At 54.3% G+C, this 57,671-nt stretch carries 44 protein-coding genes and 1 tRNA gene; 20 read left to right on the top strand and 25 right to left on the bottom strand.

What is annotated here, in order from left to right; all coding sequences use genetic code 11:
* Positions 1-235: 235 nt before the first annotated feature.
* Positions 236-1,732, top strand: coding sequence for an FHA domain-containing protein (locus C5Y96_RS01575; RefSeq protein ID WP_105349797.1), 1,497 nt, complete (start codon positions 236-238; stop codon positions 1,730-1,732).
* A gap of 3 nt (positions 1,733-1,735) precedes the next feature.
* Here C5Y96_RS01575 and tadA read toward each other — a convergent pair whose 3' ends face one another.
* Positions 1,736-2,185: a tRNA adenosine(34) deaminase TadA gene (gene tadA / locus C5Y96_RS01570; RefSeq protein WP_233198720.1), complete on the bottom strand. Its 450-nt coding sequence runs from the start codon at positions 2,183-2,185 to the stop codon at positions 1,736-1,738.
* A 144-nt stretch (positions 2,186-2,329) separates the two neighbouring features.
* On the bottom strand, positions 2,330-3,343 hold the full coding sequence (locus tag C5Y96_RS01565) for a DUF1559 domain-containing protein (protein WP_105349795.1): 1,014 nt from the start codon (positions 3,341-3,343) through the stop codon (positions 2,330-2,332).
* 273 nt (positions 3,344-3,616) lie between these two features.
* Between C5Y96_RS01565 and C5Y96_RS01560 the strand changes: the two genes are divergently transcribed.
* The 3 genes from C5Y96_RS01560 to C5Y96_RS01550 all read left to right on the top strand — a co-directional run bounded on the left by C5Y96_RS01560 (position 3,617) and on the right by C5Y96_RS01550 (position 5,657).
* Positions 3,617-3,898, top strand: coding sequence for a hypothetical protein (locus C5Y96_RS01560; protein WP_105349794.1), 282 nt, complete (start codon positions 3,617-3,619; stop codon positions 3,896-3,898).
* A complete protein-coding gene (locus C5Y96_RS01555; protein ID WP_105349793.1) occupies positions 3,898-5,040 on the top strand; it encodes a cysteine desulfurase family protein in 1,143 nt (380 codons plus the stop codon). The genes C5Y96_RS01560 and C5Y96_RS01555 overlap by 1 nt, the downstream gene beginning before the upstream one ends.
* A gap of 425 nt (positions 5,041-5,465) precedes the next feature.
* Positions 5,466-5,657: a hypothetical protein gene (locus tag C5Y96_RS01550; protein ID WP_105349792.1), complete on the top strand. Its 192-nt coding sequence runs from the start codon at positions 5,466-5,468 to the stop codon at positions 5,655-5,657.
* Positions 5,658-5,764: 107 nt separating this feature from the next.
* Here the strand turns inward: C5Y96_RS01550 and C5Y96_RS01545 are convergent, their stop codons facing one another.
* The 6 genes from C5Y96_RS01545 to pilM form a co-directional block, all read right to left on the bottom strand.
* Entirely contained in the window at positions 5,765-6,997 is a 1,233-nt protein-coding gene (locus tag C5Y96_RS01545) for an AI-2E family transporter (protein WP_105349791.1), read from the bottom strand.
* 28 nt (positions 6,998-7,025) lie between these two features.
* Positions 7,026-7,499, bottom strand: coding sequence for a DUF423 domain-containing protein (locus C5Y96_RS01540; RefSeq protein WP_105349790.1), 474 nt, complete (start codon positions 7,497-7,499; stop codon positions 7,026-7,028).
* 189 nt (positions 7,500-7,688) lie between these two features.
* Positions 7,689-11,777, bottom strand: a complete 4,089-nt coding sequence (locus C5Y96_RS01535) for a general secretion pathway protein GspD (RefSeq protein WP_158261038.1) — start codon at positions 11,775-11,777, stop codon at positions 7,689-7,691.
* Between the two features lie 445 nt (positions 11,778-12,222).
* Complete coding sequence (locus C5Y96_RS01530; RefSeq protein WP_105349788.1) at positions 12,223-14,439, bottom strand: hypothetical protein; 2,217 nt, start codon at positions 14,437-14,439, stop codon at positions 12,223-12,225.
* Between the two features lie 71 nt (positions 14,440-14,510).
* Complete coding sequence (locus C5Y96_RS01525; protein WP_105349787.1) at positions 14,511-16,184, bottom strand: hypothetical protein; 1,674 nt, start codon at positions 16,182-16,184, stop codon at positions 14,511-14,513.
* 3 nt (positions 16,185-16,187) lie between these two features.
* Positions 16,188-18,494: a pilus assembly protein PilM gene (gene pilM, locus C5Y96_RS01520; RefSeq protein ID WP_105349786.1), complete on the bottom strand. Its 2,307-nt coding sequence runs from the start codon at positions 18,492-18,494 to the stop codon at positions 16,188-16,190.
* Between the two features lie 480 nt (positions 18,495-18,974).
* Between pilM and C5Y96_RS01515 the strand changes: the two genes are divergently transcribed.
* The gene (locus tag C5Y96_RS01515; RefSeq protein ID WP_105349785.1) at positions 18,975-21,782 is read left to right on the top strand and encodes a hypothetical protein; all 2,808 of its coding nucleotides are present in this window, start codon (positions 18,975-18,977) and stop codon (positions 21,780-21,782) included.
* A 55-nt stretch (positions 21,783-21,837) separates the two neighbouring features.
* Here C5Y96_RS01515 and C5Y96_RS01510 read toward each other — a convergent pair whose 3' ends face one another.
* Positions 21,838-22,134, bottom strand: a complete 297-nt coding sequence (locus tag C5Y96_RS01510; protein WP_105349784.1) for a hypothetical protein — start codon at positions 22,132-22,134, stop codon at positions 21,838-21,840.
* A 284-nt stretch (positions 22,135-22,418) separates the two neighbouring features.
* On the opposite strand from C5Y96_RS01510, the gene C5Y96_RS01505 reads away from it, so the two are divergent.
* The 5 genes from C5Y96_RS01505 (at position 22,419) to C5Y96_RS01485 (ending at position 28,729) form a co-directional block, all read left to right on the top strand.
* A complete protein-coding gene (locus C5Y96_RS01505; RefSeq protein WP_105349783.1) occupies positions 22,419-24,716 on the top strand; it encodes a TolC family protein in 2,298 nt (765 codons plus the stop codon).
* A complete protein-coding gene (locus tag C5Y96_RS01500; RefSeq protein ID WP_105349782.1) occupies positions 24,643-25,638 on the top strand; it encodes a helix-turn-helix transcriptional regulator in 996 nt (331 codons plus the stop codon). Before C5Y96_RS01505 ends, C5Y96_RS01500 begins: the two co-directional genes overlap by 74 nt.
* A gap of 136 nt (positions 25,639-25,774) precedes the next feature.
* Positions 25,775-26,935 carry a serine hydrolase domain-containing protein gene (locus C5Y96_RS01495; RefSeq protein WP_105349781.1) on the top strand — a complete coding sequence of 387 codons (1,161 nt, stop codon included), beginning with the start codon at positions 25,775-25,777 and terminating at the stop codon, positions 26,933-26,935.
* A gap of 88 nt (positions 26,936-27,023) precedes the next feature.
* Positions 27,024-27,665, top strand: a complete 642-nt coding sequence (gene tmk, locus C5Y96_RS01490) for a dTMP kinase (RefSeq protein ID WP_105349780.1) — start codon at positions 27,024-27,026, stop codon at positions 27,663-27,665.
* Positions 27,662-28,729, top strand: a complete 1,068-nt coding sequence (locus C5Y96_RS01485) for an ATP-binding protein (protein WP_105349779.1) — start codon at positions 27,662-27,664, stop codon at positions 28,727-28,729. Before tmk ends, C5Y96_RS01485 begins: the two co-directional genes overlap by 4 nt.
* A gap of 101 nt (positions 28,730-28,830) precedes the next feature.
* On the opposite strand, the gene rpsI is transcribed toward C5Y96_RS01485, so the two are convergent.
* Positions 28,831-29,328 carry a 30S ribosomal protein S9 gene (rpsI, locus tag C5Y96_RS01480; RefSeq protein ID WP_105349778.1) on the bottom strand — a complete coding sequence of 166 codons (498 nt, stop codon included), beginning with the start codon at positions 29,326-29,328 and terminating at the stop codon, positions 28,831-28,833.
* Between the two features lie 79 nt (positions 29,329-29,407).
* Positions 29,408-29,869: a 50S ribosomal protein L13 gene (gene rplM, locus C5Y96_RS01475; protein ID WP_105349861.1), complete on the bottom strand. Its 462-nt coding sequence runs from the start codon at positions 29,867-29,869 to the stop codon at positions 29,408-29,410.
* Positions 29,870-30,355: 486 nt separating this feature from the next.
* On the opposite strand from rplM, the gene C5Y96_RS01470 reads away from it, so the two are divergent.
* The 3 genes from C5Y96_RS01470 (at position 30,356) to C5Y96_RS01460 (ending at position 33,555) form a co-directional block, all read left to right on the top strand.
* Positions 30,356-31,585: an NAD(P) transhydrogenase subunit alpha gene (locus C5Y96_RS01470; protein WP_105349777.1), complete on the top strand. Its 1,230-nt coding sequence runs from the start codon at positions 30,356-30,358 to the stop codon at positions 31,583-31,585.
* A gap of 217 nt (positions 31,586-31,802) precedes the next feature.
* A complete protein-coding gene (locus tag C5Y96_RS28075) occupies positions 31,803-32,072 on the top strand; it encodes an NAD(P) transhydrogenase subunit alpha (RefSeq protein WP_409994408.1) in 270 nt (89 codons plus the stop codon).
* 76 nt (positions 32,073-32,148) lie between these two features.
* Positions 32,149-33,555 carry an NAD(P)(+) transhydrogenase (Re/Si-specific) subunit beta gene (locus C5Y96_RS01460; protein ID WP_105349775.1) on the top strand — a complete coding sequence of 469 codons (1,407 nt, stop codon included), beginning with the start codon at positions 32,149-32,151 and terminating at the stop codon, positions 33,553-33,555.
* A gap of 8 nt (positions 33,556-33,563) precedes the next feature.
* Here the strand turns inward: C5Y96_RS01460 and C5Y96_RS01455 are convergent, their stop codons facing one another.
* Positions 33,564-34,064 (bottom strand): hypothetical protein, encoded by a 501-nt coding sequence (locus C5Y96_RS01455; RefSeq protein ID WP_105349774.1) that lies wholly within the window; start codon positions 34,062-34,064, stop codon positions 33,564-33,566.
* A 349-nt stretch (positions 34,065-34,413) separates the two neighbouring features.
* Between C5Y96_RS01455 and C5Y96_RS01450 the strand changes: the two genes are divergently transcribed.
* Together C5Y96_RS01450 and C5Y96_RS01445 are read left to right on the top strand one after the other, a co-directional pair.
* Positions 34,414-35,985, top strand: a complete 1,572-nt coding sequence (locus C5Y96_RS01450) for a PP2C family protein-serine/threonine phosphatase (RefSeq protein ID WP_105349773.1) — start codon at positions 34,414-34,416, stop codon at positions 35,983-35,985.
* Positions 35,986-36,078: 93 nt separating this feature from the next.
* Positions 36,079-36,164, top strand: a tRNA-Leu gene (locus C5Y96_RS01445).
* 52 nt (positions 36,165-36,216) lie between these two features.
* On the opposite strand, the gene C5Y96_RS01440 is transcribed toward C5Y96_RS01445, so the two are convergent.
* The gene (locus tag C5Y96_RS01440) at positions 36,217-36,438 is read right to left on the bottom strand and encodes a hypothetical protein (protein ID WP_146115477.1); all 222 of its coding nucleotides are present in this window, start codon (positions 36,436-36,438) and stop codon (positions 36,217-36,219) included.
* Between the two features lie 150 nt (positions 36,439-36,588).
* Positions 36,589-37,869 (bottom strand): beta-ketoacyl-[acyl-carrier-protein] synthase family protein, encoded by a 1,281-nt coding sequence (locus C5Y96_RS01435; protein ID WP_105349771.1) that lies wholly within the window; start codon positions 37,867-37,869, stop codon positions 36,589-36,591.
* 334 nt (positions 37,870-38,203) lie between these two features.
* Between C5Y96_RS01435 and C5Y96_RS01430 the strand changes: the two genes are divergently transcribed.
* Together C5Y96_RS01430 and C5Y96_RS01425 are read left to right on the top strand one after the other, a co-directional pair.
* Positions 38,204-38,686 carry a division/cell wall cluster transcriptional repressor MraZ gene (locus tag C5Y96_RS01430; protein ID WP_105349770.1) on the top strand — a complete coding sequence of 161 codons (483 nt, stop codon included), beginning with the start codon at positions 38,204-38,206 and terminating at the stop codon, positions 38,684-38,686.
* Positions 38,687-39,068: 382 nt separating this feature from the next.
* Positions 39,069-40,127 carry a DUF1559 domain-containing protein gene (locus C5Y96_RS01425; RefSeq protein WP_105349769.1) on the top strand — a complete coding sequence of 353 codons (1,059 nt, stop codon included), beginning with the start codon at positions 39,069-39,071 and terminating at the stop codon, positions 40,125-40,127.
* A 221-nt stretch (positions 40,128-40,348) separates the two neighbouring features.
* Here C5Y96_RS01425 and C5Y96_RS01420 read toward each other — a convergent pair whose 3' ends face one another.
* The 3 genes from C5Y96_RS01420 to kdsB all read right to left on the bottom strand — a co-directional run bounded on the left by C5Y96_RS01420 (position 40,349) and on the right by kdsB (position 43,451).
* A complete protein-coding gene (locus C5Y96_RS01420; RefSeq protein ID WP_105349768.1) occupies positions 40,349-40,771 on the bottom strand; it encodes a DUF1844 domain-containing protein in 423 nt (140 codons plus the stop codon).
* Between the two features lie 84 nt (positions 40,772-40,855).
* Positions 40,856-42,517, bottom strand: coding sequence for a CTP synthase (locus C5Y96_RS01415; protein WP_105349767.1), 1,662 nt, complete (start codon positions 42,515-42,517; stop codon positions 40,856-40,858).
* A 184-nt stretch (positions 42,518-42,701) separates the two neighbouring features.
* The gene (gene kdsB / locus C5Y96_RS01410) at positions 42,702-43,451 is read right to left on the bottom strand and encodes a 3-deoxy-manno-octulosonate cytidylyltransferase (protein ID WP_105349860.1); all 750 of its coding nucleotides are present in this window, start codon (positions 43,449-43,451) and stop codon (positions 42,702-42,704) included.
* Positions 43,452-43,679: 228 nt separating this feature from the next.
* Here kdsB and glmS point away from each other — a divergent pair, with 228 nt between their 5' ends.
* A complete protein-coding gene (gene glmS, locus C5Y96_RS01405; protein ID WP_105349766.1) occupies positions 43,680-45,545 on the top strand; it encodes a glutamine--fructose-6-phosphate transaminase (isomerizing) in 1,866 nt (621 codons plus the stop codon).
* A gap of 131 nt (positions 45,546-45,676) precedes the next feature.
* Here glmS and C5Y96_RS01400 read toward each other — a convergent pair whose 3' ends face one another.
* The 4 genes from C5Y96_RS01400 to C5Y96_RS01385 all read right to left on the bottom strand — a co-directional run bounded on the left by C5Y96_RS01400 (position 45,677) and on the right by C5Y96_RS01385 (position 48,573).
* Positions 45,677-45,892: a hypothetical protein gene (locus tag C5Y96_RS01400; RefSeq protein ID WP_105349765.1), complete on the bottom strand. Its 216-nt coding sequence runs from the start codon at positions 45,890-45,892 to the stop codon at positions 45,677-45,679.
* Positions 45,893-46,104: 212 nt separating this feature from the next.
* Positions 46,105-47,094: a DUF1559 domain-containing protein gene (locus tag C5Y96_RS01395; RefSeq protein WP_105349764.1), complete on the bottom strand. Its 990-nt coding sequence runs from the start codon at positions 47,092-47,094 to the stop codon at positions 46,105-46,107.
* Between the two features lie 122 nt (positions 47,095-47,216).
* Positions 47,217-47,564, bottom strand: coding sequence for a hypothetical protein (locus C5Y96_RS26975; RefSeq protein ID WP_146115476.1), 348 nt, complete (start codon positions 47,562-47,564; stop codon positions 47,217-47,219).
* Positions 47,554-48,573: a DUF1559 domain-containing protein gene (locus tag C5Y96_RS01385; RefSeq protein WP_158261044.1), complete on the bottom strand. Its 1,020-nt coding sequence runs from the start codon at positions 48,571-48,573 to the stop codon at positions 47,554-47,556. Before C5Y96_RS01385 ends, C5Y96_RS26975 begins: the two co-directional genes overlap by 11 nt.
* Before the next feature lie 260 nt (positions 48,574-48,833).
* On the opposite strand from C5Y96_RS01385, the gene C5Y96_RS01380 reads away from it, so the two are divergent.
* Positions 48,834-50,009, top strand: a complete 1,176-nt coding sequence (locus C5Y96_RS01380; RefSeq protein ID WP_158261037.1) for a helix-turn-helix domain-containing protein — start codon at positions 48,834-48,836, stop codon at positions 50,007-50,009.
* Positions 50,010-50,020: 11 nt separating this feature from the next.
* On the opposite strand, the gene C5Y96_RS01375 is transcribed toward C5Y96_RS01380, so the two are convergent.
* The 3 genes from C5Y96_RS01375 to C5Y96_RS01365 all read right to left on the bottom strand — a co-directional run bounded on the left by C5Y96_RS01375 (position 50,021) and on the right by C5Y96_RS01365 (position 55,313).
* Entirely contained in the window at positions 50,021-52,666 is a 2,646-nt protein-coding gene (locus C5Y96_RS01375) for a M48 family metalloprotease (protein WP_105349760.1), read from the bottom strand.
* A 123-nt stretch (positions 52,667-52,789) separates the two neighbouring features.
* Positions 52,790-53,770, bottom strand: coding sequence for a sugar phosphate isomerase/epimerase family protein (locus C5Y96_RS01370; protein ID WP_105349759.1), 981 nt, complete (start codon positions 53,768-53,770; stop codon positions 52,790-52,792).
* A gap of 199 nt (positions 53,771-53,969) precedes the next feature.
* The gene (locus C5Y96_RS01365) at positions 53,970-55,313 is read right to left on the bottom strand and encodes a sulfatase (protein ID WP_199188607.1); all 1,344 of its coding nucleotides are present in this window, start codon (positions 55,311-55,313) and stop codon (positions 53,970-53,972) included.
* Between the two features lie 335 nt (positions 55,314-55,648).
* Here C5Y96_RS01365 and C5Y96_RS01360 point away from each other — a divergent pair, with 335 nt between their 5' ends.
* On the top strand, positions 55,649-56,665 hold the full coding sequence (locus C5Y96_RS01360; protein WP_105349757.1) for a WD40 repeat domain-containing protein: 1,017 nt from the start codon (positions 55,649-55,651) through the stop codon (positions 56,663-56,665).
* Between the two features lie 56 nt (positions 56,666-56,721).
* Here the strand turns inward: C5Y96_RS01360 and C5Y96_RS01355 are convergent, their stop codons facing one another.
* Positions 56,722-57,099, bottom strand: a complete 378-nt coding sequence (locus tag C5Y96_RS01355; RefSeq protein ID WP_105349756.1) for a thioredoxin family protein — start codon at positions 57,097-57,099, stop codon at positions 56,722-56,724.
* Positions 57,100-57,671 lie beyond the last annotated feature (572 nt).

The raw sequence follows: 57,671 nt of genomic DNA, 5'->3' as shown, positions 1-57,671 counted from the left end.
TTCCAGGATGGGTGTCCGCAGCATGTTTTGACTACATTTTCTGCGGGTTTTGCCGTCCAAATAGGTGATCGGTGCTGGTCACATCGGTATACTCAGTGGCAGTTGCTGATGCGTTAAAGGGGAAGCAAAACGGCATCTGAGATTGGGGCAAAATCTTGACGGTCGAGTTCTTCGCGTCATAACTGGATTGTAGTCGCCAGTCTGAGATCGCAACCACAGGATTGATAGACAAGCCATGCGTGCCTATTTGACGGTCCAGGAAGGCCCTGCCCAGGGGGAAATCATCACGGCCGAGCAAGGCTCGATGTTTCGAGTTGGTCGTCAGGCCAATGCCGATTTATCTATTTCAGATGATCGAGCAATGTCCGGACTTCATTTTGCACTTCTATGCGATAAATCTCGCTGCCGAATTCGTGATCTGAACAGCACCAATGGAACGTTCGTCAACGGCATTCGGATCAACCTGGTTGAACTGCACGACCGCGATACGATTCGAGCAGGCAACTCCGAATTTCAAGTACGTTTTGAGGGGGAAATCACAACGACCGTTGTCGATCCACTGATGTACCCCGAGATTCAGCGTCTTCGCGAAAAAGACGCTCTGAAGGCTCCCAGTAAACAGCCATTCGCTCCAATCGCACAGGCCGTGGACCCAGCAACTTTGGATTCAACGGAAGAGTATGGACAGGAAATCGAACAACTCGCCAAGCAAATTTCAGCGGAAGTCGAGAACGAGTCTACAGAGAAGACCGAAACTGATGACGCCCCCCGGCATGATTCTGTCCGCATTGTTCGTCTGAATGTCACTTTTGAGGATGCCACCGGCAAACGCCATGTTTGGCTTATCCCTGGACAAACAGTCATCATCGGACGAAACCAGATGGCCGACGTTACAGTCGTTGGTGACGCATCGATTTCAGGCGTGCATTTTGGACTCGACTGCGAAGACAAACGTTGCCGACTACGTGATCTTCAGAGTCAGAACGGGACCAAGCTCAATGACGTTAGCGTGCCGTATGCAACCATCTATACCGGCGACAAGTTCGTCGCAGGGAAGACGGAATTTCACGTGACGATTGATGGTGGCGAAGAGGCCCCGGATGCTCCGCTGCGAACTTGGGTTTTCGAGGACCTGGTTCGACGGAAGTTTGCGACCTTCTTTGCCAAAGACATCGGCGAAAACTACCACTTGGTCGATGCCGTGGGCGTCGAGCCCATGCCGATCGAGTTTCTCCGCCGACTTGCTCGCCATCGCGATGTCGGCGCGATCGTCGATACATCTAAAGTGAATACCGAACCCTGGGAAGCCCACTCGGAACAGACATTCGGCTGCGATAATTCACACGCCAAGGTCTTTCATATTGAGGACATCGAAACGGTCGTCGATGAATTGCGCGAAGCATGGGGCAAAGATGCATTCGCTTTCATCTTTCCTCATGAAGGACAAGAGGAAGTAATTTCCGCCTATCCTGAAGCGGTCGCCAAGTATTGCCAGGAACACCAATCGGACTCGCCCGACTTCGGCAGTGCAGGCGATTGGGTCAATTGGCTTTGTGATCACCCCGAACGAATTTCCGATCTCATGCCTCGTGCGGAAGCGATATTCGTGCAACACCCAGACCCAAAACGCTGGCGTCTGCTATGTGAAACCGACTTCATCTCACGGTTGAATCGGCTCGGATATCTGCCATCGAAACCTTCGGTGATGGATCTATCGGGGAATTCAGAATAGCGACTACTTCTTCCCCTCGGCCCGACGTTGCCGGAAGAACTCGGTGAGAATTTGCCCGCAGCGATCTTGCAGCACCCCAGGAACGACTTCGCACCGATGATTCAGACGGGTATCGTTCAGCATTTCAAAAAGGGATGAAACTGCTCCAGCTTTCGGATCGAGTGCACCGAACACCACTACCGGAATCCGAGCTTGTAAGATCGCTCCAGCACACATTGGACACGGCTCGAGGGTTACATACAAAATACAATCTTCTAGACGCCAGCCCCCTACGGCTTCAGCGGCCTGGGTGATGGCGATCATTTCGGCATGTGCGGTGGGGTCCCTCAGCATTTCCCTCTGGTTGTGCGCTGCGGCAATGATGCTTCCTTCGCGCACGATCACAGCACCGACCGGCACTTCATCACTACGAGCAGCCATCTCGGCCTGTTGCAGGGCCATCTGCATATACATCTGGTGCAGTTGGGGCAGTTCGAATTGCCCAAGAATTTCTGAATCCGTCACGCGGCTACCTTCGCTAGTAATAAAAAGAGACATCCTTTCTTTTGTGAAAGGATGTCTCTGAATGTACTGAACGTTGCCAGATGAGTCACGACCTTACGGCAGATCTTCTTCACTGAGCTTACGCTGTTGCCAATTGGTCGCGGCCGTGGCATCCAACGAAGTCTTCGTCGTGAAGTAAGGTGCAGCGGAACCCTTGACTCGAGCATCGCGACCATCGCACGTCAACAGTTGGCCGTAAACGCTCATGTCCATGTTTGTGGAAGCAGAGCGCACAGAACCATCAACGAAACCGACCATGACTACATCGCCATGATTGCTCGATGGAAGATAGACTCCGCCAGAGTAGGTGGTGTCATCCAAACCACCTAGTGAAAGTGGCTGGCCACCTGCGACGTAGAATGCGTCGTTCCAAAGTAAAGCCGAATACCCTTCCGAGACTGATTCGTTCCATTTCGCAGCGGACGAAAGTGCTGCGGTACCGAAGTTCGCGACACGAATACGCTCGCCAATCAGAATCGTGTTCGTGACACCATCCTTGAAATCGGAACTCTTGATGTTCAGTTCGGACTGGTCAGTTCCCGAAGAAAAATCGAGTGGGCTGTGGTCGCTCCAGGCACCGTTCGCCTTGAGGTCCATAGGTGCAACGCTACCAGGATTGAGATATCCACCATTAGGATAATAGTTGGTAGGGTTCTTCTCACCTGGTTCAACCGGATCACTTTCGCAAGTCAGCGAATCAATCACCACACCGTCGAGAGAGCTAGGGTAATATCCCGAATCGATGTAGGTCTCGGCGAGTTCACTACGATCCAACTCGTTCAAAATTGGGATCACAAAACCCGCCACTTCATCGGCGTTGTAGGCTGCTTTATCAATACCACTTCGATTCGCCCACGAACGATGGGGGGGCATTTCGTTGCGGGGATGCTTGTTCATCTTAGCCTGAACAGCGAGTCCAATCTGCTTTACGTTGTTCATGCAGTCGGTTCGGCGGGCCGCTTCACGGGCCATATTCACGGCGGGAAGTAGCAAACCTGCCAGAATACCAATAATGGCGATCACGACTAGCAATTCAACCAGCGTGAAGCCGTGTCGGCGGTTGATCATGTCCGGAAATCCTTAATGGGTGATAAGTCACTGACGAGCGTGTTTTTTGAAGTGCTAGGCCACGTTAAGTATCACCCATTCCTATCCAAATGTCGAGTACTTTGTCCGTCGTGGCAATATGTCGCAAACCGTTCTGAGATAACGATTTTGCTGAATTCAACAAGCTTTTTGAATTCGCAACCTAGGGGAAGTTTATTACAAACGTAACGTTTTCTCGTCCGACACTCTGTTATGCGGTGGTGGCTGAGTGAAACTTCTACCTTGGAATGACTTGTGAATCCCGAAAAGAACATCTGGCTCGACCTCCTCGAACGTTGGCCCAAAGACATGCCCCAAAAGGGGGTAATCATGACCGAGCTCAACGAATCGATCCCTTTCGTCGGCTTCGTTTATGATGATCACATGGTCGTAGTCCAACGCCAAACCCCCGACGCGATCGGGGCCCGGCAAGCGATCATTCCTTTCAGTTCCATCAGCTACCTCAAGATTACGGCCATCGTTCTACCCAAATCGTACGCCGATTTCGGGTTTAAGGGGGCTCTACCCAAGGTCTGATGAAGTCCATCTTCCTCGATTACAACGCAACGACACCGATCGCCCCCAGTGTGCAAGAGGCGATGATTCCCTTCATGGCAGAGTACTTTGCCTGCCCCGATGGGATGTACGCGCGAAGCCGCGCCATCGATGAAGCATTGGAGGATGCCCGTGGACAAGTTGCCCATCTTCTGGGGGCAACGCCGGATGAAATCGTCTTTTGTGCCTCCGGAACCGAGAGCTGCAACCTGGCTATCAAGGGTATCGCTTACCGCTACCTTTCCGAGCGGAAACCGTGTCACATCATCGTTTCCGCTATCGAGCACGCCGCAGTCGCCCAAACAGCAAATCACTGCCGCACGATGGGTTGCGATGTTTCGATCGTTCCGGTCGATCGACATGGAATTGTATCTCCCGACGCCCTTGTCCAGGCAATTCGGCCTGAAACCAAGCTTGTTTCGGTCATGTTGGCGAACGACGAGACTGGCGTTATTCAGCCTCTTAACCTGTTAGCTCAGATCTGTCAGGAACATGGCGTACTACTGCATTCCGACGCCTGTCAGGCGGCCGGTAAGATTCATCTTAGCCCCAAACAGTTAGGGGCCGATCTGCTCAGCATCACCGCTCACAAGTTTTATGGCCCTAAGGGCGCTGCAGCCCTATACGTCAAAGCAGGAACGGCACTTCAACCAATCATCCATGGCAGTGGTGCCGAGCACTCGTTGCGAGCCGGGGCCGAGAATATTCTGGCTTGGGTGGGCATGGGAAAGGCTGCCAATCTCGTTGGACGTAGCATTGATGATGCGGCAGAAAAGCTAACTCAATTAACGCGTAGGTTTGGACGTCGACTGATGGAGTCGATTCCCGAACCCATTGTCATTCACGGTTCGCAGGTCGAGCGAATCCCGAACACTTTATGCGTTAACTTCCCCCAAGTCTCCGGGCAAGAGCTACTCCGTAGAGTCCCCGAAATCTGCGCGGCAACCTTCTGCAGCGATACGGTAGGGTGCGGGAACAGCTCGCCGGTATTGGCCGCGATGGGAGTCTCGGACACAGATAAACTTGGCACCATCCGTCTAAGCTTCGGATGGTATACCTCTGAGGAAGAGGTTGATCAGTCCGCCGACTTACTGATTCACGCCTGGGAATCGCTACGCCATTAATCTGCGTTCTGCTACCTCTGGCGGAAAAATCTTCGCTGAGTTGACCTAAGTCGCCACGTTCTCCGCGTCCTAATCTGAGTTTCGTGCTGTTTTGAATTGTAAATTTGAAACATTTCGCTTCTCTCGGTCATATGTCCTGGAGGCGCTAACTCTCGTATTACGAGACAAGCCGTAGGGAGTTTTCGCTCGCTTCAAATCCATAAGACCCTAGTTTAATGCTTAACAACCACCTTTGAGGAAAACCAACCACCTTTACGCATGGTTTTGTCTTGATGCGTTCCGGTCCCGTTCCTGTTTATGGTTGTTTGCATCGCGTAATTTAGTGTCACCCCAAGATTTCTGTTGTGATAACGAATCCACTTTCGGGCAATATGCACGGAAGTAGAGGCCCCTTCGCCTGCCAGTAACGAAATGAGGCTTCCGAAATGATTGTCAAATCTCAGAACATTCTGATCGATACCGAGACGATTTCCTTCGCACTGATGTATCGGTGCCTGGAATGCGACAACGTCGTTCATGGCAAAAAAGATCGCACAAGTGAACTCGTGTGCGAACACTGCCACAGTCCTCTCGAAGATGATGACGAAATCGCCTACCGCCTGGAGGGGGACAACTAGTCCTCCTCAAACGCTCTCGCAAGAGCAATTGGCGTGACCCCAATGTCGGTGTCACCTGGCATCGTCGTCCTCGTTGAGACGCGATGCCACAGAATCGGATTCCGCGATCAGGCTTCAGCACCCTTCCCGTCCGAGGCACTTTCACCGTAAGTGCCTCCGAAGTTGAAATTCTTGAAGCTGAACCGATCAATTCTCCCAGCTAACAAGTCTGCTAGAGGGCGGGTCATCTCGAACTTCGCGAACAATATCTTCATGATTGCAGTCATGGGCACGGCCAGAAACATGCCGATCATGCCCCAGATGAGCGACCAGAACATCAATGCCAATAAAATCGCGATCGGGTGAACGTCGAACGAATCCCCCATCATCCGCGGCTCGATCACGTTGCCGCTGATAATCTGCACGGCCGAAGAAAGAACGATCACCAGCGTCATTCCCCACCAGGTCATTTCTGGATCGAGCACGATTAGCGGCAGTGGTAACAAACACGCGAGAATCGGGCCAATATTAGGGATGAAGTTAAAAAGAAAGGCAAGCAGAGCAAACACGGCTGCCAAAGGTATACCGAACAGCCACAAGACAAATCCAAACGCAAGCCCTGTAAAGAACGAGATCAGTGACTTTGTGAGGATGTATTCTCGGATCTTTGCGTCGATCTCTTGCCAGGTATTCTCCGGGAGTGTGGCCTGCGAACTTCCAAGCAGTAAGAAGAAGAGAAAGATAACGACCATCGTGCTTGTTTGAATGACATATGACATGGAATCCGTCAGCTTGCTCAGGCTGTTCTTGACCATGTCGTTGATCATTTCCGAGACCATGTCATGCGAAGGGCCTGACTGCGTGGAAATTGTATTATGTCGGGCAACTTGTTCATCCAGCGTTCCCGCCATCGGTACGGCAGCCTCTTCAACGTCAGGTGTTTTCTCTGCCGCGGCGACATCAGAACCTGAATCTGACGTTAGCAAACTTTGAAAAGCCAATTCTGGTTGTCTTACCCATTCAGGTACGGCGTCCCTCCATGCCTTCGCACCTTGCACGTACTTGCCACCTTCTTGTTTCAATTGGGCAATCGAAATCCAAATGATGCTCCAGAGGACGAACACCAGGGCAATTCCAATGATCGACGCGATCAGAACGGCCACCAGGCGAGTCGTCGAAAGCCGGTTTTGAATGTTCGACAATACCGGTGTTAGGCCGCTAACGATGAAAATCGCCAGCACAAACGGGATCAAGACGGCTTGCAGCCAAAAGAGCACCCATAGGGCAAGAATCCCTACCGCAATGGCCTGGCATATCGTCTGCCGGCGCATTTCAACTTCGATCGCAGCAAAACGAGACATAGAGACCTTCGCTTCAAATGGGCAGCTATTATTCCAAGTCTTCCCGATCTACCAACGGCTCGAACAATAGAACGGTTATCAAAAACAGAATCCATCCCAATATCATGAACGACCCACCAATCGGGACAAGCATCGTGAGCTGTTTCATCCCCAAAGCGGAAATCAGGTAGAGCGTTCCGCTAAATAGCTTCACACCGATGACCATCGACAAAGCGGCAATGATCCCCATGATCTGGCCGCGAGCAGAAATGGCCATGACCACCCCCAGACCGATTAACGCCAGACCGTGAACCATGTGATACCGCACGCCGGTCTCATATTGGGCCAGTCGCTTAGCCACTTCGGGATTAGGAGCTGGATCTGAAAGCTCATCCCCCGCCAACTCGACGTCGGCACCGGAAACATCGGCAACGATCATCCCACGTACGGCATGCTCCATTGCACCGGCAATGACTGCTGTCGCGCCGAAAAGGACACCGAGAAATAGTACAAACTTCGCCACGAGTAACTTCCTCTAAGATTCGATTGCCTAGCGCAAAGAGACCAGTCGCAGATAGTTGCACGAACGTATCCCTTTGACGAAGTTACTATTGTACGCGAAATTATCGGCACAGCGCAAAAAGTACCGCCGTGAAAGTCCGAAGACGTTTCACGGCGGCAGGAGGTCATAGTCGATTTGCCGTATTCGGCGTTATTGGGTGAAGCCGAGTTTCGCTTCTTCTTCCTCTTGGATGATGATTCGAGGAGTCACCATCATCATGAGGCTTTGCGTTTCTCGACCGATACCGACGTCGCGGAACAGACGGTTGATGTATGGCAGCTTGCTGAAGACCGGAACACCGCGTTCACGACGTTCTTCGCTCAGACGCTTGATACCACCAAGCAGCACCGTACCACCGTCTGGCACACTCACCGTTGTACTCACCGTAACAAAGGAGAACTGTGGCAACTGAATCGTGGTACCCGAGGTGATCGTCTCTTCGGCATCGTTGGTCGTACCACCATCGGCAGCGTCAGGATCTTCCACGGTCGAGTCGGTTCGGCTGCTGCTCGTACCCTCGAAGGTGAACTCTTCGACGTTACCAATTCGGCTGAAGAACGGCACCAAGGTCAGACGGACGAACCGTCGATCTGGCGAAACCACAGCCTGAACGCTAAGCGAAGTACCTTCATTCAGCACCACGATGACCGGTTGCTGGGCAGCTGCGAAGTCACCCACCACCGGAATCACGCTCGTGACGAACGGGGTTTGAGTGGTATCCGAGACGAATGCCGTTTGGCCGTTGAACAAGGTCACCTTCGGAGCCTGCATCACGTTCGATCGCAAGTCACCTTGAGCGGCCTGCATGATGAAGAAGGCTTCGATATCAGAGAGCATGGCGAAACCGAACTGGGCACCAGCCGCAGCAGGAGTCACAAGACCACCCACGGTTGGCACCGTGTTTTGGAACATACTCTGCGTGAACTGAAGGTCCAAGTCAGCGGTAGGAGTCGGTGTCGTGGCCGTTGGATCCAAACCAATGGTAACACTGGGGCTACCTGAGTTATCACGATTTGGGCCGAGCCCCGTCGTATTGTCCTGAATCTGGAAGTCGAAGTCGACACCGACGCGTTCAAAGAAGTTGTCGTTCAAGGTGATAAAGCGAACTTCGATCGTAACCTGAAGGTCTTGCAGACGTCGCAGCTGAGCCAAGAGGTCGGCCAGTCGGTCGTGCACTTCCTGAGTCTGGCTAACTACCAGGCTGAGGTTCGTGCTGAATGGTGCGATCGAGCCTGGACCACCCAGCTCTTCCCACGATTCTGGTTCGACGGTTGTCGTGATGAGTTCGATCAGCTGATCAAAGTCAGGCTGAACACCACCACCAAATCCGCCAGGACCACCAATGCCGCCACCAGGACCGAAGCCCATATTACCTTGCGGCTGACCGGAGACCGGAGGACCACCACTACCCAGGCCAGGGATGAACCCGTTAGGCACCTGTGCCAGAGCACTAGAGCTGTTGATGTCCTGATTGTTAGCAAACAGCGACATCGGGTTCGATCCACCCATGGTACCAACTGGCGAACCAGTAATACCCTGGCTTTCGTAAGCGGCCTTAATGGCACCTGGAAGGCCCATGTTGTAGCTTGGTACGAAGTTCGGAATCGGCAGCACCAGGTCGGCCACGTTGTAAACCTTCTGGTAAACGTTGCGGCTGCGGAACGACTCGCTGGTGATGACCAAGGCTTCGTCGCGAATCACATAGCTGAGACGCAGTGGCTGCAGAATGTGATTCAAAGCACTGTCTAAGCGAACCGCTTGTTGCATGTTGATGCTGATTTCGGTGTCGTAAGTCACCCCTTCGGCTTGCAGGCCGCGTGGATCCAACATGACGTTGATGCCAACCATGTTGCCCAGGGTTTCCATGACGCTTTGCAGCGACTGCTTGTTGAACTTGACGTCGACCTTGGACTTGAGAGCCTTGCGAATCTCGACTTCGTCTTCCGAGATCTGCGAATTCTCTGCCAGCCAGCGTCGGCGACGTTCGGTCATATCCTCCCATTCCTTCGCACTGGCGAACTGGATTGGGTTGTTGTCGTCGAATGGAATGGAGGAGGTATCAACGTTGTGCAGTGCCTGCCAAACGCTCGATTCCTTCTCATCCTTCAGAGCCATGTTCTGATAGGTACGGCGAGCGAACTTGGCCTTCCAGATCAACGTTTGGACAACCGGGTTTTCCGGATCCATTTCACGTGCCTGACGGGCAATCACTTCCGCTTCCTGCCAACGCTGTTGATCCATCAGTTCGTTGAACTGATTGGTCATGTCAGCTAGTTTGCTGTCGATTTCCATCTTCAAGTCGCGATCTTGTTTGATCTCGGTCTTGATCGCAGCGTTGCGTTCATCGAGTTCGATCTGCGACTTGTTCATGTCGATGTAGGTCTCAAGCGATTCGATGCTACGATCGACACGCGAGAGAAGCTGTTTCTTGGCGATTGCGTCGATGGAAGATTCGTCAACCGTGACACGTACCTTCTTCAGTTTGTCCAAAGCACTCTTAGGATCGACTTCTCGCATGGCGTCTGCCTGCGATTGTTCGCGAGTAACTTCGGCGATCATCTGACGCAACAGAACTTGTTGGCGTGCGTCGACTTCCGCCAGCGGCGAAGGATTGCTCGTTTGAGCGACTCCGCTGGTAACCGGATTGGTCTGGTATTGCAGGAAGTCTTGCAAACGTTGGCGTGCAGCTGGATCGAGTTGGCCCTCGTACTTCCAAGCTTCTTCAAACAGCTTGCGAGCTTTCATCTTGTCGCCAGCGGCGAGAGCCTGTTCGCCCTCTTGCAGGTAACGCATCCCTGCCTGGCCAGTAGCGTCTTGCTGTGCCGAAGCGGGCATGTTTCGCGTGTCATCGTTCTGAGGATTGTAAATCCCTTGAGCGACTGGAAAACCAGCACCCATCGGGCCTTCAAATCCGCTGGCTTGACGTACTGGGCTTGAAGCCTTTGCTCGCGAGATCTCCAACATCAACATGTCAGGGCGAAGGTCGCCTTGTTGATAGTTTCGATTGCCAAGCGTGCTGGCCTGCTTGGTGAACGCTTCCGCGGTACCGATGTCACCACGATCCAGAGCTGCCTTGGCCTGAACCAGGATGGCTTGTTCTTTCGCGTGGGCGTTACCGGCAACATTTTCAGGAACGTTTGGAGCAATCTGATTTCCGCCAGCTTCGCCACTCTTGCGACGAGTGATTTCGGTCAGTAGACGATCAGGAGTAACTCGAGCTCGCTGGAAATCGAGATTCATCGATTGCACCTGGCGAGCCATTTGTTCGGCCAGATCGTATTGGCCGTAAAGCATGAGCCCCTCAGCTTGCTGAAGCAGCACTTCACCAAACTTATAGGCAGACTGAGGACCGACAGGCGAAGCAGAAATCTGATTGACGGTGCGGATCAGATAGTCAACATTCTCAGGCGAGTCTTGGTGCGAAGGGTAAACGAGTCCCAGTCCTTGAACCTGACGGACCAGCTTTTCTGCGAGAGCCACATTTCCGCGAGCCAACTCCAGGCGAGCTTGAAGCAGCATGCGGCGGGCCGTCTCGGCGTTGCCCTGGGTGCCAGTTGCGGCAGCGTATGGGTTAGCCGTCATCGAAGGCTCTGGCGATTCGTTAATCGTTGGAAGTCGAGTTGGAGCGGTTTCCGCACCAGGACCACCAGCGGCGATTTCACCACCGAGCATCGAAGGACGAACGCCTGCGTTTTCCAGGTCACGGCGGAAGGCCATCACCGAGTAGCCACCCGATTGGAAGTTCGGTCCGGCCTTAGCAGCTTGTTGGTAGTAGTTCAGAGCCGACATCGTCTGACCACTGGCCAAGGCTTCCTTGCCACGAGCCAGAGCTTCAGCAGCCATCTTCTGCTCCATGCCAGGTTCCTGGCCGAGCAGCTTTTGACCGACGTAGTCTGGGTTGGCTTGGGCAGCCGTCAGTTCGGCCAGATCATGAGCAGCCTTTTCAGGAGTATCCCGAAACTTGCTGAACGCCGGATCTGCAGGAACATTGAACGACTTGGCTTGCTCGATTAGCGACTGAGCACGTTGGTAGTCTCCAGCTCGCATCGCATCGCGTGCAGCTTTCAGAACTCCGTCCTGCTTTTGCTGATCGTACAGCGAACCTTGTTGTTGTCCGGTCGCCGACATTGACGTGACGAGCTCAATCTCGGTCAACGGATTTGCGACGACCCCTTTTCCAGTGCTGAAGCACAGCACGGCAATGAGACCGGCTGTTAGCACACGCGTGGCCAAATTCAAAGCGACACTCCTTGTCTGAACTTGTGGCAGCCTGCGATCCGTGTGTTTTGGGATCGTCCGAGAATGATTCATGGTGTTCCTATCCTTCCCCCTACGGCGACACGTTTCTGACGAGGAACAGTTGCACGCAAGTCCTAAAAGGGACCGCTTGCCCTGTCCACGCGCCGCGCGCACTGGTGAATCTGCATCCTTGCATTTCTAGGTGAGGCGGTTAAATACCGGTTGTCCAAAATGCGGTCAATACCGCTTTGGTGACTTACTCACTTTTTTTGGAAATTGGACCGGTTGCGCTGCTAGCAAGAGGGAGTCCCTTCGCTGGCTGCGCAAAAATCGCCGGGCAGTACAGTACTGAGATCTAAGAAACGACTCAATAGATGTTTTTATCTACGCAAAGAAAAAGGCGTTCCGAAGAACGCCTTAGGTAGTTTTCAACTGAAAAGGGGGATTATTCGCCGCGGCCACGGCCTCGTGGACGGCGACCTTCGCCACTGCTGTACTCGTCGTAGCCGGATCCCCCTTCCATTGAATAGGGATCATCCGGATTCCGGCCACCTCGCGGGAGCTTGACTTCTGGCTTCGCGAAGTTGAACTTGGCGAATTCCTTTATTTCCTCAAGCTCTGACTTGATGTGGATGTTTCCAGCATCATCAAGCACAAGGATTTCGCCAGGTACTTTCAGCTTCTTGTTGTTCTCATCCGTATAACGGCCAACGGTATCTTCACCACCTCGAATGTCGAGCAGCGTATAACCAGTTTTGAGAACGTACTCTTGATCCTTTTTATCCGCGTCCATGGGATACGGTTTACGGAACTGGTAGGTCGCAGGATCCAGGATCCACAGGTCCCCCTTGTACTCAACCATGCTACCGCGAGCAACTTCCTTCAATTCCTTGGTGACCAAAGCCTTGACGTCGGTTTTTGGATCCCATCTCATGGCCAAGACCGTAGCGTTTGGCTCGGCCGTACGCAGAATCTGACGCTGATTGTTGCGGTTATAGACCGTTCGTCCCGCATCAACCGAGCCTGCCAGTACGTCTGCACTCGATGGCACGTGAACCGTAGCGCTAGGTTCACTAAACTCGGTCGTACGCCAGAACTGGAACTGCGGCCCGGTCTGTGTCGTTTGACCACGGACATTTGCCATGCCGCCCTGTTGGGTTTGCAGGTATTTGGTAATCTTGTCGCGTTCTGGCTTCAGACGTGTCAGCACGCCCCCTTCCAGAGCACGCGCTGGGGGTGCTTCCTGGAAGTTTTGAGGATTGTTTGGATCCTCTAGCCACAACTGAACGCGATATTGATAGTTCTTGTTAGGCACAACAGAGGTGTCATAGAAGCGGAACATCTTGTTCTCTGCGTCGAACATCGAGGTTGCACCGCCAAATCCGCCGTAATCGCCACCACTTTCTCCACGAGCCATGCTCATGCCACCGCTACGGCCAGCACCTGGCTTTCGCATCATGCCTGGAGGAGGCGTTGTGATATTGTTCCCGCCGATACCACCCATACCAGACACCATCCCAGGACGACCGTATGGTCCCATGAAACCACCGCTGCCTTCGCTTCCCATTCCCATAGCACCGCCTGGGCCCATGAAGTTTGGCACGTCACTTGGCAGATCGCTACCGCCTTGCGGAAGCAAAATGTTATCCATGTCTTCGGTCATTATGTCCGTGCCGTATCCTTGTTCCCGTGGTTCATACTTGGGAACTGTCGAATGTCGGCCCCAATCGCCAGGATTGAACAATAGAATGGGCGGCATCGGAAAACTAAGCGTTGGATCGAGATATTCTGGAGGAGCAACTTCATCCGGCAAGAACGCCCAACGATGGCGGGCGATTAAGCGTTCTTGCGTGACGTTGATCGATTTTTCCCATTCACCCCAGCTACCATCAGGCTTCTGTTCACGTCGCTCGATGGCAAAGTGAACATAACGTGGATAGTCGCGACCTTCCATGTAGTTGGCGCGATCTTTGAAAGCGGATTCGAACAGGTCCAGTTGCTTCTTAAGCGGAGCGAGCCCGGTAATTGCCACGAAGTACTTGCCTTCGATCTTGCTACCGGTACCACCGCGTGGCTGACCAAACGCCATCGACTGTTCAGGGGTCAGCGTTGGTGGGGCGTTGGCATCGACCATGCCCATTTCGCTGCCGTAGCCGCCCCCAGCGTAACTTTCGTATCCGGATCCGAGAGGCATCCCACCAGGTCCGCCTTCACTCATCATCCCAAGACCACCCTGACCAGCTTGCTGGGGGCTGAGGAATGCGAACGGAGCGAATCCCGCTTTTACTTCCAGACTGGCAAGCGGCAACAATGTCGGATCTGGTCGCTTTTCGATGCTTTCCTTGTGACGAACTCGGAAGCTTGAAGGAGTTTCATACGGTGCCAACGGAATTGGTTTGCTGGCTCGGGAAGCTGCCGTTTGATATTCCGGCGCAACCCAACGCTCATCTTCAACCTCATCCCAGGTTTGCTTCTCGATATTGGTACGTGCCTGATCGGATGCACGGACCAAATCATCCGGTGACGTGCTGATCGAAGGCTGTTGCGTCCCGCGATAGACAAACAAAAGCACGAGGAGAATAGCCAATCCGAAGACGAGCTTTTCAACGTGGAGGATCAATTTTGACTTGAGCCCACCGTTTTGTAAGTCCAGCTTCTTCATGATTGAGTCATCCTTTTTTTACTGCAAACCATCCGAATGTGAGAAGAGATGAGGTTTTGGGCGTTATCTGCTTACCGAGTGGTAGCGGTAACACCAGCTGTTTCCGTTGCCGTGTCATCCGCAGTCGAATCATCTTCGGACGGTCGCGACCCTTCGGGCCACAACAGATCGCGATTGACCGGGTTGTAAATGTAAATGATGCCGTAGATCTCAACCGGGGCGTCGAAGATCTTTTCAGCCTGGTCTAGGTTGTCCCCGCTTTGGCCGGTGCCACTCATGCCACCGATACCGCCGCCGAACTCCCCTCCCATTTCCATTCCGCCGAGACCACCCATGCCGCTCATACCACTTCCGCCATAGCCGCCCATCCCGCTACCACCATCCATGCCACCACCGGCACCGGAGGTTTGCGGGTTGATACGGACCTGACGGACTTCGATCATGAGGTCGGCATTGCCACATTCAACCAGCAGCTTATCGATTTCACGCTGGTCCATGAGAAATCGCATGCGAACAGGCAATCGCTTGGCGACCGACAAGTAATAGTTTTCGGAAGTGGGCTCGGTGGTCGCAGCCTTAAGGTCCTCGACCATCAATTTCTTATAGTCTTTATCGACATAACGGTAATCGCCTGGGTCCATTTCTCCGCCTTCCAGCGGCATACCATCAGGCCCCATGCCCATGCCATCCATGCCCATGCCGTCCATCCCTTCCATGCCCATGCCGGAACCGCCATAGGGGTCTTCCATCATTCCGCTTTCCATGCCGTACTCGTCTGAGCCGCCAGCAGCCAGAGGAGAACGAGGAATGACAACCGTGGATCGAATAGGCATCACCTCACGACCGAATTCGATCGTGTCGATTGCTTTGATAGTGGCTTGGTGAGGGCTGCTGATATCGCCATTGGTCTTGGCGATCACATTCATGATGTTTCGCAGCACCCACAAGTTTTCTTGGGCGTAGAGAACTTCCTTGGTGGTAGGCACGTTTCGACCACTGCCAGCGCCTCCGCCGGGGCCGCCAGAGCCGTCCATTCCACCAATGCCCTGAGATGCACTTCCAGCAGACCAGTCGAAACTTTTGGACTGGATGTTGGCCTGGTTGGTGGGATTCCACATCACCAGCGGTGGCTTTTCGAGGGCATTGGGAGTGCGAGTGTTCATACCCGCCATACCGCCACCTTCATAACCACTACCGCCGCCGAAAGCCTCGATGCCGAATTGACCGCCGCCATCCATGCCATTGCCCGCTGGGGCCCAACGAGCGTGGATGATTTCAGCGAGTTTCGGCAGTTCTTCCTTAATATAGTCGCGGTAAAGCTCACGCTTGTTCGTCGACATCGGCTTGTCTTCTTCCGTCAGCGCTTCGATCGGGCGGCCCAGAAGAATGCCGTTGACGATATCAGCGAAAACCGAACCACCTACGTTTAATTCCGCAGGCCAAGTCAAAACGCCTTTCTGAGCTTCCCACTTCTTTTGCCATGCCTGGTCGATGTCGTCGCGATACTGCGTCAACCAGGTCTGCATTTCTTCCGCGTACTGCGTATTTGGGTGATTCGCCGTACTGGCAATTTGCCGGGCCGCGTTCAAGCTCGATTCGATCTCTTGAGTCCGTGCCTGGCGTTCTTCATCCAAAGACGAGATTGACGTGTACCATCCGCCAAGGCCCACCAAGAGCACCACGACGGCGAAGACCCAGAAGTAATACTTCTTCAAAAACGCGATAGCTGGTCGTAGTTTATCCATGGCTTAGAAGTTCTCCGTTTCGGCATTCGCGGCTTTTTCTTCCGCTTCGGCAAGTTCCGCAGCACGACGCAATTCTTCTCGTTTCGAGAGAGGAGACTCACGCCAACAGAATTGAACCGTGAATCGGTAAACCTTGACTTGAATCGTCGGTGGCTCGATCTTGCTCGGATCGATCGGCTCTTCTGGGTTCATTCCATAACCACCGTATTCGTCCGCCATCCCACCGGTTCCGATTGCTGGGGGATCGTATTTGGGATTAGGAATCTGAACCGTTCTCGGCACTTCGTCCATCGCGATGATGGGATGCGAAATGCCTAATTCTTTCATCGTAACTACTTCAGGCTCGTTGTTCTCGTTAATCAGTTCCAAGGTCCCTCGATCGAGTTGATCGATCAATGTGTTACGCACGTATTGGGCACCCATGTTTTCACGAGCGGCCGGACTATTGTGGAAATGATAACCAGTTATCTGAACAACCCAGCCACTTTCCTCGGCGGAAGGACCGGCAAGTTCGTCTTCTGGATCTGCTTCTCCTTCGATTTCGCTGAGATCGACGTCCGCCTCTTCTTCAGCTGCCGTACCAGCAGTCGAATCAGTTGCTTCGGCCGGAGCCGCCGCTGTAGCGGCGACTGATGCGGCATCTGCTGCTGCTTCCACAGCGAGATCTTCATCGATCGAAGGGGAAGCTTCTTCTCCTTCTTCTAGACGACGCAGAATGACTTTTCGATTTTCAAGCGTCACCGCATATTTTGTTTTAACCGCTTCGGTGTACCACATCGAAAGGTCTGGGAAGTATTGCGATTCGATCGATTCGATCTGCAGGTCAGGCCGTTGATCGATTGGCTTTTCCGAAACTCGACCTGGGGCGAGATCCGGGTCGGTCGGCAGCGAAGCGGTAATGGCCTTCATCAGTTCAGGCCAGAGTCGACGGTTTTCTTCGTTACCAACGACATATCGACCGATCATTTCCAGGTTTTCTTTTTCCGTCATCAACTGAGAATCAGTCGATTGATACCCCTGGCTGGTCGATTGGACCGTCGAGACCTTACGCAGTGCGTCGTCGAATTCCGGGATATGCGAGGAATTATAGGCCTGCCAATGGAAGCCGAAATTCAACGCACAAGCCAGCAGCAAACTTGCGACGGCGGCAACCGCCCATGGCTTCTTCTGCCGAACAATTCGGTCGATCAGAATTTCCTGTGGCAACAGGTTGGTGCGCAGTGCCGATTTCTTCAACCCTTGCAGGCACAAGCCATAGCATGTCGCAAACGACAGCATGTTCTCGCGGAAGCTAGGAGCGGAGGTAACGTCTGTTCCGGTTAGTTTCTGATAGCCATCAAGCTCGACGACGTCGTAACCCAGGTTCTTACCCAGGTAAGGAATCAGACCCGGCAACTTCATGCCGTTACCGATCGGAATAATTCGCGAGATCTTGGCCTTGCGATCCAAGGTCTGGAAGAACCCGATCGACCGCTGAATTTCGGTAACCAGGTCGTTGAACACCGGCCGCATTGCCTGGAAGACGAGCTTCGCGTTCTCTGCCTCAGAAGCGTGGCGTTTGAGATGTTCGGCTTTGGCGAACGTCAGTTTAAGCTCTTTGGTCAACTGCTTGGTGAAGTGATTACCACCGATCGGCAAACTACGCTGCCAAACGCGGAAACCATTAGTAATCACCAAGTCGGTGGTTTCCGTGCCCATCGAGACAATCACGTACGAATTGGGCTGATTCGTAGGGTCGTACTCTTCTTTGAGCGGGTTGATCGTCAACTGATCGTTGGCGACAAAGTTATACAGGCTAATCGGCGTCAGTTGGACGACATCAACATCGATACCCGTATCGAGGTACGGCTGAAGCGATCGGAAGATTTGATCGCGTTTCATCGCGAAGATACCGATCTCGGTCTCCAGCGAGATGCCTTCTTCTTCGTGCGCGCCGGGCATCGGCTGGTAATCCCAAATCACGTCTTCCAGCGGGAAGGGGATTTGCTGCTTTGCTTCGTACTTGACGATGTCCGCAATGCGTTTCGCTTCGACCGGCGGTGCCTTGAAGAAACGTGCAAGCCCGGCCTGACCTGGAACGGAAATACAGATCGAGTCGTTGCGAATATCATTGCGCGAAAGGAATTCGCGCAGTGCGTCCTTGATCAAGCCTTCCGAACCAGCACCAGCCTGATTCAAAGGATTGGGATATTCGATGAAGTCGAACGCTTCGGCGACCATCCAAAATCCGTCTTCGTGCATTCGGCATTTCAGGGCCTTGAGCGCACTTTGACCGATGTCGATGCCCCAAACGGCTTTACCAACAGCCATCTCTGTTCCTCACAGCAATCACTAAGTCGCGTTTTGTCGAGGTTGGCAAGAAACAGCTAGAAACTATCCGGCAATTTCATCCAACGAAGAAGCACGCTCCGAAGATCGCAGGTTTAAGACAAGCAAAATAAAGGAGAAGGGTGTGTTACCAACGCAGTGAATCTTAATCACATTCATTGGCCAACATCCTCATTCTAGTGTGAACTTCTCCAGAATGTCAACGAAAATGCGATTTCCACTGTTTTATGTAAACCACTATCTTGCAACAAGATAGGACACAAACGACCTCCCCGCCATGGGGATCTGAATCCAGGTCATTTTCCGCGACTGTCCACCTTCCCTGCTCCCAAAAAGTGGTCTGGCCCCCGATAATAAGGTCCACCCTGGCCCTCGGACGCACATTAAGTATACCCTATAACTTATTATTTGGTAATTACTTGCGTTCATTTGCCCCATCTCCTCCATTCAGGTCGACGAACAATGATTCAGGAAATTGCGATTCTGCTTCCTTGCCATAGCTTCGAAGACTTTCCCACCTACCATACCGGTGACGATGCCCAAAGCCTGCTGGCTAACTGGACGGCTATGTGGCATCCGGCATTCCTGGCATCGGCAGGGAAAAACCCTCAGTGGCACCGTGTCGACTCACCCCCAGAGAACCTGGACGGCCTGGCCCTGCTCATCCCGTCGATCTGCAAAGCGGAGCTGCCGGCAGGCTTCTCACAACGCGCAAAGGAATCTGGGGCAACGCTTGTCAAAGGTTTGACCGATCGGCAGGAGATCGTCACCAAACTGTTGGGCCGTATTGGCGATGTCCACGAAGTGGCCGCCAAACTAGCACCAGACTTCTATGCACTTGGATACTGTTACCTTCAGGTCGAGCTTTTGACGCGGCAGATGCGTTACTCGAGCAGCTTGGACGAAATCTACTTCGAGAACAAAACGATCGAAGCGGCCAAAGCAGCCGCCGAGGGGCATGAAGCCGAAGCGACCGAGTGCCTCCAAGCATGCTTCGACGTTCTGATGGAAGAGCGAAACCAGTATTACTCTGTCGACGCTAGTCTGCTCGATTTCACCCTGGTCGCTGAATCGACGCTTAATGATTCGCTGCTAGCAGAAGTGAAAGCCCAGATTCCCACGAACCTCTGGATCTCAGGCGCACTTGCCAAAAAGATCGCGGAGAGCCACGGGGAACTTAAAGAAGTCATCGCCACCAAAATTGCAGAAAAGAAGGTTGGTATCGTCGGCGGCGAGTGGATCGAAGGCCCGCTGAACTTGCTCGACCCTGAATCGGTGCTCGCCAACTTTCAGCGGGGGCACGAAGCATACCAGCAAGCATTCGGCGCTTCCCCCAAGGTTTTTGGTCGCCGCCGATTTGGTATGACGGCCTTTCTTCCTCAGATCCTTCGCGGCCTCGGATATGTCGGCGCGATCCATGCCACCCTCGACGAAGGTAAACTACCGGTCAGCAATCAAGGAAAAGCTCGTTGGGAGGGAGTCGACGGCTCGACGGTCGATGCCCTGGCCAAGTTCCCCTTGGATGCCACCAAACCCGAGACTTTCCTCTCTCTCTTCTCCAAGCTCGGCGAAGCGATGGATGGAGAGCACGTTGCTACGCTTGCATTCGCCCATTGGCCACAGATTACTTCCCCCTGGTATGAAGACTTGAAGACGATTGCCCGTTATGGCAACAGCTTGGGCGAATTCGTTACGGTCGAACATTACTTCGAGGAAACCGACACGGCGACTTACCACGGAAACTTCAAACCGGAAGACTATCGAACCCCTTGGCTCAAGCAGTCGATCGTTCGTCGCCAGCCAGGTCCCGTCTCGCAGCATGCCCAGCGCGAGCAGTTCAACGCCCAGCTGGAAGCTGCGGGTAAGCTTCAGGCGTTTGCCGATTTGATGTCAGGCTCAACAAAAGCATATTCCCACCTAGAGCGATCGCTGCAAGACCCCGCCAACCCAGGCCAAGACCAAACCGAAGAAGTTGAAAGTTTGGTTGCTTCGGCAAGTCGAGACCTTGCAGCAGCTCTCCCACGTCTTGAGCAATCAACACAAAAGGGCTACCTCAGCTTAAATACGTTGAACTCGGCCAGTACACGTGGGGTTTTCGTTTCGCAGCTGCCTGATCTTCCCGCCGGAGGCGAACCTGTGATTGCCAGCGGCCATGATAGCAAACGTAAGTTTGCCGCGATCGAAGTGCCTGGCTGTGGGTATGCCTGGATCACGGGAGACGCCAAGGGAAGTGCTGGCAAGCAGAAAGCACTCCTCGATGGGCACGTTCTGCGGAACGAGTTCATGGAAGTGCATATTCATCCCGAAACAGGGGGCATCAAGTCGATCTACGACTACAAAACCAGGGGCAACCGCTTGTCACAGCAACTGTCTCTGCGAATGCCAGGCAAGAAGCAAGCAACGGGGGAACGCTATCTTGGCCCGGATGCTTCGGTGATTTACAGTCAAATGAAAGTCACCCAGATTGATCCCGCCACGAGTTCCGCGGCCATGGGTGAGATCCATACTCGGGGCAATATCATTGGGGAAGAGCACGAAGTGATGGCTACCTACAAGCAAACCTATCGCTTGTGGCGTGCCTCACGGGTGCTGGAAATCGATATCGAAATCGAACCCCAGGTAGACCCCAAATCGCTCCCGTGGGATTCCCACTACTGTTGCCGCCTGGCTTGGGGGGATGAAACGGCCCTGACATATCACGATGTTCAATGGGTCCGCACACGCTGCAGCGGTCGGCGAATTGAGGCCTCCAATTATGTCGAGATCAATGCTTCGCACGGGAAAACGACACTCCTGACGGCCGGTATTCCGTTTCACTTGCGTAACCATGGGCACATGCTCGATACCATTTTGATTCCGCACGGCGAAACTGAGCGAAAGTTCCGTCTTGGGATCGGGCTCGATCTTCCCTACTCGCTGCCAGCAGCCCGTGAATTCATGTATCAACCGCAGCCAGTGTTTGAATCGGCGGCGATGCCTGCGCCGGGTACTACCTCATGGATGTTCCATCTGGAAGCCAAGAACGTCATTCTGACGAGCCTGAAATCGTTGACCAACGAAAGCGGGGAAGTCATCGGCTTTACGACAAAGATCCTGGAAACCGAAGGACGCAATGCGAAGGGGGCTTTACGCTGCTTTCGTAAAGTAGGCGAAGCACACCTGTGCGATTTTCAGGGCAATCGTATCTCAAAGTGCCAGGTCGAAGATGATCGCATCAACTTCCAGCTCGCACCCGGTCAATGGTATCCACTGGAAGTACGTTGGGACTAATTCACGAATGATTATCATGACTCAGCGGCCCTAGGTGACACGCTGAGACAGTTATCTATAGCTTCTCCAGCATCACAACGAATAATGCCCCAGCCGCTTCTTGAATGCGATTGGCATTGGCTTCTCCATAATTTTGGCTGGCTGCATCGAGTGCTGGCACTAGTTCGGTCAGCATGCGTGCCACCTTGCGGGGTACTTCCTCGCTAGCAGGGAAGTGATCGCAGAACGCTTCCACGTGATGTACAAGCTCGGTCAGGTCTTCCGGCGCAAAAGGCTCTCCTTTCTCGAGAATCTCGAGTAATTCGCTCGCATGTTGCATCAATTGTTCGGCCGTATCCATCGCGTTGGTCACCTGAAAATCGCTATCAGTGATAGCCCCAAGAAGTAAAACTTTGCGGGTCGCACAATTTCTTCAAAGTTTGCCGGTTAGGAGGACGATAACCCTTGTACTGAGTTTTCTCATCCCGGTGCGCTTGCGAACCGCAACGAGGAGATTCAGGCCCGGGGGGGCCGAGACAAACGAATTGATCGAGCTGACCAAGATGGTTCAGCCGGTCATCCTACTACCAGCGATTTACTTCTTCCGAAGTGTCGTGCACAAGGACGTGCACGCTACGCATCAGGACTCGGTATCCCATGAAAACCCAGTTCCATCAAGCCTGGATGCTCGTGCTCATCGGCACGGTGATTTTCACCGGTTGCCAGCCGACTCAACCGTTTTACTTCAAAGAGTCAGGCGATTTGAGCCTCTACCTCGATAAGGCTACCGACATCGAATACCCCGATGTCGATCATGCCCGACTCTACGAGGTGGATAACACCGAGGCACCGTTCACGATTTCCGACCCATTTGAAATGGATGAGTCGAGAATCTGGAATCTCAGCCTCGAGGAAGCGGTAGCCAACTCGCTGAAAAACAGCAAGGCAATTCGCACTGCTGGCGGTAACGCCGTGTTCCGGGTCATTCCGGGCACGACGCTCACCTCGCAGGCAATTCCTACCAACCTGATCACGCGAAACGACGGCACGCCGACGATCTACGATCCGGCACTCGTTTCTTCCGATCCACAGTTCGGTGTCGAAGGAGCTTTGAGCGAATTCGATGCACAGCTGAACGCCAGCTTCAACTGGGATCGTATCGATCGCCCACAGAACTTCGCCACCGGCAACCCGTTCTTCCTTTCCCAGTTCGGACAGAACCTGGCCACCGCCAACGTCGAACTGACCAAGAAGGCTGCAACCGGTACCCAGTGGTCTTTGCGACAAAACAACACTTACGACTACAACAACCGCGGCAGCTTGATCTATCCAAGCTCGTGGTTGGCCAACGTTGAAATGGAAGCTCGTCACCCGTTGCTTCGTGGAAGTGGTGTCCAGGTTAACCGCGTCAACGTGATGCTGGCCCGCATTCGGGAAGACGTCAGTATCGCTGATTTTGAAACCAACATCCGCAACCTGGTCTCTGACGTTGAAGAATCGTATTGGCAGCTCTACTTCGCTTACCACAACCTCGAAGCCGCCAAAACCGGACGCGACAGTGCCCTGGTTACCTGGCGACGAGTTCACGCCCTGATGGTCAATGGTGCTGAAGGGGGTGAAGCTGAAAAGGAAGCCCAGGCCCGTCAGCAATACTTCGAGTTCCGCAGCCGTACCGAAGGTGCCCTGCGTGACCTTTACAAAGCAGAAGGCAGCCTTCGCTACTTCATGGGTCTGGCCGCAACCGATGGCCGTCTGGTTCGTCCGACTTCGGAACCAACCGACGCCTGGGTAGCATTCGACTGGTTCCAGATTCACGACGAAGCCCTGTCGCGTAGCCCGGAACTGCGTCGTCAGTCCTGGCGAATCAAGCAGCGTGAGATCGAAATGATCACCGCTCGTAACCAGCTTCTGCCACAGATGGATGCAGTCGCCTTGTATCGCTTCCTGGGTCTGGGTGACCAGCTCATCAGCGGTAACCGCGACGGCAAGAACTTCAACGAAATCAACAGCAAGGCCTGGGACGTGCTCACCGAAGGGGACTACCAGGAATACACGCTGGGCTTGGAATTCTCGATGCCGATCGGCTTCCGCCAGGAACTGGCCGGTGTGCGAAACGTTCAACTGCAGATCGCTCGCGAGAAAGCAGTTATGGAAGACATGGAACTGGAAGTCTCTCACCTGTTGACTGACACCATCCGCGACCTGGACTCGAACTACAGCCTGGTGCAGACGAACCTGAACCGCTTGATTGCGGCTGATAAGGAAGTTGACTCGGTGCAAGCCGCTTACGATGCTGGTACCGTAACGCTCGACCTGTTGCTCGACGCCCAACGACGTCGCAGCGACGCTCAGATCGCCTACTTCCAGGCCCTGATCGAGTACAACATCGCCATCAAGGACGTTCACCTGCGAAAGGGTAGCTTGCTCGACTACAACGGCGTGTTCCTCTCGGAAGGACCATGGCCAGAAAAGGCTTACTTCGACGCCCAGGGCCATGCCCGACGCCGCTCGGCCAGCCACTATGTCGACTACGGCTACACACGACCAGCTGTGATCAGCCGAGGAAGCGTACCACAAGGCGGCATCAGCCACGGCCACGTCGAGGAAGGCACGATCATCTACGAAGGGGATGTCCCAACCGAAGGTGAAGTGATCAACACGCCAACACCGGCCAAGATACCAACCTCGCTCGACGCCGTCAGCCTAGAGCCACCGACGGAAACCAAAGTCGCCGGTAAGCCAGCCCAATCGAAAAGTGAACTCGATTGGAATAAACTGGGGCTGAACGAACTGGTTTCGGAAGTTCGTCAATCGAAGAGTACCCCGCAACCGACATCCGCCCCCAAGCTGATGTCGAGCCGGGTCGTGAAATCGGTCTCTCATGAATCTGGCCAAAATCCAACGCCTGCTAAAACTACTGCAACTGCTTCAGGGTGGCAGGCCGCAAAACGTTAACTCGATGTCAGATGCGTGCGGCGTGAGTCGTCGTACTATCTTTCGAGACCTGGAAACATTGCGAGCGGCCGGCGTGCCGCTCGCTTTCGATTCGAATGGGCAACGTTTCCATATTCCGGAAACTTACTTTCTCGCCCCGACCAATCTCAGCTCTGAAGAAGCGCTCTCGGTTATGGTCCTCTGCCATGAACTAGGTGACGGAACAGGACTTCCCTACTACTCATCCGCACGTCGCGCAGCCACCAAGCTCGAGAATAGCCTGCCAGAGCATATGAAGCGGCAGCTCCGCGAGATCTCCAGCTCTGTCGAGATCAAGCTCAACCCGGTCCACCAACCCGAAGAGGCCCAGTCAGCCTATCAGTCGCTGGTCGACGCCTCGGGTCATCGCCAGAACGTCCGCATCAAGTATCGCAGTATCTTCGACGGGGATGTCATTCAAACCAAACTTTCGCCTTACAAGCTGCTTTTCAGCCGGCATAGCTGGTATGTGATTGGCCGTAGTTCGATTCATCGCGCCGTGCGAACGTTCAAGGTCAACCGAATCGAACATATTGAAACACTCGACGAACCTTTCGAAATCCCCCAAAACTTCCAGGTCGATCGCTTTTTGCGAAATGCCTGGCATATGATCCCCGAGCCGGGGCCCGATCAGCACATCATCATCCGCTTCGACCCATTGGTCGCCCAGAACGTTGCCGAAGTGCAGTGGCATAAGACGCAAGAGATTCACTGGAATGGCGATGGCAGCATCAATTTCGAGGTGACGGTAAGTGGCATTCGTGAGATCAGTTGGTGGGTCTTGGGGTACGGCAGCCGGGCCACCGTGCTTCAGCCACAATCGCTGCGCGAGCTGATCGTCCAGCACGCGCAAAAGATTGTCGAGAACCACACCTCGCAGTCCCCTACGGAACACATAACTTAGGTGCCTGACGTCGCTATCGCTCCTGCCATCGATCGATGCGATAGCGATCCCAACAAGTGGAAAACACTAATCCAGCGTGTTATTCTGGGACATCCGAATCTGACCGGCTGCAGCCCCTTCCCTTCTGAGACCCACCATGAAACTCATCCCTTCACCAGCCTGCCTGTTCGCTCTCTGCGCCACCTTGTCACTCGCCTCTTCAGGATTGGCCCAAGAGAAGCCTGTTAGCTCGATCGCCTCGGCAGTACAGCCGTTCGTCGAGGATCAAGAATTGGCCGGAGCGGTGATGCTGGTCGCTAATAAGGACAAGGTGCTGTATGAAGGGGCAGTCGGTTTCGCAAATATCGGTGACGACAAGAAGATGCAAACCGATTCGATGTTCTGGATCGCCTCGCAGTCGAAACCAATTACAGCCGCCGCGCTGATGATGCTGGTCGACGAAGGGAAAGTCAACGTCAACGACCCAGTCGAAAAGTATCTGCCGGAATTCAAAGGGCAAATGGTCATTGCCGAGAAAGATGACCACCACATCCTGCTAAAGAAGCCGCAGCACCCGATTACAGTCGCTAACGTAATATCCCACACCAGCGGTCTGCCGTTCGCTTCGCGAATCGAAACACCGACGCTCGACCGACTTCCCCTGGCCGATCGCGTTCGCAGCTACGCCATGACACCGCTTGAATTCGAGCCTGACACTAAGTACCAGTACAGTAACGCCGGCATCAATACGGCCGCGAGAATTATCGAGGTCGTGAGCGGCCAGCCATTCGAAACGTTTCTGCAAGAACGTTTGTTCACACCATTGGGAATGAAAGAAGCTACCTTCTGGCCAACCGAAGAGCAGGCCGCCCGGATCGCCCTTGCCTATAAGCCTGGCGCTGGTGGAAATGACCTGGAAGCAACGACGATCGTGCAGCTTCAGTACCCCTTAACCGAACACAAAGATCGCTACCCAATGCCAGCCGGTGGGCTGTTTGCCACGGCGGAAGACCTGTCGAGGTTCTATCGAATGCTGGCCAATGGTGGCGAGCTTGATGGCCGCCGATACCTGTCCGAGGAAGCGGTAGCCACGATGACCAGCAAGCAAACCGGTGACCTGCCGAATCAGTACGGCTTCGGCTTTTCTACGGGCGATCGCGTTGGGCACGGTGGTGCTTACTCGACCAACTCTTACCTCGACAAAAAGCAAGGGCTGATCCTGGTCTGGCTGGTGCAACACGCAGGCTTCCCTGGCAAAGGTGCTCAGGCCCAAGAGGCATTCCGCCGAGCAGCGATTGAGCAATTTGGCAATCCATAGCAGGAACCGCCCCCTCCAAGTGGCAGTGCAGGCAGTCTCTGGCTGGCTATGCTTTGCCGTGGGGCCCTGCTCCCGTACAATCCTAGCCATGACCAATTCGCAAACAATTCGCCCCCTTTTCATCTCTTTCGATGGTATCGATGGGGCTGGAAAATCGACGCAGCGCGATCTGCTCACCCAATGGCTGAAGGATAACGGACACGACGTCGTCTTGTGCCGCGATCCTGGTACCACCGAAGCAGGCGAGCGCGTGCGCGACCTGCTGCTGCATCGCAAAGAGCTTGATCTGCATCCGCGAACCGAGATGCTGCTGTACATGGCCGCCCGGGCACAGCTTGTCGATGACGTCATTCGCCCGGCAATCGCCTCCGGCAAAACGGTCCTGTGCGATCGTTACCTGTTAGCCAATATCGCCTACCAAGGTTATGCGTCAGGAATCGACCTGGAAGACGTCCGCAATGTGGGAAAAGTAACGGTCGACCGCGTGATGCCTGACCTGACCATCTTGCTCGATCTGCCGGAAGACATCGCGTTCCCCCGGCTAGGCAAAAACCTGGATCGCATGGAAGCCAAGGGAGTCGCTTTCATGCACCGCGTGCGAGAAGGCTTCCTCAAAGAGGCCGAGATTTATCCGCATGTGTCGGTCATCGACGCGACCCAGGAAATCGACACGATCCAAATGGCCATCCGCGAAGCTGTTACGCTGCGAATTAAGGAGTTGGCGAAATGAACTGGGACGACGTGCTAGGGCACGATCGCATCCGAGAGATGTTCGCTACGGCCCTTACCAAGAATCGGCTTGCTAGTACGTTTCTCTTTGTCGGGCCGGCTGCCATTGGCAAACGCAAATTCGCACTGATGTTAGCCAAAACGCTGCTCTGTCAAAATGTGCCGGCCTACCACATGCATCCCTGCGGCAATTGCGAGGATTGCAAACAGGTCGATGCCTTAACACACCCAGACCTGCTAACCGTTTCCAGACCGAAAGATAAAACGCGTATTCCTGTCGAACTGCTGATTGGCGATGGACAACACCGGATGGAATCGGGGCTTTGCCACGATATCGCCATGCGTCCCTTTCGCGGACAGCGCAAAGTGGCCATTCTGGATGATGCTGACGACTTGAACCAGGAAGGGGCCAACTGCCTGCTCAAAACACTCGAAGAACCGCCGGTCGATAGCGTGATCATACTGATCAGTCAAAGCGAACAGCGGCAATTACCTACGATTCGTTCGCGCTGCCAGATCATTCGCTTCGCCCCGCTACCGGATGAGATTGTTTCGAATCTCCTGCTCGAACTCCAATGGGTGGCCGACAAGTCGGAAGCGGACAAGCTCGCCAGGCAAAGCAAAGGAAGCCTGGCCCGGGCAGATCAACTGCGCGATGAGGCCCTGCAAGGTATCGCCGAGGTTCTGCTGTCGACGCTTTCCAAACGCGATTTCCATAGCGTGCAAATGGCGAAGGACGTCTCCGATTATCTGACCAAGATGGGAGACGATGCCCCGAAAAAGCGTGAGGCTCTTTCTCACCTGATCGAACTGGCCGCCGACTTCTACCGCAACCAACTGGTCTATCTCACCAAGCTAGGAACCGAAGAAGCTTCGACCAATCCTGAAATTCGCTCGGCATTTATGGCCATACCAGCGGGGCTCGATGGAGCCGCCGCCTGCCTGGAACGGTGCTCGGAAGCCGAAATTCAGCTCGATGGCAACGCGAACATCGCGACCCTGGTCGAAGCCTGGCTGGACGATCTGGCGACGACAGCTCGAACAGGCTTCATCGAGACGCTCTAAGTCTCTTGTTCTTCCCCACGGACAAATTCAACAAGAACAAAAAAGAGCCCCGTCCGAGGACGAAGGCTCTTTCCAATCGTTCTGAATTGTGGTCCCGGCGATTAACGCTTCGAGAACTGAGTACCACGACGGGCACCGTGCAGACCGTACTTCTTACGTTCCTTCATACGGCTGTCACGCGTCAGATGACCGTTATCCTTCAACTGGTGACCAACACCGGCGTCCATACTCAGCAGAGCACGGCCCAAGCCCATGCGGCACGCACCCGACTGACCGGTTGGACCGCCACCGGTAACCAGAATGCGGACGTCGATTTTGCCTTCGTAACCGCTATCGCGGATCGGAGCCATGACAGCATTCTGATCTTGTTCGTGCGGGAAGTATTCGCTCAGCTCGCGGTCATTGATGGTGATCTTGCCGCTGCCCGCCTTAACGCGAACGCGAGCAACACCCGACTTACGACGACCCGTGCCGAGGTGTTCACCCGTCTTGGGGTCAGTCTTTACAACGTGCTCGACGGGTGCTGGGGTAGCTTCAACCGTTTCGGTTGTCGTGGTTGCTACGGCAGTGTCTTCGGTTTGAGGATCCGCAGTCGACATAACTTGCTATCTCTTGACCAGATGAATTGGGGGAAAATCGGAAAACGCTTTTGGGAAATAACACCCTTAGCTGCTGGAATTACTTACGCTTCTTCTGGCGAACCTGACCCAGGCCTTCCAGCTTTTCCGGGTTTTGAGCTTGATGATTGTGTTCGGGGCCGACGAAGATCTTCAGCTTCTCGAGCATCTTGGTGGCCAGCTTGTTCTTAGGAAGCATGCGACGAACAGCTTCGCGAAGAATCTGATCGGGATGGGCTTCCAATCGTTCTTCGGCTGATTCGCTACGCTGACGCGTGTAACCGGTGTACCAGGTGTAACGCTTCTGTTCCCACTTGCTGCCGGTGAATTTCACCTTCTCAGCATTGACGACAATGACGAAGTCGCCGGTATCAACGTGCGGGGTGTAGGTCGGGCGATGCTTGCCCATCAGACGCACGGCGATGTCACTGGCCAAACGCCCGACGATTTGGTCTTCGCCGTCGACGAGCCACCATTTCTGTTCGACTTGTCCTGGTTTGGCTTGATAAGTTTTGGTCGTCATCGTTTTGTTAATTTCACTACTGGGGCCCAAGCCGGCATCCAGCTTCATCGCTGGGTGGCTCGAACCACAAAAACCGCGTGGCTTTCGTAACCTAAGTCCCCAAAAGGCCTTACACTTACTGTCGGCATCCTGTGGGAAATTAGAAACACGTATCTTACCGTGGTCTCTGAAACCCCACAAGGGACCGGATTAAGAAAATGACATGGTTATTGAACGAGTCACCACCTGAGTCCACATTACGACGGTCACCTCACAACTGACAGCCGGCGTCTATCTTCTCTAACGCTAAGAACTTCTCACCCCGCGCATATCTCTCGAACAGATGGGCAATCTCAGGGTTCACAACGCCCCGGGGGTGTGGGACAATTCCGCTATGACGCTCGCGCCTAGCGGAATGCCGCCAGCCTGGAGTGACCTAGAACACCATCCAGGCTTGGCAATGACGGATCGTTGATAGACACCAAGTGCTCCCGAGAAAGGCCGACCATGATAGTTGCCGTCGTGCGCGAAAACTTTCCAGGCGAACAACGTGTTGCCTTAGTGCCAGGCTCCGTCCCGAATCTCATAAAGGCCGGAGCGACCGTTCTAATCGAAAAAGGTGCTGGCACTGCCGCTGGATTTCCCGATCAGTTGTACCTGGACAAAGGTGCCCAACTGATCGAAAGCCGCCAGGAAGCTTTCCAGAAAGCAGACGTTATCTTCCAGGTCCGCAGCTACGGAGCCAATCCCGATGCTGGCAAGGCCGATCTCGATTTCATGAAGCCTGGGCAAATCGTCATAGGGATGGCCGATCCTCTAGGCAACCTGACTGCCATTCAGGAAGTCGCCACTCGCCAGGCCAGGCTCTTCGCTCTCGAGATGATTCCGCGAATCACCCGTGCCCAGAGCATGGACGTGCTTTCGTCACAAGCGACGATCGCCGGCTACCGAGCAGTTTTACTGGCGGCCATTCACCTGCCGAAAATGTACCCGATGTTAATGACCGCCGCGGGAACGCTTTCGCCTGCCCGCGTTTTCGTGATCGGGGCAGGCGTGGCTGGCCTTCAAGCGATTGCTACGGCAAAGCGACTGGGCGCGGTTGTAACGGCCTACGATGTTCGCCCCGAGGCCAAAGAACAGATTGAAAGTCTCGGTGCCAAGTGCGCTCTGCTTCAGCTCGAATCGGAAGGAGCCCAGGACAAAGGAGGCTACGCGAAAGACCTCGGGGAAGAGTTCTATACGAAACAACGAGAATTCATGGGCCAGATTTGCTCGGAAAGTGACGTCGTTATCACCACCGCGGCGATCCCTGGACGCAAGTCTCCGCTGCTGGTCACTACTGACGGCATCAAGCGGATGGCCCCCGGAAGCGTCGCCATCGACTTGGCAGCCGAGCGGGGAGGGAACATCGAACCAAGTGAACCGGACCAAGCGGTTACCCTGGATGGAATCACGATTCTGGGGCCGACGAACCTGGCCAGTGAAATCCCCAATCACGCCAGCCAGATGTTTTCGCACAACATCACCAAGTTTCTGCTGAATATGGTGAAAGACAAGCAGCTTCACGTGAACATGGACGACGAAATTGTGGCCGGCACAATCGCAACCAGTGATGGAGAAGTTGTCAATGGTCGCTTGCGTGAAATGCTGAACTTGCCTCCCCTTTCACCGCCACCTCCTCCCGATGCAGAACCGACGCCAGAATCTACCGAACAGGAGAAACCCAATGATTCGTAACCTACTGGTTCTGTGCGCGGCACTCTTACTTGTGGGCAGCCTGGGATTACATGCATCCATCGCCCAAGAGGGCAATGAGACCATCAATACCGATCCAAAGGAAGCCGTTCCCACAACCCAGGAGGAACCTCTCAAGCAGGCAACGCCTGCGACCACCAACGAGGAAAACAGCAAAGAAGAAGCCGCGACCAGCCCCAAGTACACCAAGTGGACGGCACTGGTTGGCAGTATCACGATTTTTGTGCTGGCCGTGTTCGTTGGCTTCGAGATTATCACCAAGGTGCCGCCGACACTGCATACGCCCCTCATGTCTGGCTCGAACGCAATCTCGGGGATTTCCATCGTAGGTGCGCTGCTGGCAACCGCCTTACAGGAGAACTGGTTCGCATCCTTTCTGGGATTGCTGGCCATCATCATGGCAACGGTCAACGTGGTCGGTGGTTACATGGTGACTCACCGGATGCTGGCGATGTTTCAAAAGCGTTAGAAGAGATGTCGGAGGGCATGCCCTTGGGTGGGCACCTGCCAATGTGGTCGGACTTTAGCAACAAGAAGGAGCAGCCGTGCTCGACTCCCACATCATCGTGAACCTGGTTTACCTGGCGGCTGCCGTCATGTTCATCTTCGGCTTGAAGATGATGGCCCACCCCCGCACGGCCGTTCGCGGCAATCTGATCAGCAGCATTGCCATGCTTGTCGCCGTGATTGTGACCGCCTGGCTGGTGTTCGACGACGGACGAGCGTCTTGGGTCGGCTGGTTATTGATTGCACTGGGATTGATTATTGGTAGTGGGATCGGCATTTTTCTGGCCATTAAGGTCGAGATGACCCAGATGCCGCAACTGGTCGCCCTGTTCAATGGCCTGGGTGGCGGGGCGTCGGTGCTTGTCGCTGGTGCCGAGTTGATCGGACTTACCGATGCCAAGGCGACAGCGGATGTCATGCTCGCGATTGGCATCTCAGGTCTCATCGGCACAGTTACGTTCTGGGGCTCGCTGGTGGCATTCGGCAAGCTGCAAGAGATCGACTTTTTCGAGAAACCACTTCCTATCCCCGCCCCTCAAGCTTTCAACGCTGTGCTGGCAGTCGTGCTCTTTATTCTTGTGGTCATTATGGCCTCTACCGGAATGGGCTGGCCTTTTATCTTCGTTTTCATCTGCGCCACCGTCCTTGGATTTACGTTGGTTATGCCCATTGGCGGAGCGGACATGCCGGTCGTGATCGCCCTTTTGAATAGCTACTCCGGGCTGGCCGCAGCAGCAACAGGCTTCGTTATCGACAACAACGTGCTGATTATCTCCGGCTCGCTGGTCGGGGCTTCCGGGATCATTCTGACGCAAATCATGTGCAAAGCGATGAACCGTTCCCTGGTCAACGTCTTATTCGCCACCATGCAAGGGGGCAGTGGCCCGGCTGGTTCAAACGACGAACTTTATGCCACGGTTCGTTCCACTTCGGCGGATGATATTGCCATCATCCTGGATAGTGCTCAACGCGTTGTGTTCGTTCCCGGATATGGGCTGGCCGTTGCCCAAGCCCAACATGCCGTGCGGGACCTGGCCAACCTGCTGAAAGATAAAGGCATCGCGGTCGAGTACGCGATTCACCCCGTGGCCGGTCGCATGCCAGGACATATGAACGTTCTCCTGGCCGAGGCAGACGTTCCTTATGACCAGCTAAAAGAAATGGATGAGATCAATCCCACCATGGGGCAGGTCGACGTAGCAATTGTGATCGGGGCCAACGATGTGGTAAACCCGCTGGCCAACACAGACCCCAATAGCCCCATTGCTGGCATGCCCATCATTGAGGTCGACAAGGCTCGCACTGTGATTGTCATCAAACGCAGCCTTAGCCCTGGCTTCGCTAAAATCCCCAACCCGCTGTTCGCTGCGGAGAACACGCTCATGTTCTTCGCCGACGGCAAGAAAGCGGTGCTCGATATCGTCGGCGCGGTGAAAGAGCTTTAAGGTCTCGTCTATCCAGCGGCCTGCAGTTGAAATTCCGATTCACTCCAACTCGGAAGAATCTCAGCCACCCCTTCAATCACGCCCCACTGACTGCCGTACCATCGTTCGACTTGCAACCATTCTTCCGCTGGCACCTCTCGTAAACAGGCCAACCATCGTCCAGGATGCGAACCTTCAATTGCGGCGACACGCCGACAACCTTCTACATTGCGGTCCGACAGTTCACCCTCGCTGCAGTATTGTCCCCAGGTAATAACGCCGACACTTGAGCGAACCGAGATGCGAAACAGGCCATCGCATAGTACGTCCGTCATTTCACGCGTGCCCAGTAAGCGATGCCGTGTCGAGGGGCGTTCAAATGCACAGTTCGCACTCGGTTCCCACAAATGATTGGTTGAAAACCACACGGCAGGCATTCCGCCTGGTGCCCATCGCGGCGTTTGTGGCTTGAGCATGCCGCTTTCAAAGATTGCGTCGATATGTCGCCCAGTCGTGTAATGCCAAAACATGTCCTTTACTCCTTCATACCATCAGCAAGACCACTGATCTGATGTTCAGTGATCATGCGGACACGTTAGGTCATCGGTATTGCAGGTTTAGTGAAAGCTTCAGGAAGCACATGGTCAAAAAATGGCCGCGCCAACGGCACTGTTCTCCCAGCCTGCATATTCGGAACACGAGTCCGAGAAACTGCGAAGACTAGCTAATGTGTAGCGACAAGGGTGACGATTCGAATACTAGGCGGTGATGGATACCGCCGCGACGAATTTGCGCCATCGAGGAGGATGGTTAAGGATTTGTCACCCCAGGTCACGGATGAAGAAATGACTTCCGAAACTTCAGTACGTGGCCCATTCAATGCCCCGACAGATTCCCAACTATTTGCGAGTCCACCGCGAAGAGTCGCACGCCAGTGAACCCATCCGGCAAGAAGCCTATCCAGGGTTGTCGAAGATCTCTGAAGCACTGGCCGACTTAACCGGATTCGGACTCGCCCTTCGCGAAGAACCTTCCACCAAAAAGGGGAAACGCATGTCGCAGCAACATGTGACTCGGGGCGGAAAAATGTCCAGGCTCGAACTCCATTCGCACGAAGGATCCAAGCCACAAACGACCGGCGAAGCCGCAGTGCTGGAAAATCTCGGCGGCCTGGCTGGCGGTCTGGAATTCCTGCTGGCCGAGATCGACCGACTTCGCGTCGCCGTCCGCCAGCGAGAAGCGGAACTCGCCACACACATTCCTGTAGTAGCTCACCCAGCCGTCGACCACCTGGCCGATCGCCTTGAAGCAGCACTCGCTTCGGCAGTCGAAGTCACGGGGGCAAATTCCGCCGGACTTTACGTGCTGGATGACGCCACGAGTGAACTCAAGCTTCGAGCTGCCCATAACCTGCCGCAAAGCCGACTGCTCGATCCGCCACGGCAACTTGAAGGCAGTCTGGCCGACCTGGAAGCCTTGTCCGGTAACGCTGTCGTTCTGGAAGACACGAAACTTCTTCCCCACTGGCCATGCCCTGAAGATGTTCCGTCTGCGGTCTGCATTCCTGTTGCCACATCGACGACGCCGCTGGGCACCTTGTGGATATTCTCCGACGATGCTCGCGACTTTAGCGATCGCGAAACCAATCTTCTGGAAATCATCGCTGGCAAGCTAGCCGTCGACCTGGAACGCGATCAACTGATTGCCGAACGCCGCTCGACCCAAAAACTTGCCCGACAAAAGAGCCAAATTGCCGATCGCCAAAAGGCTCAGCTACCCAACGTGAAACCGCTGGTCGAAGGCTGGGATGTTTCTGCCTGGACACAGCAGGGCAAAGAAATGGGAGGGGACTTCCATGACTGGGCCGTGATCGAAGATGGCAAGCTGGCAATCTTCGTGGGCGACGCCATGGACGACAATTTCGACGCGGTGATGACATCGACCAGCCTGGCTACCGCCGTGAAAGCCAATTGCCGGATAGCCCATACGGCCGAAGTGATGCTCGACCGCGTGAATCGCACCTTCTGGGCCGCATCGGCCGGCGATCACTTCGCCTCGCTCGCCTACGCCATTTTCGACCCTATGCTCGGCACTATGGAAGCCGGCTCGTGCGGTCACGTCCAGGGATTTGCCTTCAAGCAGAACTCGGTACGCCCTTTGTGGAACAACTCGTGGCCTTTGGGAAGCGGACCTGAAGTCGAGCCGGAATTGGCCACCGCAATGCTCCAACCGGGCGAGGTCATGGCCCTGCTCTCTTCCGGGCTTACGGAAACACTTCGCGAACTGGACGGCAAAAACTGGCAGGCCAAGTTCTGCGACCTGGTGGTCCGCCACCTGGATTTGCCTTCGGACCGGATCCTCCGGGCCGTTCAAGAACGACTCAATCGCGCGGCCACGCCGGTGTCGCTCGACAAAACGCTTGTTTTCGTTAAACGTAAAGAGGACAACTAGTTCGCGTGAACCTCTTCAGGTCTTGGGTGTCCCCCACTTGACCTTTCAAGGCTTTTGCGTAGACTGCTTTGTTTGGCGAAAAGCCGAAAATGTGGGCTCGTGGCGGAATTGGCAGACGCGCTAGGTTGAGGGCCTAGTGTCCGCTTTAGGACGTGCTGGTTCGACTCCAGTCGGGCCCACTTGAACGAGGACTTGCGATTCAATTCGCAGGTCCTTTTTTCATGCGCTGATCTATAGAAGCGATGATCCGCCAGAAGCAGCCTGGGACGATCCTGCTTTGATAACGGCCTGGACGTATTTGGCCACCATGTCTGGCTCGACACCGGCGTGCTGGCCGATGTCGCGGATCACCTTTTCCATGTCCTGCCCGGCTTTGAACCGAGTCAGAATAATCGGCAGATACGATTCGACCTGCTTCACGATTCGCTTGGTGAGCAAACCTGAATCAGTCAATTTGGGACCTTCCCCTCTCTTTGCCTTTTTGAGCGGGGGGAGTTTGAACTCTGACATGGTTAATTCGCCGTCGACAGAAATGCTGACTTACTGTGTGCTCTATCGTAACACGACCGAAATGAGAAATCAGCTTGCGAGGCGATAATTTCGCTAAGCAGCCCGGCGAACATCGTCCGCATGACGCTCTGGGTAAGCAAAACCCGTTTGGGAATCGTTCCAGCGGCGAAGTGCGACAGCGACCAAGTGACCGCCGAAGGCAACCGAAAGCTTCAGTGCATGCTGGATTTTCCTTTCCCGACCAACCAGTGGAACGCAGTCCATATCGACCTCAGGGTCGATACTGCGAAGATTGGATGTCGGAGGAACAAAGCCGTCGCGAAGTGCGAGCGCTGTCATGGCGAGTTCGATACTGCCCGAGGCGTTCAACGAGTGACCAACCATTGACTTGATACTGCTGGCACAAAGCCGATTGGTAAACGGGCCGAACGCGGCACGAATGCCACGCGCTTCGTTGACATCGTTCTGCTGGGTACCGGTACCATGGCAATTGATGTAGTCGACGTCGCGCGGACCCAAGTCGCTTGACTTCAGGGTAATACGCAGCAGCCGCTCCAAGGCGTCGCTCTGCATATCGATCCCGGTCACGTGATGTGCTTCGGCCAACATGCGGCAACCGAGCACCTCGGAGTAGATCTTGGCCCCACGCGCCAAAGCGTGACTGAGCCGTTCGACCACAAACATGGCCGATCCTTCACCAATGACAAAGCCATTGCGGGTTTTGTCGAAGGGACGACAGGCATGAACGGGATCGGCATCGTCCGACAAGACCCGCATCTTGCGGAAGCCTGCGACAAAAAGTGGATCGATCGCTTCGGCACTGCCTGCCAACGCAATATCACACTGACGATCACGGATCGCACGGACCGCACAGCCAAGCTCCACCAATCCACTGGCGCAAGCCGTCGAGTGCGAAAGCCTCGGGCCATCCAGGCCAAATGCATGAGCCACATGATAGGACGGCGTGCAAGGAAAGAACTGTTCGTGAGGAAGTCCACCGGCGACCGGCCAAGTCTTACCCGGCAGATCTAGCACATTGAAAATGGACCGAGCGTCACCCATACCGGCACTTACCGCGCAGCCGAAACGAGTTCGATCGATGTTATCCAGGTCGACTTGTGCGTCTTTGAGTGCTTCGGCGGCGGCAATTTCGTTGAGCGTGAGAATCTTCAGCCGGGGTTCGTAACCTTCAGGCAGATCGACCGGGGCCCCCAGAACCAGATTGTCTTCAATGGGAGAAATGCCGGTCATGCGGCGAATTCCGCACTTTCCGCGCTGAATCGACGCCCACGTCGATTCTCGGTCCTTTCCGACCGATGTGATAAGTCCGATTCCGGTAATGACAACCGGATCTTTTGCGTCTTCTTTGGTCACGTTGCGTATTCCAACCGCTCGAGTGCCATAGCTGCCTCGCCGCTTGATCTCCCTATCGAGCGGGCTTTCGAGGCCATCGTGTGGGAAAGTTACCCAATCCCGGTTTTCAGTTCCAGTTCAGTTTCTTGGGAAGCCGCTTTGAATATATGCCGGCGAAAACCGCATATCTGGAAAGAATTGCCAAATTTATCTCAAGAAAGGTTGCCAAACGGCGGCGGCCGGTTAAACTCTTTGCTGTGGGAAATTAACCCACAGGGGATTAAATCACATTACTGATGTGGGAAACTCACCCAAAACGGCGTTTGGCGGATTTCCTGATTGAAAACGAAAACGCATGGGGTCGGACGAGTTCATTCTGGGGGAATACAGCCGCACGCTGGACGACCGGTTCCGGTTGTCGATTCCCACGCAGATAACCGACTTAATTTCGCCGAAGGGGGACGACCTGATCCTGGTCAAAGAGCGGCCGGGATGTTTAAGCCTTTGGAATGGTCCGCAGTGGCAAGGAAAGTTGGACGCCGGCGTGAACCTGGTTCATGCGAAGATCGCAGCCGGCAAGCTGGAAAACAAAATTGCGGACGTTCAATTGCTGGGTCGATTACTTTCCACTCGTCAACGTAACGTCACGCTGGCCGGAAAAGGGAGATTGCTGATACCGGAGGGATTTCGGGAATTCTTGGGGGTCGAAGCCGGCGGAGAAGTCTTGATCGTCGGGGCCGCCGTATGTGTCGAAATCTGGAAGCCTGAAGCGTGGCTAAACAATCTCGAAGAGAAGATGCCTGAGTTCCGATCCTTGCTGGATCAACTCAGCGGCTAACACAAATCACATGGAGTCACTTGTTTGCCAGGGAATTGATCAAACGTCGTTAACCCTGTTTTGTTCCGTCGACGACTCGGATCAATCACAAGATACCAGGGATGGCCTTTCAGGCATGGATGCCTACCTTTAAATTCCCCGGCAAACTGCGGCCCCGCGGTTGAGAATAGTCCACTCAACCACGGGGCTTTTTTTCTACCCCGACTCCTCTTCTCTGCAAAAACAAATATTCCCCAGGGATTTAAGCGTAATTAGTTGCATCCACCTGGGATACATACCTATATTGGGGAAACACCAAGCACCACCTCAGGCACATCCCTCTATTCGCCTGAGTCGCAGACCCTGCCCCTACCTAATCTTAATTCCATATCAGGAGCCCCACATGCACCACCGTTTTGGACGTATCCGAGGCTTTACTCTCGTCGAATTACTGGTTGTCATTGCCATTATTGGCGTTCTGATTGCCCTGCTTCTGCCTGCGGTACAGCAGGCCCGCGAAGCTGCTCGACGCACCGAATGCGTCAACAATCTGAAGCAGATCGGCATCGCCCTGCACAACTACCACGACACGTTTGGCCTACTTCCTCCACTGGCAATCCTTGGCAACGGCTCAGGCAACCCCCAGGCAGCTCGCCATTACACATGGATCTCGTTGCTGTTACCGCAGTTTGAACAAGGCTCGCTGCACAACCAGTTCAACTTTTCGGCCCCGGCCTGGAACCAGGCATTGCCCAACGGCCTGGGCAACTTACAAGGTGCCCCTGTCGCTTCCATACTACGATGCCCATCCGACGGTGATTTCCGCGACGCCAGTGCTACCGGCGGCGTTTCGGTAACCAACTATGCCGCGTCCGAAGGATACCACTGGTGGCAAACCGCCAATATCAGCGCCGACACGTTCACCAATACGCACGGTGTGCCAGGACTGCCTTCTGAAAGCAATGCCCGCGACTGGAACGGTGCCTTCACGATTGGCAACAAGAACGATCTTTCTCGCTTCCTGGACGGCACCTCCAACACGATCATGGTTGCTGAAGCAAATGCCACCGGCTACAAATCTGGCGGCGATCGCTGGAATGCGGGAACTGGAATTCGCCGACAGGCCACAACAGAAGCGGTTATTAGACCTGCCTATGTTTTCACCGGCTCACATGGATTCAGCCGACGCGCCCCCTATAGCGACCCCGAAGGCAACGCAGTGACCGCCGACGGATGGTTCCGCTCGCCGTCGAACGGCACTCCCCACCACTTCACCCCTTCGTACATCTCGTACCGAAACATCAACAACGACTGGCAGGGCCCCAGCAGCATGCACCCAGGCGTGGTCATGTGCCTAATGGGAGACGGCTCCGTCAATCGGATTACCGAAGGCATTACTTACTGGACCTGGCTCAGCATGAACGGCCTGGCCGATGGTGTTGTCGCCAGCCTCGACAATTAAAGACGAAAGGAAAAACCGATGCGTAGTTTAATACTCATGGCTCTCTTAATCGGAACAATGGCACTGGTTGGCTGTGGTGAACCCAAGACAACCGAAAACCCCGACACAAGCGATCCCAACGCAACGTCGACCCCGTAAGGCAACCACCGACGTACAACCAACCCCAAAAGAAAAGCCAGGAACCTATTACCTGGCTTTTTGCTTTTCGAATGCGTAGCGATCTACTTCCCCGCGGCAATGAATGCCATCCGCAACTGATGCAGTACGCTTTCCAGCACGGCTTTCTCTTGGGGATTAAGATTCCCTTTGGTCTTTTCTTCCAGCACGGCCAGCAAATCGATCATGTGCTTGGCAACATCCGGGTGCTTGGACGCCTGCCCAGTCACTGGATCAGGAATTTGCCCCATGGCCGAGAATGCCTGGGTCGCAAGCATGGAAATCAAGAGCATGAAATCGGCTGGCGGAAACTGGCCAACTCCCGTCGAAGCAGCGTCCTCTGCCTCGCCTTCCGATACAGAATTTGCCGACTGCGAAGAGGTGCCTAGCTCAGGCTCCCCTTTGAGCTTTTCCTTCTCTTGGCGAACCTGCTCTTTCCAATCGCTATCGATAACGATCTTCTTTTCGGGATCTTGTTCTTCGCTCATGTCAGGATCTCTCGTTCCCTCTCCCAGCGAAGGGGAGAGGGGTGGGACAAGGGATTCAATATCAGCGTCGAGCCAAAAGCCGAACTAGGCGTCGGCTGGTTCGGAAGAAGGCTTGGTCGCCCCCTTATCCTTCTTCGCATCCCGTCGACGACGGGCAATTGCGGCACCGACGAAACCAGCGAACAGAGGATGAGCCTGGATAGGCTTGCTCTTGAATTCCGGGTGGAACTGGACCGCGACAAACCACGGATGCTCTTCGATCTCGAGGATCTCAACGAGCGACTTGTCAGGCTTCATGCCTGAAAAACGCAAACCGTGGCTCTTGAACTGCTCGCGGTAAACGTTGTTGAACTCGTAGCGATGGCGGTGACGCTCGCTGATTTCTTCCGCGCCGTACGCTTCGCGGGCATACGTACCTTCTTCCAGCGAACAAGGCTGCGTGCCCAGCCGCATGGTCCCGCCTTTGTCGGTGATATTCTTCTGCTCGTCCAACAAGCAAATCACCGGATGGGGTGTGTGCTTATCGAACTCCGTCGAATGCGCCCCGTCCAGACCGACGACATTGCGGGCAAACTCGATAGCGGCACATTGCATCCCGAGGCAGATTCCCAGGAACGGAATACCGCGCTCGCGAGCATAGCGAATCGCCTCAACCTTCCCTTCGACGCCACGTTCCCCGAAGCCGCCCGGAACCAAGATTCCGTCGAAGCCGGCCAGCATACGCTCGGCACCTTCGGTTTCCAGGGTTTCGCTTTGGATACGACCAACACGAATTTGCGACTTGTGATGAATGCCGGCATGGTCGATGGCTTCGTAAATCGACTTATAGGCATCCTTGTGCTCGGCGTACTTACCCACAACCGCGATGTTGATTTCGTGGTCAGGGTAGCGAAGCGTATGCAAAATCTCTTGCCATGGCGTCAGATCGACCGACGAAACCTGCGGCAGCCCCAGCTTTCCGGCAATCAGGTCGTCCAAGTTATTGTCATGCAGACTGATCGGCACTTCGTAGATCGAGAAATCCTTGTCCTTTTCCTCGATCACCGCTTCGATTGGCACGTTACAGAAAAGCGCGATCTTCTCGCGATCGTCCCGGCTCAAATTGCGTTCGGTACGGCAGATCAGGATGTCTGGCTGGATACCGATCTCTCGAAGCTGGCCCACCGAGTGTTGGGTTGGCTTAGTCTTCAGTTCGCCAGCCGCTTTCAGGTAAGGAACCAGCGTCAGGTGTATGAACAGACAGTTCTCGCGGCCTACCGTCTGAGGAAACTGGCGGATCGCTTCGAGAAACGGCTGGCTTTCGATGTCGCCGACCGTACCACCAATTTCGGTGATGATCACGTCGGTGTCGTCGTCACCCAGCTTACGAATGACCGACTTGATTTCGTCGGTAATGTGCGGAATGACCTGGACCGTCTTGCCGAGGAATTCGCCGCGACGCTCTTTATTGATGACCGACATGTAGATCTGGCCGGTCGTGTAATTCGAGTCACGCGTCAGCGGGCTGTTGGTGAAACGTTCGTAATGGCCGAGGTCGAGGTCGGTCTCGCTGCCGTCATCCAGCACGTAAACTTCACCGTGCTGATAAGGGCTCATGGTCCCTGGGTCGACGTTGATATAGGGGTCAAGCTTCTGCATCTTGACCTTCAGGCCGCGCTGCTCGAGGAGCATCCCGACCGAGGCGCTGGTCAAACCTTTGCCAAGTGAACTAACAACGCCGCCGGTAACGAAAATGTGTTTTGCCATGAAGTTGCTTGGGCCCAGAGACCTTCCATGCTTCGGAGCAGTAAGAAACATGCCGCGACGCTTCCTCCTGGCCGACTCGGAATTTAAGAATCCAAGCCATTTAAGCCACTTAATGCCCGACCAACGGGAATTAAATGAAACCTCAAGGAAACCAAAGAAGTGCCGCTAGCGTGAAACCACTATCCTAGCGATTGCACATCTTTTTGACAAACGCCGCATAGTCATCTGGGGTGTCGATTCCGATACTTGGCTCGGAAATCGTCCCGACCAAAATGGTCTCCCCCATCTCCAAAACTCGCAACTGCTCGAGCTTTTCCAGCTGTTCGAGTTCCGATGGCGGGGACTTCGCCAGTTTCAGCAGAAAATCGCGGCGATAAGCATAGATGCCCAAATGCTGCAAAAAGGCAGGCTTTTCTGCGTTTAGCACGCTTTCGTAACCATCCCGAACGTGGGGAATAGGGCTGCGGCTGAAATAGAGGGCCCGGCCGTTATCCCCGCAAACCACCTTCACGCAAGCGGGATCCCGCAACTTCTCCAGACTCCTAATGGGGGTGGCCAGGGTAGCCATCGAAACGTCCGGATTTACCTCCAGCAGAAATCGCACGCGTTCGATCGCTTCGGCCGAGATCTCTGGCTCGTCCCCTTGGACATTGATGAAGATATCGACGTCCGGGCGAGCTCTGGCAACTTCCGCCACCCGATCGGTGCCGCTAGCACACGATTCGCTGGTCATGACCACTTCGCCACCGAAATTGGAAACGACACTCTCGATCGATTGGTGATCGGTGGCCACAATTACGCCGCAAGTTCCCTGGGCCCGACAGGCAGCCTCGTAGGTGTGCTGAATGAGCGGCTTACCTGTCTCTGCCAACAAAAGCTTCTGGGGCAATCGAGTCGATTGCAATCTCGCTGGAATGACAACCAGACTGTTCAGGGCAAGTGATAGGGCGCGTTCCATGGCCATCGGTCGAATCCATTCGAAAAACAAATATCGCGTGTTCCGCACGCAAACTGCTCTCAGCATAAGCGGTTTACCCCGGAAATAAGAAGGGCAGTTCCGATCAGGGACTTCAATCGATCTTCGTATTACCCCATGACTTTGCTAAGCTTTCCGGCGATAGCCTAGACGGATTTATCTCACCACGCCGAAGGGAAACGGGCCATGTGCGGCATTGTCGGATACGTCGGAGACCACCGAGCAGCAGACTTTCTCCTGGAAGGTTTGAGGCGGCTGGAGTACCGCGGATACGACAGCGCAGGCATCGCCGCTGTTGATCGCAATTCCCATATTCACATCGTAAAAACGGCTGGTCGCATCGATTCGCTGGCCGATCGTTTGGCGGACGAAATGCCTGTCGGCACCACCGGCATCGGTCATACTCGCTGGGCAACGCACGGCCCCGCAACGCAAGCCAATGCCCATCCTCATCCCGGACCGCATGGCGATATCGTGGTGGTTCATAACGGGGTGATCGAGAACTATGCCGCACTTAAAAATCGCCTCCAGCAGAAGGGCTATCAGTTCAGAAGCGACACCGATACCGAGGTGATCGCGTTCATGCTGGAAGATGGCTACAAGCAGCTTTCCATTCCCCCCGGCAAAGCCCCCAGCGATGAAGCCCTGGTAGGACTGATCCAGAAGGTTTTGGCCAAGCTGCAAGGGACGTACGGAGTCGGTATCCTCTTCCGCAGTCGACCTGACCTGGTGATCGCTGCTCGTTTGGGCAGCCCGCTGGTAATCGGTGTTTCGGAAGACGCCCATTTCCTGGCCAGCGACGCCTCGCCATTGGTGGGCTATACCGACAAGATCGTCTACCTGACCGATCATCAAGTCGCCCTGATCAAATCCGATTCGCTGCAGATTGCCCATCGCGACCTGGGAGAGATCACGCACAATGTCGAAAAGCTTGAAATCGCTTCCGGAGATGTCGAATTGGGGGACTTCGAGCATTACATGCTCAAGGAAATCTTCGAGCAGCCCCAGTCGATCGAAAACGCCATGCGTGGCCGCTTGAATCTCGACAACGCGACAGCAGTGTTCGGAGGACTTAACCTGACGCCTCAGGAACTGCGAGGTGTCGATAGGATTCTCCTTACCGCATGTGGCACCAGTTGGCACGCGGCCATGGTGGGAGAGTACCTGATCGAAGAGATGGCCCGGATTCCGGTGGAAGTCGAGTATGCCTCGGAGCTTCGCTACCGCAATCCGCCGGTACCCCGTCGTACGCTGGTATTCGGCATTACGCAGAGCGGAGAAACGGCTGACACCCTCGCCGCACTGCGAGAGATGAAACGCAAGGGGCATCCAACGCTGGCCATTTGTAACGTCGTGGGAAGTAGCATTGCCCAGGAAGCGGACGGGGGCATCTATCTGCACGCTGGTCCCGAAGTCGGTGTGGCTTCGACGAAAGCGTATACCTCGCAGCTTGTCGTGATGGCCATGCTTGGTCTTTACTTTGGCCGGCTCAATCATCTGAGCTTTGACCAAGGGTACCGCATCATCCGTGCGATGCAGGCCCTACCCGATGCCGCACGAAAGGCACTGAATACCCAGAATCAGGCTCGCAAGATCGCCGAAAAATACCAAACCGCAAACAACTTCCTCTACCTGGGCCGCTACTTCAATTTCCCCACCGCCTTGGAAGGGGCACTCAAGCTGAAAGAAATCAGCTACATCCACGCCGAAGGCTACCCCGCTGCGGAACTCAAGCACGGTCCGATCGCCTTGGTTGATGAAAACACCCCAAGCGTGTTCATCATGCCGCAGGGGGTCGTTTACGACAAAGTGATGAGCAATCTACAAGAGATCAAAGCCCGCGGTGGTCCCGTGATTGCCATCGCCAGCGAAGATGACCACGAGATCGACAATTACGCCGACGACGTGATTCGCATTCCGACCGTCGAAGAATTCCTGCAGCCGATCGTCTCGGTGATTCCACTGCAGTTCATTGCCTATCACATCGCCCTGCTACGCGGCTGCGATGTCGACAAGCCGCGAAATCTGGCCAAGAGCGTGACGGTCGAGTAGTCTCGCAGCACCAACTTGAGATGCCGAGAGCGTCCTCAATCAATCCGGAAGAAAAGTTGGGCGGACCATCGACGCTTCACTGTCGATAGACCGCCCAACAAGTTCCTTAGGATGCTTCCCCAATTTTTTCCTTATGATTGGACACGGATATCAAACGTGCCATTCTCCTTGGGAATATCCGCATGGGTGCGGAATGGCCCACCAGGAATAGGACGCCCTAGCATCATCGAAGTGCCCGGTTCTCCGTTGCCATCGTACGCCTCGATGATGATCTTCTGCGGACCACCGACAACGCCTTTTCCGTGGTCTGTTTCGTAACGACCTTCGTGAATTTCAGCGATTGCCATGGGGCCTCGGTTCCCTAGAGATGCATCCGGCTCGAATTGGACGGTACCTGTCGCGACCGGTTTTCCATCCAAGAGAACCACTCCGGAGATTTGATATCTCGAAGGACCATCGGACGTAGATTCGGCACATCCGCATAAGCATAGAGCGAAGATAATCAAATACCGCATAACACACCTTTCGTGCTGTGAATCAATGACCAACAAAAGGCCTGTTAGAACTGCGGTCCACCGACCGGCAGTCCATCGCCCCGAACGGCCAATTGGCGATAGGCATTGATATCGATCACTTCGCTGAGAAATTGAACCGAACCATCTCCGAGCACAAACTGCGCCCCACCAGGATGCTCACTTCCAAAGGTGGAGGTCACATAGTTAAACGTGTTGACCTGGTTTCCATTCACATCGGGACCACTATTGATCTGACGAACGGCTGCCGTCGTTCCCACGAGAAGGGGATCGTTGCCGGTGTGTCGATAGCCGGAAGCCCAGGTTGTCATTTCGCAGCAGGTATTTCCCTTCATCGCGTAGATAGTTTCCCCAACGATCAGTACGTTCGTGGTTCCATCGGTAATGTCTGCGAAACGCGTCTTCGAGTTTCTCCAGAACACGCCGTTATTGAAATACACACGGCCGCTGTATCCGTTGTGACCGTTGTACTGATCCTGGTCGTTGGGCGTCGGCCCACCGCCGCAGACGGCATGATAGCTGAGCGTAGGAAAACGACCGGTCGTAAACGACGGGCAGATGTACTTGGGCATCGCCTTGGTCTGGTAAATATGGTTGTTGTTGCTCGAGGTGTCGTAGCTGGAAGCTCCGTGCACGGTCAAGTTTTGATTGAACGCCCAGGCAAACGTTTTGCCGAAATCGAACGAGTCGTGCAGTGCCGACTCTTCGACATAAGGCAGAATCAGCACAGTCCATGGAGCACGCGACATGTCCGCACTCCAGCTTCCGCTATTCCCCAGGTTGTGGTCCACAACTGGGGTCGTCGAGATCGCCCCTGGCGGAAACGAGCCCAGGGAATCGTGATAGTTATGCATCGCCAAGCCGATTTGCTTCATGTTGTTCTTGCACTCCATGCGGCGTGCGGCTTCGCGAGCTTGCTGCACCGCTGGCAACAAAAGCGCGATCAACACACCGATAATGGCAATCACCACTAAAAGCTCAACTAAGGTGAAACCCGAGTACCGCTTCGAGTTCATAGTTATTTCCTTATTCATTGTGTACCGTTGAGAAAGCTGAAAAACGAAGATAAATGGATCGATCCAGCAGTCACTTCACGCGACCCCTGCACACTCGTCCCTGTTCCTGGCAAGCGGACCGGCTAGCCGGTGCTCGATTCCGAAAGCTTCTGCAGCATTTCCTCTGCAACCTTGCGGCGCTGCGTATCGCCGCCGGCTGACTTCAATTTGAGATAGAGAGGTCGAAGCGGCGCGATCTTTTCCGGCGAGCTTCGCAGCGCACTTTCAAACGCCGGCTCCGCACCAAACATCTCTGGCATGGGAGAATTGGGATCAGCAATCTGAGTCAGAAACGACTTCAACATGCCGGTGCCGTCGTCTCCGGCCTGTCCAGGGTCGGAGGGGAACCTGCTCGACATGCTGCAGCCAGCTAAAACCAGCAGTAAGCACAAGACGCCGAGTACCGATAGGAAACGAGATTTAGAATTCATGGACTTCCCCTCCGGAACGAGTTCCCAGTGCACCCCAAACTCCGTAGGCCGACTTGCCATTCCAGTTGGGTGCCGCGTCTTGATTTCCCGCATCGATCGTCTCGTTGATAAACTGCGACGAACCATCGGCAAAGACAACTTGAACACCGCCTGGGTGACGGCTGTTGGAGGTCATCATGGCCTCGGTCCAATAGTTCTGTTCTTTGGCACACGAAGGACCATTAGGCGGAATGATGGTGGTGACCCCGGTGTAGATAACGTTGCCGGGATGCCAGCTATAGCCGTGCTTGTCGACCAGAGGCTGAAACGTCAGCCCACTTGCGAACTTGTTGCCCAGCCAAACGGCGTTCGATGTACAGTCGCTTGGTTTCGAGAAATTGATGATCGCCGTATCACCCCGGGCTCCCTCGGATGCCGGGCGAATGATCTCAGCCATGGCAATCGTATTGCTCGTCCCATCCTTCACGTCTGCCATCGTGAAGAAAGAATTCCAGCCGAACATCCCCCGCGGCTGCTTGTCTTCCCCTTGCGCACCGGTGGTTTCCATCCAGTGATCCGACACAACGGTAGCGTAATTCGTCAGCCCCAACTCGCGATGGGTTCTGAGATTGTTATCGGAGGGACAAAGCAGCCCGGGAATCTGTGCTCGTGATCCTTCAAACTCGGTATTCACGTAGCAACTGCCGTTGCCGCTGAGACGAGGTGCCCATAGTTCGTAAACTGCATTCTGCTCTAAAAATGGAGTCAGAGGTACAAACGCACTGACTCCGCCATACCAGGCCTCGCAGCCCCCGCCCCCTTGCGCTCGCGAGGGAAAAGCTTCGTTAGTGTCGTGGTAATTATGAAGTGCCAGGCCTAATTGTTTGAGATTATTCGAACATTGTGAACGCCTTGCGGCCTCGCGAGCCTGTTGTACTGCCGGTAACAACAGCGCACTCAATACACCTATGATGGCAATCACCACCAGAAGTTCTACGAGGGTAAATCCCCTCTTTCTCGTCATTGACATTGAGTAGCCGCTCCATGATCGTATTACATAGATAATGTCTGGCCCCTCAGAAGCTGGGCATCTGTCCGGCGCGATGCGTCGGGGTAGCCTGCTCTTTCTTTGGTGCCTACGGTGCATGATGGAGTGGATTACTGAGATATATTGTGTATCGTTTAGGTATCACGAATCATTGCTAATTCCGTTTTTTGTGATTTTCAATTTGTTGCACGCAGGAACCCCCTGCCTTTGGGCAACTGAGGATGATTGATCACACGAACCTAGTGACAAAAACGATCGCCCTGTTCTTACCTCGTGGCCACGAGCAATCGGCTCGGATCACCGCTGGTGCGGCCATGAGCGCGGGAGAGTACCCGCACATCACGCTCTTGGAATGGCCCTACGACGACTCGCAGCCTGATTTCGATTACGACTTCAGCGAGATGGAATTCGACGGCGCGATTATCTGGGCTTACAACGAATCTCCCTGGGCGAAGCGATTAATCGAGATGAGCATTCCCGTCGTTAATTGCGGAAGCAACTGGATTCGCCAGGGAGTGCCGTCAGTAGCATTCGACTGGGAAGCATTGCAAGACGACCTGGTTAATAAGTTCGCTTCTCTGGGAAGAGAGCACGCCGCAATCGTCTCTCACAACCTGGGTAACGATCCGTTCAAGTCGGCCTGGCTCGAACGCTTGATCGAGCGGTTGAACGAAAACAACATCGCCACCCAGTTCTTCATTGCACCGGGACTTCCCAGCGAAGAACGACAGCGAATGTTCAAGCCGGCGCGGGAAGCCGAGATCATCACCTTCCTGGAGAATCTTCCTCACCCTTCGGCCATCTACTGTGACGATGACTATCTTGCGGCGCTGATCTGCCGTGTGGCCCGCGATATCAACTTCCGCATTCCCCAGGACATCGCGGTCATGGGTTTCGGCAACTTCACGATCTCCAGAGTTGCTTCGCCTGCGATTTCATCAATTGAAATACACGGGCAAATGATCGGGCGGCAAGCTTTTCAGATGGTTCGGCAGCGACTTGAGTCACCGGAAGCAGAGTTCCCCCAAGTCCAGCAAGTACGACTCGAGTTCATCGAACGCGATACGTTTCGCTTCGAGCTCGTGAAAGATGCCGTCGTGGCCCAGGTTAATCGCATCATCGAGCGAGAAGCTTGCCAAGGCATTAACGTCGACGAACTCGCTCGACGCCTGGGAGTCTCGCGTAACACACTCAATCGTCGTTTCCAACAGGAATACGGCATCACGCCGGGCAAGAAGATCCGGGCCATTCGCGTTCAACAAGCGAAGCAGATGCTGGTCAATTCCGACCACAGTGTCACGAAGGTAGCCGAGCTCTGCGGTTTCCCAGAGCCTGCGAACTTCGTCAACTTCTTCCGCCGCGAAGTAGGACAGACGCCGAACGAATACCGGAACAAAGCGAAGCAGGCCGACAGTTAGGCCACATCATCTCAGCGTCCTGGGAATGCACCTCCTGAAGGTCCAGGAAAACCAGGCATTGGTGGTCTCGGCGACGGCATTCTCGAACTTGGTGAATCAGGGAACCCCGCCGGATTGCTTCGCGGATTGCGTGATGGCGGTATGAAAGACGGCGGTTGCATGCTTGGTGGTCGCACGCGCATGTGGGGATCGGGCGGAGTAATCGACGGCGGGGCAAACGATGGGGGACGAATCTCAGGTCGGAATTCGCTCGGAATGTTCGGCTGCCGCATCCTGGGCAAGCTCTGTTCCGGCACCGCCCAACGTTCCGGCACGACCGTCGCGCGATACTCGGGATGATGCGGAATGATCGACTTGCCTGGTTGGGGACTATAAGTAATCGCGTAAAAAAACCCAACAGTCAGGCCCACAACCACTAACGCCGCGATTGCACCGGTTGTGACATTTCGCCGGAATCGCTTCCGTGTCATCTCATCCAGATCGTCGTTCAGTTGCTCCCATGGATCGAGTTCCTTGGGATTGGGTTGGATCTTGTGCCCGAGTGCGGCCTCAACCTTTTCACACGCCTCAGTCAAGGTCGCCAGTGTGCGAGATACAACGCGATCGGTACGCTGAAGCGTTTCCATTGATGCTGCTGTGAGTTCGACAAACTCCCCTTTATCCGGCAGCTTGGGAACCAGGAAGTCGCTGACCTTTACCACGCCATCTCGGTGTTCAAACGGATACTTCACCTCACCGAAGGCGTACTGAATTTCCTTCAATCCTCGGTGCACTTTTTCCCCGAGACGCGTCACGCTGAGCTTCAACTGAAACGACAGACGATCGACATCAAATCGCGACAGAATCGCGTCGAGCACCAAAGTATCGCTGGACAACTCATCAAGCAGCGGCTGCACACCGGCCAATGGCTTACACAGGGCCATCACTCGGTCAACTCGCTTACGCTGATTTGTGATTACCGATTGTTTGTCGGATCGCCATAGTTGTGACGTGTGCAGAATCCTCAGGGCCAAAGTCATCCGGCGACGCACGGTCGGATAAAGCGTCGAGAGCATCTCCTGAGCCCGATTGTGATGCCGCTGTGCCCGGTTGTAATGAAATGATACATCTGCGTTCTCGATGAACTTCAGATCGATCAGTTTCTGAAAGCTCTTCACGTTCTGGAATTCACCACGTGTTTGCAGAAACTCCTCATTGGCCTTGCTCAGCTTATCTTTTTGCTCAATACAGTTCTGCCGAGCAATCGCCAGACTCTCGGCTGCCTGTTTGTAATTATCAACCGGCATATCCGCGTCCGGATCAGGGAAAATTGGCTTCACAATGATCGATTCGGCCTGCATATAACGACGCAGCGCCTTCTGGGCCTTTTCTTCGGCGGTGTACTCCGCGTTGAGCACTTCCGTCGAGACCAGGCTGGAAGGATCAAAGTCAGATTCAAGGACTTCTTTGTAGTGCCGGACCGTCATCTCTGTGCAGCGGCGATCGAAGTCCCGCAGCAAGTGGCCAGCTGGGTCCTGAGAAATTGGCATCGTCGGCAGCTCTAGTTTCTGCAGCGCATTAATACGGGCAGGCAGCGAAGGATGCGTATCGAACCAGCGAGTCGCATTTGAAGAGATCAACTTCAACGAGATTTCCTGCTGCCTGGCATTCCAACGCCCTACTCGCGAGAGAATGAACCGCGGCAAGTCATCTGGCAATCGCTTTTCCTGCCACGAATTGGTTAAATCGTCGTTCGTCGCACTCGCTGCCATGCCCAAGAGATGGACTCTCTGGAGCGACCGACATGCAATATCGCTACCCACAAGCCGAGCCATGTATTGATCGCAATCGAACTCATCCTTTCGCGAAATCAAACAACTCGATGCCTCGGCGGTAACAAAAAACACCCACAAGATCCATCGCCCTAATGACAATGCTTTCTTAATGGGCAACAAGAGTAGACGTAGCGACTGGCCTTCCTGTGTATTGATGGCCAGCCAGATATCAAACTTATCTGGCTCGTACATTGCTCGATAAAACATACCATTGACGATTCCGATTATCGTCCGCAGCTTGATGTTCTTCTCAAGAGCAAAGTGCCCCATCTCGTGCGCAATAATACCTGCCAAGGAAGCAATATCACACGAAGCGATCAGCGGCAAACCCAGGATGAGGATCCGTTTTTCGGGAAACAGGCCCCCCATAGGCCCAGAATTGTAGACCGCTGCTTCCGCTCCTACCGTGAAGTGCACCTCGTCGATCATTCGTGTGCCAACACTGTTGCAGATTCGCTGGACGAACTCGAACAGTAGTGGCTCGTCCTTTCTCGTCACAACGACAGGCTCCTCGCGCGAGGGACTAATCCGAAAAAACGGTTTGATCACCAGCGCTAACAGAGCGAGCAAGAATAATGGTGGCAGCGAATAAAGCAGCACCACCCAGACACTGACACCAGATCCTAGTAGTCGCAAATGGCTTAAGAAATAATCGAACGCGACCCACCCGACCACCAGAATGATCGCGAAGTAGATCAATGTCAGCAGGATCAAGCACGCTGCCGAGAACCATACCGACACACGATACAGAGGTGACCACTGAACCGGCGGCAATTCACGTTCGAGAGAATCGAGAAGTTGTTGAACGTTCGACGAATCGGACGGGGAAGCAGCAGTTTCCATCGCCTAGGCCTCTGATAAAGAGATGAGACTGAGAGCGATTCTGCCTTTATCCTAAGTCCAATTCAATAACTTCGGAGCGGATTTTGAATAAGAAAAAAACCGGCAAACGTTTGCGATGTCCATCTACGCTCGCGTGAATGCACTTCGCAGCAATGCCAGGCTTTGTGGAATCGCCGTTTTATAGTCTTCCATCCCTTCAAATTCGAGGGAAATGAAACCTCGATAGTTGTGCTTACGTAAGATCTCTCCGATACGCTGATAATCGAGATCGAGCGTGTACCACTGCCCTTCCCCGTAGTAAGTCTTTGCCTGGACAAAGATGGTCTGCGGCGCGATCTTCTCGAGACGATCATAAGGGTCATCCAGAAAGTTTCCTGTATCCGTACATATCTGGAGCCATGGGGAGTCGATCGCATTGACAATTCGCAAGATTCCCTCAGGCGTCAGGCCCAATCCCCAGTGATTCTCGAGTGCCAGCACTACGCCACACTTCTCTGCCGTCGGCAGACATTTCTCCAAAGCTTCAATCACCCAAGGAAACGCGTCTTCGTCGGTATAGCCTTCCAACGGAGATTCAATCCCACGGTTGGCCATCAGTTCGTCGAAGCTGGCCGACGTCCCCCAGGTACCGGTGTTCACACGCATCACGGGAATACCAAACTGGTAGGCAATTTCGATTTGCCCAATCGTCCGATCAATATTCTCTTTTCGTTTCTCTCGATCCGGGGTCACGAAGCCTTGGTGCGTCGAGAGCCCCACCAGTGGCAACCCCAAACGCAAAGCATGTCGTTTGTACGACATCATCTTCGAGTGGCTCAGCATCTCGTTTTGCTGCAACTGATACAGCAGCAATTCTACGCCATCGAAACCATACTCGTCCGCAATGTCGATGCACTTGTGGAAGTCACGCAGATCATCATTGCGAAATCGCCATAGCGAATAGGTCGAAAGCACGATGGGCGACGTCTTGCGTGCTCCGCTTTCGCTATCCGACTTCGCTTCCTGTGCCTGACAGGCCTGGCTGAGCGGGATCATCGAGGCGGCTGCGGCAAGTCCCAGAAAGTTTCGACGTGACGATACCGGTTTCGAGGTGGAAGCATTCATCTGCGTATTCATTCTGAAGGTGCCATATGGTAGATCACAATCGCGGTGAAGCGATCGTGGCCTTCGAGGCTTGCTCGTCACCGCCTGCTCGAGTTAGCGCATCCGATAGCGACGAACAGTCCGCGATTAGCAAAATGGAAAAGGCATAAGCCAGCATAAAAGCCGGAGAGAACGCTCGCAATCCACCAAACGTATAAACTTACGCAGAGTTTTCCTTACTTTTCTTTTTACCTTCGCCTCTGGGCAACTCAGGCACGTTAGTCTTCGGTAGATGCTGCTGAAACGATGCCTTGATTTGATCGTACTGCGAGTCCCCGGCCAGGTTCTTCCACTCGTTGGGATCCGCTTCGTGATCGTAAAGCTCTTCGCTTCCATCCGCATAGCGAATGTAGCGATACTGCTCGCTTCGCAAACTGTGGTTGTTGCGATGGAAGGTCGTCATCGCAGGCTTCTCCCAAGCAAGCTCAGGCTCTTGCAGCAGCGGCTTGATACTCGCCCCTTCGACATGCGATGGAATCTTGATCGCGGCTAAGTCGCATAGCGTGGGATAGATAGCCATGAAGTCGACCGGACAATCGCATACGCCCCCTTGTTTTGTCAGCCCAGGAGCCACCCAGATCAGCGGTGCGCGGCATGCTTCTTCCCAAAGTGCAAACTTACGCCAGTGCTCTTTCTCTCCGAGATGCCAGCCATGGTCCCCCCACAGCACGACAATCGTGTTGTCCTTGTACTGCGACTTTTCCAGGCCGTCGATCAGTCGTCCAACCTGCATGTCGGTGAAGTGGATCGTCGCCAGGTAAGCCTGAACGGCCTCGTTCCAACGTCCCGACTTCAGCATCGTCGCATGGTCCCCGTCTGGCTTGGCCATTTTGATTCCAGCACTGGGTACATCTGCCAGGTCATTCTTTTGATGGGGTGGCAATTGAATAGATTCGAGCGGAAACTTCTCGAAGTGGCTCAGCGGAACACTCCACGGCATGTGTGGCTTCACCAGGCCTACTGCCAGGAAAAATGGCTTCTCATGCTTCTGGTCGAGTTTCTCTAAGGCATAGTCAACCACCAGATGATCCGGCATATCGCTATCCGGGTTGGAAAGAGGGCCAAACTTGATCCCGCCAACTCCATCATTCTTTGCGGAAGCGTCAAGCGTCAGCTTGGGATTCTTCTTTTCGAAGTACTCGCTCCATTCTCCATCACGATGCTGGCTTCCGTGGTATATCTTTCCGGCCCCGAAGACGTTGTAGCCTGCTTTCAGAAACTGCGTCGTCAAAGTCTTGCCTTTGGGGATCACTGGAGTCCAATCCTGGCCGTTGTCGTAACAGCCACTGGTGCTGGGGCGTATCCCCGACATGAGCGCCGCTCGCGATGGGTTGCACGCCGGAGCTGCGCAGTTGGCATTGGTGAACGTTACCCCCATCGCCGCGAGTCGATCAATGTTGGGGGTTTTCGTTTGCGGGTTTCGCCCCAGATGTCCAACCCAATGATTCAAGTCATCGATGGCGATGAACAAGACATTCGGCTGCTGTGCCTTTTCAGCAGCCATCAAAGAAGAAGCGAAAGTCACCATCAAGGTGCCGACAATAGCAATCCAACAGCAGCGCATGGCAAAGGCCGATTCAGAAAAGAGAGTGAGATAAGTGATAAGAGGTCAACATCTTGATAGATGCAAACCACTACCCAGTTATTGTCTAATTGCTGATGAATTTCCAGAAAAGCCCTTCCTTCTGCCTCGACAAGCGGGACTTCAAGTTCAAGGAACACTTCCGATCCAAGAGACAAATGAGGACTCATCGTGTTTTACCTTTCTATTAGGGATCGATTATCCCCTATAATCAGGTCTACGGCTACTTATTGGACCTAAGCAGAGGAGCCACGAAGATGGCAGACCAGTCGCCAGAGCAATCACCAGAAGCCCCTGCCCAGCCACTCCTTCAAAAGTATGGCGTTCTCAGTGTGTTGGTAATCTTGCTTGTAATTGGCGTGGGAAGAATTGTGCTGCAGAGTGGGTTCCTTGAACCAGAGCTCGGCAAAGTAATTCTTGAGCATAAGGGTCCGGTGTGGGCTTTAGCCGCCGATTCAAACGCCCGTTTCCTGGCCGCTGGCGGTGAAGATAAGGCGATTCGCATTTGGGACAACCAGCAACAAAAGAACACTGCAACCCTTTACGGACACACCAACGACGTAACAACGCTGGCCTTCGATTCCTCCGGTAAACAAATGATCAGCGGCAGCCTCGACAAAACAGCCGTCGTCTGGGATCACGCCGAGTCACGAGACCTGTTCCGTCTTGTCGGCCATGAAGACCGGATCGAAGGGGCCACGTTCGATCCAACCGGCAACATCGTTGCCACGGCCAGTTGGGATAAAACAGTCCGTCTTTGGGACGCCAAGACAGGCAACCACCTCCAAACTCTCGAAGGAGCGATGAAAGGTCTTAACTGCGTGGCCTTTAGCCCGGATGGCAAACGAATTGCCGCTGGGGGCTGGGATTACCGCGTCCACATCTGGTCTATCGAAACCGGGGAACTGCTGACGAGCATGCTTGAGCACCAAGGAGGCGTCATGGACCTGGCATTCAGCCCCGACGGAAGCCAACTCGCCTCGGCAGCTTGGGACGGGACCGTCCTCACTTGGGATATGCAAACGATGAAGCTAGCGAACGTCTACGGTGGTGCTAATGGCTGGATCGTCTCGGTTGCTTTCAGCCCCGACGGCCAGCGTATCGCCGCATCCGCCGAAGCCGGCCAGCTCATTGTGTGGGATCAGGCATCCCGGAAGATCGTCCAGCAATTTCCTGGACATAGCGGCCGCGTAACCAACGTCGATTTTCTAGGTGACGGCAGCCAAATCATCAGCAGCGGTGAAGACGGCACGGTCCGCGTGTGGTGTTTTTGACTTTCCTTCGGAAGCACAAAAATCCTCGTAACCCATTTACCTAAAGACACTTACAACTACCATCCACCACGATACATACGCTTTAGCCGAGCGGCAGATGCGGCTCCGCCAACGCGGCGTTTCTCTTTTCCATCGACCACGTAGACAAATTGAGGAATGGAGCTGATCCCGTATTGCTGGGCGAGAGAGGGATTCGAGTCGACATCCACTTTCCGGATCGGATAGCCAGCATTTCGGAGTTCTTGATAGGACGGGTCGGCATGCCGGCAAGCGGGGCACCAATTGGCCGAAAAGAAGAGAATCTTGCCTGGCAAATCACGTGGCCTGACGTCATCTGCGGTCGAAACTCCACTTGAAGAGTAGCTTGCTAATGTAAGGACAACGGGTGCGGCAAAGCTCATCAGTGCCACAATGACCACGATTACCTTCTGCATGAATCTCCCCCCTGCAACATGACCTTTTCAAATGATCAGTAGCGATTGCTTTCTCAAATAAAGCTTACCGCCCAGCTCAATCGAGGAGCTTTCCTGAGATTCTAGCTCCACCCTCCTTGGCCGACTGGGGGAATCCGAATAATCGTTAGAACCGAAACTCGGCCCAGCACCTGAATCGAATAGCGTTCCGGACCTTCAAATTGCCACGAAGCACCTTGAGTTGGTCTTCAAAAGAAGCCCACTACCAGGGAAACCGATCAATCTTCGAAAGATTCTTTCCCCGTATTTTCCCGAGTGAAACGCACGTATTTCATTTTTTCTTCTCGGAAACGCGTCAGCCCGTTGACACCCCAACCGTATCTGGTACTATTTGCTCTTCCCAGTTGGGCAACATTGCTCGCAGGGAGAAAAGCAAATCGCTTTTCATGGTGTGCAAACACCAAAATGATCTTTGACAATTTGGTAGTGACCTCTGTTTGAGAACAATGGTGGTTGTGCTTCTTTGAGAATGCTTGCATTCCTGAAGAGGCGATCACAAATTTGGACTCAAGCTAGTTCAATTTCTTTTTAAA

The sequence above is a fragment of the Blastopirellula marina genome (genome assembly GCF_002967715.1).
In the GTDB taxonomy this organism is placed as follows: Bacteria; Planctomycetota; Planctomycetia; order Pirellulales; family Pirellulaceae; genus Bremerella; species Bremerella marina_B.
This window is presented reverse-complemented; position numbering and strand designations above follow the sequence as displayed.

Coding starts and splice junctions, on each gene's coding strand:
- C5Y96_RS01575 (WP_105349797.1), top strand. CDS start 236: ATGCGTGCCTATTTGACGGTCCAGGAAGGCCCTGCCCAGGGGGAAATC.
- tadA (WP_233198720.1), bottom strand. CDS start 2,185: ATGTATATGCAGATGGCCCTGCAACAGGCCGAGATGGCTGCTCGTAGT.
- C5Y96_RS01565 (WP_105349795.1), bottom strand. CDS start 3,343: ATGATCAACCGCCGACACGGCTTCACGCTGGTTGAATTGCTAGTCGTG.
- C5Y96_RS01555 (WP_105349793.1), top strand. CDS start 3,898: ATGAAGTCCATCTTCCTCGATTACAACGCAACGACACCGATCGCCCCC.
- C5Y96_RS01550 (WP_105349792.1), top strand. CDS start 5,466: ATGATTGTCAAATCTCAGAACATTCTGATCGATACCGAGACGATTTCC.
- C5Y96_RS01545 (WP_105349791.1), bottom strand. CDS start 6,997: ATGTCTCGTTTTGCTGCGATCGAAGTTGAAATGCGCCGGCAGACGATA.
- C5Y96_RS01530 (WP_105349788.1), bottom strand. CDS start 14,439: ATGAAGAAGCTGGACTTACAAAACGGTGGGCTCAAGTCAAAATTGATC.
- C5Y96_RS01525 (WP_105349787.1), bottom strand. CDS start 16,184: ATGGATAAACTACGACCAGCTATCGCGTTTTTGAAGAAGTATTACTTC.
- pilM (WP_105349786.1), bottom strand. CDS start 18,494: ATGGCTGTTGGTAAAGCCGTTTGGGGCATCGACATCGGTCAAAGTGCG.
- C5Y96_RS01515 (WP_105349785.1), top strand. CDS start 18,975: ATGATTCAGGAAATTGCGATTCTGCTTCCTTGCCATAGCTTCGAAGAC.
- C5Y96_RS01505 (WP_105349783.1), top strand. CDS start 22,419: ATGAAAACCCAGTTCCATCAAGCCTGGATGCTCGTGCTCATCGGCACG.
- C5Y96_RS01500 (WP_105349782.1), top strand. CDS start 24,643: ATGAATCTGGCCAAAATCCAACGCCTGCTAAAACTACTGCAACTGCTT.
- C5Y96_RS01495 (WP_105349781.1), top strand. CDS start 25,775: ATGAAACTCATCCCTTCACCAGCCTGCCTGTTCGCTCTCTGCGCCACC.
- tmk (WP_105349780.1), top strand. CDS start 27,024: ATGACCAATTCGCAAACAATTCGCCCCCTTTTCATCTCTTTCGATGGT.
- C5Y96_RS01485 (WP_105349779.1), top strand. CDS start 27,662: ATGAACTGGGACGACGTGCTAGGGCACGATCGCATCCGAGAGATGTTC.
- rpsI (WP_105349778.1), bottom strand. CDS start 29,328: ATGTCGACTGCGGATCCTCAAACCGAAGACACTGCCGTAGCAACCACG.
- rplM (WP_105349861.1), bottom strand. CDS start 29,869: ATGACGACCAAAACTTATCAAGCCAAACCAGGACAAGTCGAACAGAAA.
- C5Y96_RS01470 (WP_105349777.1), top strand. CDS start 30,356: ATGATAGTTGCCGTCGTGCGCGAAAACTTTCCAGGCGAACAACGTGTT.
- C5Y96_RS01455 (WP_105349774.1), bottom strand. CDS start 34,064: ATGTTTTGGCATTACACGACTGGGCGACATATCGACGCAATCTTTGAA.
- C5Y96_RS01450 (WP_105349773.1), top strand. CDS start 34,414: ATGCCCCGACAGATTCCCAACTATTTGCGAGTCCACCGCGAAGAGTCG.
- C5Y96_RS01430 (WP_105349770.1), top strand. CDS start 38,204: ATGGGGTCGGACGAGTTCATTCTGGGGGAATACAGCCGCACGCTGGAC.
- C5Y96_RS01425 (WP_105349769.1), top strand. CDS start 39,069: ATGCACCACCGTTTTGGACGTATCCGAGGCTTTACTCTCGTCGAATTA.
- C5Y96_RS01420 (WP_105349768.1), bottom strand. CDS start 40,771: ATGAGCGAAGAACAAGATCCCGAAAAGAAGATCGTTATCGATAGCGAT.
- C5Y96_RS01415 (WP_105349767.1), bottom strand. CDS start 42,517: ATGGCAAAACACATTTTCGTTACCGGCGGCGTTGTTAGTTCACTTGGC.
- glmS (WP_105349766.1), top strand. CDS start 43,680: ATGTGCGGCATTGTCGGATACGTCGGAGACCACCGAGCAGCAGACTTT.
- C5Y96_RS01400 (WP_105349765.1), bottom strand. CDS start 45,892: ATGGCAATCGCTGAAATTCACGAAGGTCGTTACGAAACAGACCACGGA.
- C5Y96_RS01395 (WP_105349764.1), bottom strand. CDS start 47,094: ATGAACTCGAAGCGGTACTCGGGTTTCACCTTAGTTGAGCTTTTAGTG.
- C5Y96_RS26975 (WP_146115476.1), bottom strand. CDS start 47,564: ATGAATTCTAAATCTCGTTTCCTATCGGTACTCGGCGTCTTGTGCTTA.
- C5Y96_RS01385 (WP_158261044.1), bottom strand. CDS start 48,573: ATGTCAATGACGAGAAAGAGGGGATTTACCCTCGTAGAACTTCTGGTG.
- C5Y96_RS01375 (WP_105349760.1), bottom strand. CDS start 52,666: ATGGAAACTGCTGCTTCCCCGTCCGATTCGTCGAACGTTCAACAACTT.
- C5Y96_RS01370 (WP_105349759.1), bottom strand. CDS start 53,770: ATGAATGCTTCCACCTCGAAACCGGTATCGTCACGTCGAAACTTTCTG.
- C5Y96_RS01365 (WP_199188607.1), bottom strand. CDS start 55,313: ATGGCTGCTGAAAAGGCACAGCAGCCGAATGTCTTGTTCATCGCCATC.
- C5Y96_RS01360 (WP_105349757.1), top strand. CDS start 55,649: ATGGCAGACCAGTCGCCAGAGCAATCACCAGAAGCCCCTGCCCAGCCA.
- C5Y96_RS01355 (WP_105349756.1), bottom strand. CDS start 57,099: ATGCAGAAGGTAATCGTGGTCATTGTGGCACTGATGAGCTTTGCCGCA.